Here is a 57671-nt window from a genome sequence, read left to right as displayed (position 1 = left end):
GTACTGAAGTACCGTCAAACCTTCACGGAAGTTGGCTTTAATCGGCGTCTCAATGATTGAGCCATCCGGTTTTGCCATCAAACCACGCATACCTGCCAACTGACGAATCTGTGCCGCACTACCACGAGCACCAGAATCTGACATGATAAAGATAGAGTTAAAGGACTTCTGCTCTTCTTCTTCACCTTTAGCATTTAAGATTTTATCAGTCGCTAAGTTGTCCATCATCGCTTTTGCGACTTTATCATTGGTACGTGACCAGATATCGACAACTTTGTTATAACGCTCACCCGCAGTCACGAAACCTTGCTCGAATTGATCTTCAATCTCGCGAACTTCCGCTTCTGCGGTTTCGATGATTTGTACTTTGCTTGGCGGAATGACCATATCATCGATACCGATAGACACGCCAGACAGTGTTGCTTGGGCAAAACCAAGGTACATCAATTGGTCAGCAAACATAACACTTTCTTTCACGCCAACTTTACGGTAGCAAGAGTTGATCAATTTAGAGATATTTTTCTTCGTCATCTCTTCGTTACATTCATCGAACGACATACCTTTAGGCATGATGTTCCAGATAAGTAGACGACCAGCGACGGTATCTTGTAACTTGACTTCTTTAGTCTCATTACCTTCTTCGTCGACATGAGTTTCAGTCACACGTACTTTAATCTTGGCGTTTACATGTAAATCGTTTGAACCAATCGCACGCAATGCTTCATTAACGGTGGCAAAAATCATGCCCTCGCCTTTAGAATTGATTGACGAGCGGCTGATGTAGTACAGACCCAATACAACGTCTTGTGATGGTACGATGATTGGATCACCGTTGGCAGGCGACAAGATATTGTTGGTCGACATCATCAATGCACGTGATTCAAGCTGCGCTTCTAGGGTCAATGGCACGTGAACGGCCATTTGGTCACCATCAAAGTCGGCGTTGAACGCGGTACAAACTAGAGGATGCAGCTGGATGGCTTTACCTTCAATCAATACTGGCTCAAATGCTTGTAGACCCAAACGGTGAAGCGTTGGCGCACGGTTCAGTAGTACTGGATGCTCACGGATAACCATAGCCAGCATATCCCACACTTGTGGCTCTTCACGCTCTACCATCTTTTTAGCAGCTTTAATCGTCGTTGCTAAACCATGAGACAATAGTTTGTTATAAGTAAATGGCTTGAATAGCTCAAGTGCCATTTTCTTCGGTAGACCACACTGATGTAGACGTAGCGTAGGACCTACAACGATGACCGAACGACCAGAGTAGTCAACACGCTTACCAAGTAAGTTTTGACGGAAACGACCTTGCTTACCTTTGATCATATCTGCCAAAGATTTCAATGGACGCTTATTACTACCGGTAATCGCACGACCGCGACGACCGTTATCTAATAACGCATCGACTGATTCTTGCAACATACGTTTTTCGTTACGTACGATGATATCAGGGGCGCTTAGCTCTAATAAACGCTTTAGACGGTTGTTACGGTTAATCACGCGGCGATATAAATCGTTTAGATCTGAGGTCGCAAAACGCCCGCCTTCTAGTGGTACTAGAGGACGCAAGTCTGGTGGTAGTACTGGTAAGATATTCATTACCATCCACTCAGGCTTGTTATGAGAATCACGGAAGGCTTCTAATAACTTAAGACGCTTAGACATCTTTTTAAGCTTGGTTTCAGAACCGGTTTGCGGAATTGCTTCACGCAGCTCATCAATCTCGATATCTAAATCGATGTCTTTTAATAGGTCTTGAACGGCTTCAGCACCCATTTTGGCAGTGAACTCATCACCAAACTCCTCAAGCGCTTTATAATAATCTTCATCATCAAGCAGCTGATACTTCTCTAAAGAAGTCAGACCAGGTTCTGTGACGATATAGCTTTCAAAATATAGGACGCGTTCGATATCACGAAGCGTCATGTCTAGCAATAGACCGATGCGGCTTGGTAATGATTTTAAGAACCAAATATGCGCAACAGGGCTGGCTAAGTCAATATGACCCATGCGATCGCGACGTACTTTAGCGGTCGTGACTTCAACGCCACATTTTTCACAAATAACGCCTTGGAACTTACGGCGCTTGTACTTACCACATAAACACTCAAAGTCTTTTACTGGGCCAAAGATTTTGGCACAGAACAGACCATCACGCTCAGGCTTAAACGTACGATAGTTAATCGTTTCTGGTTTTTTAACTTCACCATGTGACCATGATTTGATCACGTCAGGTGAGGCTAAGGTAATTTGAATACTATCAAACTCTTGGTTACCGTTGCCGGTAGGGCTTTGCATGATATCGAGTAAATCTTTCAAGTTGCTTCTCCGTTATCTTTATAATCATCTGACAGCGTGCTAGGAGCGCGGCTAAGATGAATGAAGGCAATGAATAGGGTTGAGACAAATCACTAAAAGCAGCAGCTATGCGCGTACTGCTTCTAGATTGACCACTAAGGATAATAATTAACTAAAGCTATGTTAAAGGTAGCTTCAGTCAGCCGTGCTTAATGGGTTTGCTTTAACTCAATATTGATACCCAGTGATTTGATTTCTTTGGTCAACACGTTAAACGATTCAGGCATACCTGGATCCATATATTGCTCACCATCGACGATGTTTTTGTACATACGGGTACGGCCTTCAACGTCATCCGACTTCACCGTCAGCATCTCTTGCAAGGTATAAGTCGCGCCATATGCTTCTAGTGCCCAGACTTCCATCTCACCGAAGCGCTGACCACCAAACTGTGCTTTACCACCAAGTGGCTGCTGCGTCACTAATGAGTAAGAACCAGTAGAACGTGCATGCATTTTGTCATCAACCAAGTGGTTAAGTTTCAGCATATACATATAACCAACGGTTACTTGGCGGTCAAACTTCTGACCAGTACGACCGTCATATAATGTTTGCTGACCATCACGCGCCATACCAGCAAGCTCTAGCAAGTCTTTGACTTGATGCTCATGAGCACCATCAAATACTGCTGTGCCCATCGGTACACCGCCGCGTAAGTTGTCCGCTAGCGCCATGATGTCATCATCACTTAAGCTATCAAGATCCACTTGCTCGCCGCCCACTTTGTTATAGATTTGGTCTAAGAAATCACGCAAATCTTTAATCGCTGCTTGTGCTTTGAGCATACCATCAATCTTTTCGCCCAAGCCTTTTGCTGCCATACCTAAGTGAGTCTCTAGAACCTGACCGATGTTCATACGCGATGGTACACCGAGTGGGTTCAAGACGATATCAACGGTATTACCATGTTCGTCATAAGGCATGTCTTCAACCGGCATAATGCGCGATACCACACCTTTGTTACCATGACGACCAGCCATTTTATCACCAGGCTGAATACGACGCTTAACCGCTAGATATACTTTAACGATTTTTTGTACGCCATGTTGTAAGTCATCACCAGCGGTCAATTTGCGTTTTTTCTCGGCAAATTTAACATCGATGTCTTTTTGCTTATCGACCAAGTAATCAGCGATTTGCGTTAGACGCTCAGAGATTTCTTCTTCAACCGGTTGGATATCAAGCAAAGTCTCAAGGCTCATGTCTTTCATATCAGCCAATGCCATAACCGTACCGGCTTTTAGACCAGAACCGCCACTGACTTTTTGACCGTCAAGCAAGCTTGCGATACGACCACGAGCTGCTTCTTCAAAGATGCGTAGCTCTTCTTTTAAATCTTTACGGTAGCTATCAAGCTGTGATTTTTCAATCGCTTTTGCACGCGCATCTTTTTCAACGCCGTCACGGGTAAAGACTTGCACGTCAATAACCGTACCTTTGCTTGATGTTGGAACACGTAGCGACGTATCTTTAACATCAGCAGCCTTTTCACCAAAGATAGCCCGTAGTAGTTTCTCTTCTGGCGTTAGTTGCGTCTCACCTTTTGGCGTGACTTTACCAACTAAGATATCGCCCGCATCTACTTCAGCACCGATATAAACGATACCTGCTTCATCAAGGCTTGATAGCGCCGCTTCACCAACGTTTGGAATATCAGCAGTAATTTCTTCTGTTCCAAGCTTGGTATCACGTGCCACACACGTCAATTCTTGAATATGAATAGTTGTGAAACGATCTTCTTTCACCACTTTTTCAGATAGCAAAATCGAATCTTCGAAGTTGTAACCATTCCAAGGCATAAATGCGATGCGAATGTTCTGACCCAGTGCAAGCTCACCAAGATCCGTTGAAGGACCATCAGCCAAGATATCACCTACAGCAATCTCGTCGCCTTGGTTTACGATAATACGTTGGTTGATACAAGTATTTTGGTTAGAACGCGTATATTTAACTAAGTTATAGATATCAATACCCGCTTCACCAGCGACCATCTCATCTTCATTAACACGGACCACAACACGTGAGGCATCAACGTCTTCGATTACACCGCCACGCTTAGCGATGACACAAACACCAGAGTCACGCGCAACGTGACGCTCCATACCTGTACCTACTAACGGCTTATCAGCACGTAGCGTAGGAACGGCCTGACGTTGCATGTTCGAACCCATCAAGGCACGGTTAGCATCATCATGCTCTAGGAATGGAATCAAACCAGCAGCTACCGATACCACCTGACTTGGTGACACATCCATATGCGTCACTTTTTCTGGCGGCATACGCACGAATTCACCATAGCTACGTACACTGACCATCTCATCAGATAACGCGCCTTCTGCGGTTACTGGTGAATCAGCCTGTGCAATAACAGTACCAACTTCTTCAATCGCTGATAGATACTCAATAACGTCTGTTACTTTACCGTCAACCACACGGCGATATGGCGTTTCTAAGAAGCCAAAGCTGTTGGTTTTAGCAAAGGTTGCTAGTGAGTTAATCAAACCAATATTTGGACCTTCAGGAGTTTCAATCGGACATACACGGCCATAATGGGTATCATGTACGTCACGTACTTCAAAGCCTGCACGTTCACGGGTCAGACCACCGGGTCCTAATGCTGATACACGGCGTTTATGCGTCACTTCCGACAATGGATTGTTCTGATCCATAAACTGTGATAACTGGCTTGAACCAAAGAATTCTTTAACCGCCGCCGCTACTGGTTTTGAGTTAATCAAATCTTGTGGTGACAAGTTATCAGATTCCGCTGAGCTTAAACGCTCTTTAACCGCACGCTCAACACGTACTAGGCCAACACGGAATTGGTTTTCAGCCATCTCACCTACCGAACGAATACGGCGGTTACCTAAATGGTCAATATCATCGACTTCGCCGCGACCATTACGAATTTCAATCAATTCTTTTAGGACGTTAACGATATCATCATTGGTCAAGACGCTACGACCGCGTTGAATATCAGCGTCATCAGTATCTTCAAATTCTAGACCCAAACGACGGTTAAACTTCATACGACCGACATTCGATAAGTCATAACGATCAGGGTTAAAGAACATACTTTCAAACAGCTTCTCAGCGGTTTCAACCGTTGGTGGCTCACCTGGGCGCATGACTTTATAAATCTCAATCAAAGCTTCTTCACGGCTTGAGGTGCTGTCTGCACGTAGCGTATCGGCAATATAACTGCCTTGGTCGATATCGTTGGTGAACAGAATGCTGAACTCTTTGATAGACTCACTGGCTTCAAACGCACTTAATTTAACCAATAATTCATGGTCAATCAGCGTATTGGCTTTAGCGATAACTTCGTCATTAACAACGATGTCTTCCGCTAAAATACGCTCATATAAGTATTCATCAGGGATAGAGATTTTGGTCATACCCGCTTCTTCAAGCTGACGGATACGGCGGGCATTAATACGTTTGCCCTGCTCGACAACCACTTCACCTTCAGGCGTCACAATGTCGAACTGCGCCATCTCGCCACGTAAGCGGTCAGCTACCAGATCAATCTCAAACTGCTCTTCGCCTTTATAAACCGCAACTTTATCAAAGAACAAATCTAAGATCTCAGACGTGCTTAAACCTAAAGCGCGTAGGATGATAGAAGCAAGCAGCTTACGACGACGGTCAATACGAGCAAAAACCAAATCTTTGGCATCAAACTCAAAGTCTAACCATGAACCACGGTAAGGAATGATACGGGCGTTATAAAGCACCTTACCACTTGAATGCGACTTACCTTTATCATGGTCAAAGAATACACCCGGTGAACGATGCAGCTGTGATACGATTACACGTTCAGTACCATTGATAATAAAAGTACCGTTGGCAGTCATCAATGGCATCTCGCCCATATAGACGCTTTGCTCACGGATATCTTTGATTGCCGCTTTGCTGTCTTTATCTTTGCTGTCTTTGTCTTTGATGATTAGGCGAATTTTGACACGCATCGGCGCAGCAAAGGTCGAGCCGCGTAAGATACACTCACGCTCATCAAATTCAGGCGTACCTAAATAATATTCAACGAATTGTAACTCAGCATTACCAGAGTGACTCTCAATTGGGAAAATAGAGGAATACGCAGCTTGCAAACCAGTATTCTCACGAGCTTTTGGCTTTTTATGCTCTTGCAAAAATTGCTCATAAGAATCTACTTGGATAGACAACAAATAGGGAATGTCCATCACAGTAGGCAATTCAGCAAAACTTTTGCGAATACGCTTTTTTTCAGTATAAGAATATGCCATCGAGAGTCCTTACAGTAAACGTGGAAACAAATTGAAAGCGTGGCCAGCGTGCATCTATATTAGTTGATATTAATACTATGCAAACTTAGCAACGTAAACGATAATATAAAACGGTTATTCATGCTCATTTAATGACTGATGATTAATTCACGCGTATAGTGCATGATTAAGCCAGCTTATTTAAGCGTAAAATTGGCATCTAAACATGCCTATATGGGTGCTGACATTGCAAATTTCAATGCCCTACACTCTATAATACTTAAGGCCAAGCACTGGTCTTTAAATACTATTGATTCTCTTTATAAATTCACTTAAAGTGTTATTGATACCTTTAAAGCGTTGTCGATATCTAAAACAAGGGTGTTGCGTATTAAGTTCAATTTCATGCTATTTAATGGTGCTTTTTAATACTACACAGCAAACGACTCACCCGCTACAATCATAAGTAATATCGTCGCTGATATCTACCGTCTACGAGCCTACTTACTGACAGTAAAACCATGCTAAATGGATAAACGAATATTTATAACTTTTCGGAATTAATGGTAACTGGGGTAACTATAACTTTTAGAAACAATGACTTTTAGAATCAGTATAAACTATAGCGTTAATGGGAAAGCATGCAGACACAAAAAAATGCCAAACATCGATCGACGTTTAGCTTATATTAACTGATTTCAATAACTACTAAGTGTACTTGCATGTATATCGTCTGTCCTTTTGATGGGTATCCACCGTGATGTTGCATGCGTATGTTGGCAGACACAAAAGGTCAAGCTACGAATTATAATAAAAAAAAGCTGGCAATGCAAGGCATTACCAGCTTTTTTTGTACAACACTAAGATAAGCTCAGCTTATTTTAGTTCAACAGTTGCACCAGCTTCTTCAAGTTTCTTTTTCAACTCTTCAGCTTCAGCTTTGTTTACGCCTTCTTTGATTGGAGCTGGAGCGCTTTCAACCAAATCTTTCGCTTCTTTCAAGCCAAGACCAGTAGCTTCACGTACGGCTTTAATTACGCCAACTTTCTTCTCGCCAAAGCTGGCAAGAACTACGTCAAACTCGTCTTTTTCTTCAGCAGCAGCAGCAGGACCAGCAGCAGCAGGTGCAGCAGCAGCAACAGCAGCTGTTACGCCGAATTTTTCTTCCATAGCGCTGATTAATTCAACGATATCCATTACTGACATTTCAGCGATTGCGTTTAACACATCATCTTTAGATAGTGCCATGAGAACTCTCCGTTATCTGATAAAATTTAGTTGGTTTTAATATCGCTTGGATTGCTTGCCAAATTTTCAAATAGTGTTGGCAATAAAGTGCAATCGGCGATGTCAAAGTTACGTTAAAACAAGCAATTAAGCAGCTTCTTTTGCGTCTTTGATTGCTGCTACCGTGCGAACAAGCTTACTAGGAACAGCGTTCATAGTTTGAACAAGCTTGGTAACTGGTGCATTCATAGTAGCCATTAGGATAGAGATTGCTTCGTCGCGAGTTGGTAGCTTCGATACGCGCTCTAGCTCTTCTGGACCATAAACTTCACCACCGACTGATACCAATTTGGTCTCTAAAGCTTTGTTATCTTTACTGAACTCGAAAACAACTCGAGCAGCAGATCCCAAATCTTCCATAGAGAAAGCCAAAAGTAGTGGACCAGTCATACGGTCTGACATGCTCTCAAACTTAGTGCCTTCAAACGCGCGTTTTGCTAGGGTGTTTTTTACCACTTTCAAAACGACGCCTTTCTCACGGGCTTGTTCGCGTAGCTTAGTAAGCTTTGCAACACCAATACCATGATATTCGGCAGCTACTGCTGAGTGAGCATTAGCAGCAACTTCAGACACTTCAGCCACAACTTGTTGTTTTTGCTCTAGCGTTAATGCCATAAGTTGACTCCTTTAATCTAATCAATCTAATTCATACTAAGACTGACTTGATACGATACGTTATTTATAAATTCTATGAAGAATTCACTCATAACGACTGATTACGGCACCGTTATCAGAATGACATCAAGTGATAGCCTAGCGCTTATATTAATTTTTAATACAGCTACTAGCCTATCGGCTCTTATCAACAACTGGGTGGGTCACCGTCTGCGTAGGACAACTAAGATTTTCATCTGTCGTCGATTAACAAAAGCAGCTCGTTGTTATTATCAGCAATCCGAAAATCATTAATAATAACGCAAAACCGCTTTCTACCTACGGTCTTAGACAGCATAGCGTTTGCTACGCTGACCTAATTCTTTAAAATATTTTTTGCGGCCTTTATTTGAAATCGTCAAATAAAGGCAGATGTTTAATTATTTCGCTGTGCGATATGGAACAGGATCAATAGTGATACCTGGGCCCATAGTGCTAGACAAGGTAATTTTCTTAATGAAAGTACCTTTAGAAGTAGCAGGTTTAGCACGCTTTAGATCTGTGATTAGTGCTTGAGCGTTTTGGATAACTTGCTCAGCAGTGAAACCAACTTGACCGATAGTGGTATGGATAATACCCGCTTTATCAACGCGATACTGCGCTTGACCCGCTTTAGCGTTAGTTACAGCTTCAGCAACGTTAGGCGTTACCGTACCAACTTTTGGGTTAGGCATCAGGCCACGTGGACCTAAGATAGTACCTAATTGACCAACAACACGCATCGCATCAGGAGCAGCAATAACGACGTCAAAGTCCATGTTACCGGCTTTGATTTGTTCTGCTAGGTCTTCAAAACCAACGATGTCAGCACCAGCTTCTTTGGCGGCTTCAGCAGCAGCGCCTTGAGCAAATACAGCAACGCGTTTGGTTTTACCAGTACCAGCAGGTAGGTTGGTAGCGCCACGAACGACTTGGTCAGATTTACGTGGGTCAACACCCAGGTTTACTGCGATGTCGATAGACTCTTTGAATTTAAGAGCTGGCAAATCGTTTAAGATTTGAACCGCTTCTTCAAGAGTGTATAATTTTTCGTTTTCTACACGCTCAGCGATTAACTTTTGACGCTTAGTAAGTTTGCTCATTTACACACCCTCCACGGTAATACCCATTGAACGTGCAGTACCAGCGATGGTACGGACAGCAGCATCAAGACCAGCAGCAGTTAAATCTGCATCTTTAGTCTTAACGATCTCTTCTAACTGAGCACGGTCCACTTTACCGACTTTAGCGGTGTTTGGTGTACCAGAACCTTTAGCGATACCAGCAGCCTTACGTAGTAAGTATGCAGCTGGTGGCGACTTCATGATGAAGGTAAAAGACTTATCGCTGTATACAGTGATCTCAGTAGGAATCGGTAGACCCGGCTCTTGGTTTGAGGTCGCAGCGTTAAATTCTTTACAGAACGCCATGATGTTCACGCCTTTTTGACCCAATGCTGGACCAATCGGTGGTGAAGGATTTGCTTTGCCTGCAGGCACTTGTAGTTTGATGTAACCATCAATCTTCTTAGCCATGAGATACTCTCCTTTATGGGTAATAGCGCCAAATCAATATGGTATAACCCTTATTGACTAACAGCTCCCCGGTTGATGAATTTGTGGCAGGTTTAATCTAGTTTTTCAACCTTACTAAACTCAAGCTCGACCTGAGTCGGTCGATTAAATACGTTTACCGTTAAATGTAGCTTAGACTTCTCATAATCCACTTTTTCAACCAACCCTTTAAAGTCAGTAAATGGACCATCGATAACCAACAACTCTTCGCCCGGCTCAAATAGAGTCTTAGGACGCGGGTCAGCTTCAGTCTGGTTCAGACGGTTCAAGATGCGATCTGCTTCTACTTGCGTAATAGGCGCAGGCGTCTCTGGCGTGCCACCGATAAAGCCCATAATACGTGGGCAATCTTTGACGATGTGCCAAGTGTTGTCGTTCATCTCCATTTGGATTAATACATAACCCGGAAAGAACTTACGCTCGCTTTTACGCTTTTTGCCGTCTTTCATTTCGACGACTTCTTCAGTAGGAACCAACACATCACCGAACGAATCAGCAAAGTCACTACGATTAATACGATCAGTTAATGAACGTTGTACTTGCTTTTCATATCCTGAAAACGCTTGGACAATATACCAACGCATATCACGCTCCTGATCATTACAGTTAAGTCGTTATAAGTAAATTTTGGCTTAAATGACACTAATACGCGTCATTAACCAATAAAGATACCAACGAACCAATTAAAAAAGTTATCTAATAACCAAACAAGGAATCCAACAATCGCAATCATGACAAGCACTTGCCATGTGTATTGGAAAGTTTCATCTTTGCCTGGCCATGTGACTCGGCGCAGCTCAACGGCCGCATCTTTCAATAATATTTTAAAAGCGCGACCCTGATTTGTTAATGCCAAGCACACGAAAGCAATGATAACCAGCGCCGCGATAATACCAATACGCACCCAGAGATCATTGGCAGGTTGCCAATAGCCAGGTAAGTATTGATTAACTAACGTTGCACCAATTAAAATCGCTGCGGCTAATAGCCACAAAATCACATCTTTTACTGAACCAGTTTTAGCAACTTCAACAGCAGTCGATTGATTGCCAGCTGAAACGTGCTTATCTTTGGACAGCATTCCACCAGCAACTGCCTTGGCATCAGATAACTTAGTCTCGAGGTTATCTTGATTATTGCTCATAAAGAACTCACTTCGGAGATGGTGGGGTATGACAAAGATGTGATAAGAAGATGGCAGGCGATGTAGGACTCGAACCTACAACCCTCGGTTTTGGAGACCGATGCTCTACCAATTGAGCCAATCGCCTATGGGTGTAAAGGACAGCATTATACAATATTTGGTATAGAATGCAAGCATTTAGGAATAAAATTCTTTTATCGCCTTGATGTCGCTACTCTGAAACCTTATTATTTACACACTTTGTATGCATAATAACCTTAAACATTTAGCATAAAAGGTGCTGATAAGCTGCAGCGTTAATATAGCAAGCTCAGTCAAGAATTACAATAGATAGTAAGCACCTTTCAAAACCTATTTTTATAAATACAGTTAAAATGGGAATATCTTTTTATTCAGCCCTACTCTTCAACCATTAATTTTTAAACACCTACTTTCAAGATAAAGCGCCCACAAAAAAAGCCACCCTCTTACAAGGATGGCTTTTTTCTAACTGCTTACCGTTATCAGATTGCTCTGATAGCGTTAGTGCTTTAATGCTTAGCTAAGTACGTTAGCAACAACACCAGCGCCTACAGTACGGCCGCCTTCACGAATAGCGAAACGTAGACCTTTGTCCATAGCGATTGGGTGGATAAGCTCTACGCCCATCTCAACGTTATCACCAGGCATAACCATTTCAGTACCGTCTTGTAATTGGATTGCGCCAGTTACGTCAGTAGTACGGAAGTAAAACTGTGGACGATAGCCGTTTAGGAATGGTGTGTGACGACCACCCTCTTCTTTGCTCAACACGTATACTTCAGCGTCAAACTTGGTGTGAGGAGTGATAGAACCTGGCTTAGCAAGTACTTGGCCACGTTGTACGTCTTCACGTTTAGTACCACGTAGTAGTACGCCACAGTTTTCGCCTGCACGACCTTCGTCAAGCAGTTTACGGAACATCTCTACACCAGTACAGGTGGTTTTTTGCGTGTCACGGATACCAACGATTTCGATCTCGTCACCAACACGTACGATACCAGATTCAACACGACCAGTAACAACAGTACCACGACCTGAGATTGAGAATACGTCTTCGATTGGCATTAGGAATGCTTTGTCGATGTCACGCTCTGGCTCTGGGATATAAGTATCTAGGATACCTAGTAGTTCTACTACGGCTGGTTGGCCATATTTGCCTTCGTCGCCTTTAAGGGCTTGGGTGGCTGAACCTTTTACGATTGGGGTGTCATCACCTGGGAAGTCGTAGTCGTTAAGAAGTTCACGAACTTCCATTTCTACTAGCTCAAGCAATTCTTCGTCATCAACAAGGTCACATTTGTTCATGAAGACGATGATGTACGGTACGCCAACCTGACGTGAAAGCAGGATGTGCTCACGGGTTTGTGGCATTGGGCCGTCAGTTGCTGATACAACTAGGATTGCGCCGTCCATTTGAGCGGCACCGGTGATCATGTTTTTAACATAATCGGCGTGACCTGGGCAATCGACGTGTGCGTAGTGACGTGATGGGGTGTCATATTCTACGTGTGAGGTGTTGATGGTGATGCCACGTGCTTTTTCTTCTGGTGCTGAGTCAATAGACGCGTAGTCTTTGGCTTCGCCACCAGAGGTGATTGCTGCTACGGTTGCGATAGCGGCGGTTAGGGTTGTTTTACCGTGGTCAACGTGTCCGATGGTACCGACGTTGACGTGTGGCTTGCTGCGTTCAAACTTGGCCTTTGCCATGGGTATTTCCTCTTTTTTTTGGGGTCAGTGCTTAACATATATAAGTACGACATTTTACGTACTAGGGTTAAAGCATTACTGACCACATTAAAATAGTTGTTAAAAGGGTGCACATACTAATGTGCAGATATTATAAGAAAATCGCGGCCAATAACAAGTCTTTTAACCAATTATTGGCGCATTCTCTACTGACAATACAGAGATATGCCCGATATTGTCAGATTAATACGTATTATTTACTCGTCATCATCTTTAGAGTTGAATTTAGAGATGATAGATTCTGCAACTGATTTTGGAATCTCAGCGTACTTTTGGAATTCCATTGAATAGGTTGCACGACCTTGTGACATTGAGCGCATTTGTGTGGCATAACCAAACATTTCCGCTAATGGTACTTCAGCACGAATCTGTTTAGTACCGCCAGGCAAGTCTTCCATGCCTTGAACCATACCGCGACGACGGTTAAGATCGCCCATGATATCGCCCATGTAGTCTTCAGGGGTTTCAACTTCTACTTTCATTACTGGCTCAAGTAGGGTTGGGTTTGCCGCCATGAAGCCTTTACGGAATGCGATAGAACCAGCCATTTTAAATGATAACTCATCCGAGTCAACATCATGGTAAGAACCATCATACAAGGTTGCTTTAACGCCAACGATTGGGTAACCAGCAAGTACGCCGTTTTTCATGCGCTCTTGAATACCTTTATCAACCGCACCGTGGAATTCTTTTGGTACTGTACCACCAACAACTTCTTCAGAGAATTCATATAGAACGTCGCCCGCTGGATCCAGAGGCTCAAGACGTAACCAAACGTGACCGAATTTACCACGACCACCAGTCTGACGTACGAATTTGCCTTCTTGTTCGACCGTGTTACGAATCGTTTCACGATAAGCAACCTGCGGCGCACCGATGTTTGCTTCAACGTTAAACTCACGCTTCATACGGTCAACAAGAATTTCCAAATGTAGCTCACCCATACCACTGATGATCGTCTGACCAGACTCTTCGTCAGTATGTACACGGAATGATGGATCTTCTTTTGCCAAACGACCCAAAGCAATTGACATTTTTTCTTGGTCAGCTTTAGTCTTAGGCTCAACCGCTAGGCTGATAACTGGATCTGGGAATTCCATACGCTCTAGCGTGATAACATTTTGCTCATCACATAAGGTATCACCAGTAGTGACATCTTTCATGCCAACTAACGCTGCGATATCACCCGTACGGATCTCTTGTAGCTCTACCTGAGCATCTGCCATCATCTGAACGATACGGCCAACACGCTCACGCTTCATTTTAACAGGGTTATAAACGCTACTGCCCTGCTTTAGAACACCTGAATAAACACGAACGAAGGTTAAGTTACCAACGAACTTATCGTTCATGATTTTGAACGCTAGTGCTGCAAACGGCTCGTCATCAGACGCTTCGCGGAAGCCTTCAGACTCGTCTTTGTCATCAAGGATACCTTTAATAGCCGGTACGTCCATTGGCGCAGGTAGATACTGAATAACCGCATCCAACATCTTCTGTACACCTTTGTTTTTAAAGGCAGTACCACAAAGCAGTGGAATGATTTCGTTATCAATAGTTAGTTTACGGATAGCGCCATGAATCTGCTCTACCGTCAATTCACCATTTTCTAGGTATTCATTCATCAATTCTTCTGATGCTTCAGCCGCATTCTCTACTAGATACTCACGATATTCTTCCGCTTTTTCTTGTAGTTCTACTGGGATTTCGCGCTCCTCATATTCCATACCTTGAGACGCTTCGTCCCAATAGATGGCTTTCATAGTCACTAGATCCACAACGCCTTCAAAGTCATCTTCTTTACCAATTGGAATAACCAATGGTACTGGCTTGCCGCCTAGACGAGTTTTGATTTGTTCTACCACACGGTAGAAATCAGCACCAACACGATCCATTTTGTTAATGAATGCTAAGCGTGGTACTTTATATTTGTTTGCCTGACGCCATACGGTCTCAGACTGTGGCTGAACGCCGCCTACTGCACAGTAAACCATGCACGCGCCATCAAGTACACGCATAGAACGTTCAACTTCAATCGTGAAGTCAACGTGACCTGGGGTGTCAATGATGTTAATGCGATGTTCGTCGAACTGTTTTGCCATACCTGACCAAAAACAAGTCGTCGCCGCAGAAGCAATGGTAATACCGCGCTCTTGTTCTTGCTCCATAAAGTCCATGGTAGCTGCACCATCATGGGTTTCGCCAAGCTTGTGGCTAACACCAGTATAGAACAAAACACGTTCAGTTGTGGTCGTCTTACCAGCATCAATATGCGCTGAGATACCAATATTGCGATAGCGCTTTAGGGGAGTTTTACGAGCCATAGTGTTTTCCTAGGGAAATTCGTGTATATAATAATGTGTTGTGTCTCTACCTCATACTCTCTATGACAAAGCCATCGGACTTCGTAATATTACTTACTGATTATTGGGCCAAATACGGACAAAAAAAGAGCAAATATAAGAATATAGCGGCATCAAACTCAGGAAACTTTCTTTGTGAGCGTTACAAGCTTTGTAAGTTTGCAGGCTTCTCGAAATAGTATCCCTTTCAGAACAGCATCTTGACAGATGTCCGCCATCTAAGTGGTTTAACGATTCAATCACCTTACGATGAGAATAATTAAACAACCCAATGATGATGGCGGCAATCAATAGAATAAATCAACAATACAAGGATTAACTGGCCGAAACCGTTAATCCTAAGCGTCTAGGCTAGAATTAAAAGATAAGACCAGCTTAGAAACGGTAATGAGAGAATGCTTTGTTAGCATCTGCCATGCGGTGAACTTCGTCACGCTTTTTCATAGCATTACCTTTGCCGTCAGCAGCATCATTCAATTCGCCTGCAAGACGCAAAGCCATTGATTTTTCAGAACGCTTAGCAGCAGCTTCAGCTAACCAACGCATAGCCAAGGCAGTACGACGGGAGGGGCGTACTTCCATTGGTACTTGGTAGGTTGCACCACCGACACGGCGAGCTTTTACTTCGACCATTGGACGGACGTTTTCTAGAACTTCTTCAAAGAAAGCGACTGGGTCTTCGATCTTACGTTTTTCGCTAACTGTTTCAAGAGCACCGTAAACGATACGCTCAGCAGTAGATTTTTTACCATGACTCATGACATGGTTGATGAATTTTGCAACAGTTTGGCTACCAAACTTAGGATCCGGTAGGATCTCACGGGTAGCAACGACGCGACGTCTTGGCATAATAATAATCCTTTTCTTCAGGAGTGTCTGACATTCACAATCTCGCACCAATTAATATTGGATGGCGTTATATCGAGTTGTCAGTCAGCCTTACTGCATGGCGGTATGTTATAACAATAAATCATTAATTTAACAAAATACCGTTAACACCAGACCCATGCACAGTTAATGGGTGATACAAAAAAGCTTAGCTAATAACATTTAGTTATTAAGCTTTAGGCTTCTTAGCACCATATTTAGAACGACCTTGTTTACGGTCTTTAACGCCTGCGCAATCTAGTGCACCACGAACGGTGTGATAACGTACACCTGGTAGATCTTTTACACGACCACCACGGATAAGAACAACACTGTGCTCTTGTAGGTTATGACCTTCGCCGCCAATGTAGCTTGATACTTCATAGCCTGAAGTCAAACGTACACGACATACTTTACGCATGGCTGAGTTAGGTTTTTTAGGGGTAGTAGTATATACGCGAGTACATACACCACGGCGTTGTGGGCACGCTTCCAACGCAGGAACTTTTGACTTTTCCTTGATGGTTTTGCGACCTTTACGAATCAATTGGTTAGTTGTTGCCATGAGGCATCCTTCTCCCGTTTGGTATAAAACAAAAAAATGGGGCAATGCGCCAACCATCTGACATTAACGACAGATTTCGGAACACCCATTTTTAGGACAGTGTATTATAAAGAGTTGTTGCTGCTATTTCAACCACTTATGAGTGATTGTACTTTACAACATTCGATAGATATGCATTACGCCTACCACTATACCACTTTATCTGTTTTTAGTTAAAATCTGGCTAAAAAGCAGTTTGTTAAATATGGTATCGAAAGTAGCGTCATACATCGTTCAGATAAGATATTTAGAAATAAACAAATAGCAATTTATGAGAGCTAAATGGTGATGCTATCTTATTTTTCAAGCTTATTATCAAAGAGTATCTCATATTTAATGAGAAAAATCTTAATGAGTAAAAGCTCAATGGAAAAAAGAGAGCACCGCCCATTTTAGCACTAAATGCGCACCGTACTTATAATATAGTAAAAGACAAATTAAAAAAAACTAAGTACTAAGCTCATAAAGGGCGACATTATTTCTATTTGCTTTGCTTGTCAGCCGCTTTGTCCGCACTACCCTTTTTAGCGTCTTTTTTATCGCTTACTTTTTCGGTTTCTTCCGAGACGTCTTTATCATTACCTTTAGCGGATTCTTTTTTGCTGTCAGTATCTTCGCCTGACTCTTTCTGAGCATTTTTCTCAGTATCTTTTTTCTCAGTATCTTGCTGCTTATCATCGCTAGCAGGTTTGCTCACTTCGGCTTCACTACTGCTATCGTCGGTAATCGCACGGTTAGCAAGTTTGGCTTCAGGGGCAAAAGTCGCTTGCGCCACGCCAATCACTTCATCAATCAGCTGACTGTTATAGCGCATACCGATAATCACAGCGGTCACTGGTAAGAAGCGGCGTATCCATGACAAGTTAATTTGGTCTAAATCAATGCCAACCTGACTGGCAATGCTATCTACTTGCTCAGCATAAAAATTGACGCTTTTATTCTGCAAGCCTAAGTTTTTTAGCTCATTGTGCAGACCGCTGCTTTGCGCATTGTCGAGTAAGCCTTTACCGATACCAAGACCCGCTAGTAAGGCTTGTTTTTCTTGCATCTTACTTAAGTCAGCATTGGCAAGCAGCTCATAAGCCATCTTGACGCCTTGCTTACCCGTTAACGGCTTATTATAAACAGCACCCAACTGATAGACGGTACGTAATGATACCAATAACAACCACAAGGTATCAGCAAGCAAACCTGGCAATCCAGCCAAACCGGTCAAGCCACCTATCGTTGCCAAAGCACGGTTTTGATTGGCAATATCAGTCGCTAATGCATAACGCTCTTCATCGTCCAAGCTTGCGATATTAGCAAAGCGATGCTGATTTGGCAGGTCAATCTGACTCCAATTGGCAGCAAGCTTAGCGACTTGGGCAAAAGCACCATCAACCGTCGATTCAAACAAACTGTTTGGCACTACTTTTTTGGCATATTTACCATAAGTAGCAAAGCGGTTACCCAATAATTGCTGCGTTGCTTTTAATGTTTGCTCACGGAATAAATCTTGTTGATAGTCTTCATCGCCTAGATTTACCGCTTTAAATTGACGCGGTTTGCCGCTCTTAGCATTGACGCTATCAATCATCGCGCCCATACGTTCTAGATTATTGCGGGTAAAAGAGCCAACGCTGCTAATGCCTTTATATAGAGTGCTACGCTTTGCCATCTTGATGTCCTTAATATGATGAGTGTTTGTTATTAATATTATTTATAGATACTTCTTAAATAGATACTTTTTAAACGGATACTTCTTAAATTGATTGCCATTCTAGCGAACGCTGATGATAGCTGTCAGTGCCAACAATGTTATCGCCAGCGCCAGTTTTGTATCTAAAAGTATCCTTTATCTATGGCTGCCAAGGACTTTAGTATATAACTAAATGCGCTGTAGCTGAAATGAGTTTATGCTATTTATAATCTCATCTTTTAGCCTCATAATCATGAGGCGTACACCGTGCTAATCCCTCGAGAATACTGACTGTTTATTTTTAATAATAAGCGTGGTTTTGTCGTTATTTTACACTTACGCCAAGATTTTAAACCCTTGATACGTTATCATAGGCCATAATTCAAAGTACAGTTGTACTTTTATTTAGCAAGCAGTATTTATAAAGTAGTATCTATAAAGAATAGTGTTTTATTCTAACCATTATAATGACTGTCAAATAAGCATTTAGCGTCCAAAACCTTATTTATTAATTTTATTAGCAACGATAAAGGGTCTGGATGTTAGATAATAGCAGTAAATATTTAAAAGCGATTGTTAAAGGTAATTATCAAAAAATCGTTACTCATAAGGAATAGTATATGCGCCGCGTTGTTATCACTGGAGCAGGGATAGTCTCTTGTATCGGACATGATTTGGCTACTGTCACCGATGCTCTTAAACAAGGGCGCTCAGGTATTACGTTCAATGAATCGTATGCTGAGCACGACTTTAAATCACACGTTAGCGGTAGTATTGATAAGTCAGAACTTGATACGTCGGGCATTGACCGTAAATTGAAGCGTTTTTTTAGTGATGCAAGCCTTTATGCTTATGTCAGCGCTCTAGACGCTATTGAGCAGTCGGGATTAACGCTTGAGACCATCAACAATAATCCGCGTGTGGGTGTGGTTGCAAGCTCAGGCGGCGCATCAACCGAAAATATCGTGAATGCCATCGATGCGATGCGTGAAAAAGGTCTGCGCGGTGTCGGTGCGATGGCGGTGCCAAAAACCATGGGCAGCTCGGTATCAGCGGCGCTGGCAACGGGTTTAAAAATCCAAGGTATCTCCTACTCGTTATCTTCTGCTTGCGCAACATCAACGCATTGTATCGGTCATGCTGCTGAGCTTATCCAACTTGGTAAAGCCGATGTGATACTTGCTGGTGGTAGTGAAGCGGAACATTGGACGCAGTCATGCATGTTTGATGCCATGGGCGCGGTCAGTACGCAGTATAATGACACACCGACACTTGCCTCTAGAGCGTATGATAAAAACCGTGATGGCTTTGTGATTGCAGCAGGCGGCGCGATGGTCGTGGTTGAAAGTCTTGAGCACGCCCAAGCACGCGGTGCCAATATCTTAGCTGAAATCGTCGGTTATGGTGCCAGCTCTGATGGCGCTGAAATGGTCGCCCCAAGTGGTGAAGGCGCTGTCCGCTGTATGCAACTCGCCCTTGCTGAAGCAGGCTTAGAGAGCGTTGATTATATCAATAGCCACGGTACCAGTACGCCGCTAGGGGATGTGACTGAGCTTAAAGCCATTGCCAAAGTATTTGGTGATGATGTCAGTCAAGTACCTGCTATCAGCTCAACCAAGTCCATGACCGGTCATAGCCTCGGTGCAGTCGGCGCGCAAGAATTGATTTATTGCTTACTCATGCTACAAGACGGCTTTATCGCCCCAAGTATCAATATTACAAAATTAGACCCTGCTGCTGAAGGCTTTGATATTGTCACTGAAAAGCGTGATGTTAAGCTTAAGACGCTTATGAGCAATAGCTTTGGCTTTGGCGGTACTAATGCTACCTTAATTATTAAAAAGTTTGACGCCTAACTATGCTCGTAGCACCGCATCTTAAAACTGAGCAGACAGCATCTGCCCCATCGCCAGCTACTCAACCTAGCTGGCGTTTTGGTGACCTGTCTGCCGCAGAGTTACTGCCAAAACTAAAGCGTCATCTGTATGGACAAAATCCTAACGCAAACTGGCAATTGGTTTGGCTGAATAACGATGGGCGACCTGTGATTGGTTTATTACCAAAAATGAGCTGGTCGGTTTATTATCTTTCTGATTCTAAATTGCCTAATCAGCAACCGAACATCTATAAAGTCATAAAAAATTGCCGTGATGGCTCACATAGTCAGGCTAAAACCAATCAAGCGATTATTAGCAGTTATATGAGTTATAGCGACTGGCAAGAGGATTTGATTGCTTATAGTCAGGCTCATAACGCAGATAACACTTATGATAAGAATTCTCTGTCGATTGAAGATCATGATAAGCAGCCAAGTTACCATCATGGCTTGATAGGTTTTATTGGTTATGATATTGCCGCTTATGAGCTTAGCCCAACCGCTAAGATAAAGCTAGCAGCGCAGCCTTGTGCCAGCTTAGGGCATTATGATATTTATCTAACACCAAACGCTGAACAAACGAGCTGGCAGCTTACTATAAAAGACAGCGTCACTGATACTGATACTGATACTGATACTGATAACGATGACGAACAAAAAGGCGTACTGGTTAAAGCGCTTATCTCATATTTAGATATATTGGATAAGGAATTATCTAACCAAACATTAGAAAAGTCAGCGCTTGAAACGTCATGTAAAACAACGCCTTTATTATTAAAAGCGCAATGGAGTAAGCGGGATTATCAGCAAGCCTTTGATAAAACGCAAAGCTATCTGCAACAAGGTGACTGCTATCAAATCAATCTCACCCAACAATGGCAAGGCGCTTTTAATCAAAACCTCACTGATAATGTCACACCGATGCTTATTGTTTACTTACCTGCCTTGCATCGTAATACCCATGCGCCGTTTGCAGGGTATTTAGCAGTCAATGATTTTACTAGTAAAATGAGGGTTAATACGCCAGACCATCAATTTGAATTATTAAGCTGCTCGCCTGAGTTATTTTTTACCTTTAATAAAGACGATAACACTGGCAAGCACCATATACGCACCAAACCTATTAAAGGTACGATGCCGCGTGGGTTAAATACTGAACAAGATAATGCTTATAAACAGCAGCTTATTGGTAGCGAAAAAGACCGTGCCGAAAACGTCATGATTGTCGATTTGCTACGTAATGATTTGGGCAAATATGCCAAGATTGGCAGCGTCAAAGTGCCGCAATTATTTGCGATCGAAAGCTTTAGCAATGTGCACCATATGGTCAGCACCATCACCGCTGAGCTAAAGACAGATACCCACCCGCTTGCCGTATTGTTTGGCAGTTTGCCCGCCGGTTCCATTACAGGTACGCCAAAAAAGCGCGCCGTTGAAATTATCTCGGAGTTAGAAGGTGCAGCGCGCGGTGCTTATTGTGGCACATTAGGTTATATGAACTTTGATGGTAGTGGGCAATGGAATGTATTGATACGTACTTTGCAAGCAAATACCTTATCAAATCATAAGCTAGGGAAAAAAGAAAGACATGTTAGCTTATGGGCAGGCGGTGGTATCACTGTTGCGTCTGACTGCGATGCTGAATATCAAGAATGCCTTGATAAAGTTGGTAACCTTTTAGGTGTTTTAACTCAAGACAATAGTGATAAATAAACTTCAGCTTTATTTAAAAGATGAAGAAAAAACCAATAAAAAAGCCTGCTCAACATGACGTTAGCAGGCTTTTTTATTTATATATAATAGACGCACTTTAAAACAGACACAGTGCGACTGTGATGAATTTTTCGTAGCCTCTGTGATAGCAGCAAGCAAGGAAAATTTATACCAGTCGCACCTAACTATTAACGTATCGATTTTATTTTGAACTGACTATAACTTGGTGTTTTTGCTTTAGACCATTAAAGTATAAATCTTAAACAAGGTTTTACTCAGCAACGCTTTCAGCTTCTGCTTGCAACACTTTTAGGGCATCAATTAAACGCTGATTCTGCGCTGCTGTACCAACGGTAATACGTAGATACTCATTGATACGCGGTTTATCAAAGTGACGCACGATGATACCTTGCTCGCGTAACGTACTGGCTACCGCACTTGCCTCACCATCTTTTGGACGGGCAAATACAAAGTTGGCGTGCGATGGCAGCACTTCATAATCGAGCGCCGTCAGCTCGGCGGTAAGCGCTTGGCGTAAGTCGATGACTTGCTGGCAGGTCTGGGTAAAATATTCCACATCTAACACACTGGCGGTCGCTCCCGCTTGCGCCAACTTATCGAGCGGATAGCTATTAAAGCTATTTTTCATACGTGTCAATGCTTCGATTAATGACGCATTCCCAAACGCCATACCGACACGTAAACCGGCAAGCGAGCGTGATTTTGAAAAGGTTTGGGTCACGAGCAAATTATCAAACTCATTAATCAGGCTAACCGCTGACACTTCTGTATCCAAGCTACCCTCTTCTTTTTGCGCAAAATCGATATAAGCTTCGTCAATCACAATCACTGAATTCGAGTGCTCACCAGCAAGCTTACGAATATCAGCAAGCGGTAATAACAAACCAGTTGGGGCATTAGGATTGGCGATAATAATACCGCTACAAGGTTGACGGTAGGCATCGGGGTCGATACTAAAGTCTTCTTCTAGGGCAATTGGTACCAGCTCAATACCAAAAGTATTGGCGTAAACAGGGTAGAAACTATAGCTAATATCAGGTGCTAAAACAGGGCGCTCTTTTAGGAAAAAGCTGGCAAATACCAACGCCAATACTTCATCAGAGCCATTACCAACAAACACTTGATTGATATCAAGGTTATATAACTCGGCCAAGGCAGCACGCAACTCATCAGACTCAGGTGCAGGATATAAACGCAGCTCATCCGCTTGCTGCTGTAAAACCTTTGCGATTGCCTCGCCGACTTTTGGTGAGGGCGGAAACGGATTTTCATTGGTATTCAATTTGCACAAATTTTCATGTTGAGGCTGCTCACCAGGAACGTAAGGTGACAAGTTACGCGCTTTAGAAGACCAAAGTCTGGTGTCTATCTTTAACTCACTCATAAATTATCCTACTATTAGCCATATCATTATTAGACATCTTTATTAAATATAATTTGTAAATATAGTTCTCAAAAATCAGTTGTTAAATTTATCTCGTAAATACAGTCATTAAACATCAATGCTTAAAAAAGCTTCTCAAAATAGAACTCAAAAGCAAATCCTACATCGACCTATAGCTGTTATTGATAACGATAACGGGCTGAGCGCGCATGGGCTTCTAAGTCCTCACGCTGCGCTAAAATATCTGCTGTCTTAGCCAGCGGCTTACTACCCGCCTCACTGCAATAAATAATTGATGATTTCTTTTGGAAGTCATAGACACCGAGCGGCGAAGAAAAACGCGCCGTCCCAGAAGTTGGCAACACGTGATTGGGCCCTGCACAGTAGTCACCAATCGCCTCAGGCGTATGACGTCCCATGAAAATAGCACCAGCATGACGAATATCATCAAGTAGCGCATCAGGCTCATCGACGGACAATTCTAAATGCTCAGGAGCGACGCGATTAATCACCGCCATACCTTCTGCACGGTCTTTAACCAAAATCAGCGCGCCACGATTTTTTAGGGAATCACGGGCGATATCGGCTTTTGGCAACTCTGCCAAGGCTTTTTCAATCTCAGCAGCGACTTCTTTAAGCTGCTTACTACATGTAGTCACGAAGATAGCTTGGGCGATACGGTCATGCTCCGCTTGCGACAATAAATCCATCGCCAACCAATCAGCGCGATCTTGCGCCTCGCCTTCTGCATAGACCAATACTTCAGAGGGGCCGGCAATCATATCAATCCCAACTTGGCCAAATACCGCCCGCTTCGCCGCTGCGACGTATTTGTTACCAGGGCCAGTGATTTTGTCTACAGCCGGAATCGTTTCGGTACCGTATGCCAAGGCAGCAATGGCTTGTGCACCGCCAATGGTAAAGACACGGTCAACTTGTGCCAAATGCGCTGCTGCTAAGACCAATGGATTGAGCACGCCTTTTGGCGCTGGTACCACCATGATAACCTCGGCAACGCCAGCTACTCTGGCAGGAATCGCATTCATCAATACAGAAGACGGATAAGATGCCAAGCCGCCGGGCACATAAATACCAACGCGATCAAGCGGCGTGACTTTTTGACCTAAGCGATTGCCAAGCTCGTCTTCATATTGCCAAGTTTCTTGCACTTGGCGCTCATGGAATGTCTGTACGCGTGTCGCTGCGGTCATCAAAGCCGTTTTGACGGTATCGTCAAGATTGGCAAACGCTGCAGCAAGTGCCTCTTTAGTCAGCTCTAGCTCTTGTATCGTCGTCGCTGGATGCTGATCAAACTGTTGGGTCAAGGCCAGTACCACGCTATCGCCACCATGACGTACTTTTGCAATGATATCGTCAACGGTTTTTAGTAATTCAACATCGTTCACGGTTTCAAAAGCAAGCAGTTGGATCAGTTGACTGTCAAAATCAGCATCTTGAGTACTTAGTTGGCGCATGACTTAATCCTATAGTTGAGCATGAAATACGGCTATAAAGAATAGATGGGATAAAAGGGCAATTGGGAAAATAAAAAAGGCTGGTATCCCAGCTTAATGTTGGATGGCTGACTCAGATTATACTGAGCTTTTATTTTCTGGCAAGCAAATACAACAAAACCAGTTTAGCACGCTATATCTATCCTAGAGCGCCAAACTGGTTTAAAATTTTGTATAACCGTGCTTGATATTATCAATGATTGCTAGCGTGTGATAAGCGCGTTGCATCAGTACCAAACAAGTATTGGTTTAAGAAGCGCTGGCAATACTGTTTTTAAAACTGTCTAAAATCGGCTCAAGCAGCGCAAATTTACGCTTATAGCTGACTTGATTGACAATCAGGCGTGACGACACATCGCAAATATGGTCGCGCGCTTCAAGTCCATTGGCGCGTAGCGTATTACCAGTATCGACGACGTCAACAATCAAGTCACCCAAACCAACCAGTGGCGCAAGCTCCATCGAACCATACAGCTTAATCACATCGACTTGCTGACCTTGGCTAGCAAAATAAGCACGAGCAACATTGACGTATTTAGTCGCAATACGCAGACGACGATTGGGCAGCGGCGCACCTTTAACGCCAGCGGTCATCAGCTTACACTGAGCAATCTGCAAATCTAACAACTCATAAACGTGATTGGCACCATGCTCAAGCAACACATCTTTACCCGCCACACCAAAATCAGCAGCACCGTGTTCAACATAGGTTGGCACGTCACTGGCACGCAAAATTAAGACGCGTACATTCGGGTTTGAGGTTGGAAAAATAAGTTTGCGCGACGCTTCAGGGTCTTCTAATAATTCAACGCCAGCAGCACGTAACAAAGGCATCGTTTCTTCTAAGATGCGACCCTTTGATAGCGCAAGTGTCAAACCTGAAAACTCATCATTTACTTCGTTTAATAAGCCGTCAGTTGGAAGGCTATTGCTTGCTTCAGTCATAATGACTCGTGTCCGTGTACAGTTAGTTGCCTTACTTAAAAGGCATTATTAAGTTTAATAAATAGACGTGAATACCAATAACAGCGGCTAATTAACCAGTCTAGTCGTTGGTATTAATGCGTTCGATATTGACCCCAAGGGCGCGTAGTTTTTCTTCGACATGCTCATAACCACGATCAATATGGTAAATGCGGTCAATCAAGCTCTCGCCTTCAGCAGCAGCAGCAGCCATCACCAATGACATCGACGCCCGCAAATCCGTTGCCATGACAGGCGCAGCAGTGAAGCATTCAATCCCTGTGACGACAGCCGCATGACCGTCTACTTGGATAGACGCGCCCAATCGGTTAAGCTCAGGCACGTGCATATAGCGATTTTCAAAGATATTTTCGATAAAAGTACTGGTGCCATCGGCAAGACAAGCAATCGCCATTACTTGTGCTTGCATATCGGTTGGGAAACCTGGATGCGGCTGAGTACGGATATTAACCGGTAATGGGCGACCTTTCATTTGTGCACGAATCCAATCATCACCGGTGGTAATAATCGCCCCCATGTCTTCAAATTTTTCTAACACGGGCGTTAATAAAAGTGCCGAGGTGTTTTTGGCCAATACATCACCGCGTGTCATCAAAGCGCCAGCAAGGTAAGAACCTGTTTCGATGCGGTCTGCTACCACCGAATACTCACAGCCATGCAAGCGCTCAACGCCTTCGATGGTCATGGTTGCAGTACCAATACCGCTGATTTTAGCACCCATCGCTACCAGCATATTGGCCAAATCGACCACTTCTGGCTCAAGCGCGCAATTGCCGAGCACTGTCGTCCCTTTGGCCAATGCGGCCGCCATAATAACGTTTTCAGTACCGCCAACCGTTATCATGTCAAAAGAGAAGTTACAGCCGATAAGCTTGCCGCCTTTTGGCGCTTGCGCTTTGACATAACCATTCTCAACGCTAATCTCAGCACCCATGGCTTCAAAGGCTTTTAGATGCTGGTCAACAGGACGTGAGCCGATAGCACAGCCGCCCGGTAATGACACTTCGGCTTCACCAAAACGTGCCAGCAAAGGGCCTAAGACTAAAATCGAGGCGCGCATGGTTTTTACCAAATCATACGGCGCATAGAAATTATCGATATTCTTGGTATCGCAGGTGACAGTATCGCCCTGCTTTTGAATATCAATGCCCATGCCACCGATCAATTCAATCAAGGTGCGCACATCTTGTAGCGATGGCACGTTATGCAATGTCGTTGGGGTCTCGGCCAAAATCATAGCGGCAAGTAAAGGCAAAGCGGCATTTTTGGCGCCTGAGATCGTGACTTCCCCTGCGATACGACTGCTACCGGTGATTAAAAATTGATCCATAAGGTGACAACCTAGCGATAAGTATAAAAATGATGAGAAACCAGAAATGATAAAACCCGCAATATAAAGTGCCGGTGCGACAAGTTCAGGTCATAGATAAAAGTCATAGGTAAAAAGAGTTAGCCTTGAGATTGAACGTCCCATTCGGCTGGCGTTAAGGCTTGAATATTGAGCGCATGAATATCACCGCTCGCAATCTTGTCGTTTACCAAGGCGTAAACAGCCTGCTGGCGTTGTACTGCGCGCTTGCCTTCAAAACTGGCATCAACCACCCGTACATCAAACTTGGTACCTTGATTGGCAGCTTGAATAAAAGCATCTGGGAAGTGAGTTTGTAAAAATGCAATCAAATCGTCAGCGTTCATGCTCATAGAATATTCTGCCTTAAAGTTTAAATAGGGTATAGGATTAAAGTAACGTCATTATAACAAGAGTTTGACCATCTTACAGTACTGTCTTACGCAACTGCGTTTAACTATTTATCATAGCGGCAAACGTACTGTAATCAATGAGCGCTAGCTATATTGTGACATTAACTACTTAAGGGTTTTATCAAGATAGTTGAGCACTTGTGCACGCACATCATTGACCCAGCGTAATGGCGGTGCCATCGCACCGATACTGGTCGCATGACTGGCGCCTGCGATTTCGCCTGTTTCCACTTTAACGCCCGTCGCTTTTAATGCCTGTGTCATTTTAGTGGTATTGGTCACATGGACGATTTTGTCTTTTTCGGCAGTCAATAATAAATACGGTGGCTGCGCACCTTTAATTTGGCGGTCTGGCATCACTGTCTCTGGCGTCGCATCTGACCCAAAGGCAGTTCTACTACTGAATTTACGAAAGTCATAGCTATAAGGGCCTGCAATGCCAACCACGGCGGCAATATCTTTTGGCTTTATCCCATAAGGTGCTAAAAAATCTTCATTGGCGACAGCAGCAACCGCGTTAAATGCACCCGCAGAATGTCCTATCACTGCCAAACGCTTGGGGTCAGCGTGGAGGCTCTTGGCATTGTTATAACTCCAAGCGATGGCCTGCGCGGCATCTTGCACGTAATCAGGATACACATGCTCAGGGGCTTTACGATAATTAATCACTGCGGTGACATAGCCCGCTTGCGCCAAGCTTTGACCAACAAAGGCGTACTCGTCTTTGTTACCACTTTCCCACGAACCGCCATGGACAAAAACCACCATCGGATAGCTGTCATTAATAGCGTTATCATCAGTCACGTTTTTTGACTTCATGGCTTTTGTTAAAGGTTTAGGATAATAGATATCTAAATCTTGATTGGGCTCATCGCCATACAAAATATTTTTACTGACACCAACACCGCCATTTGAGGTGATACCATTAACGATAGCCAGCGCCGATAATGCCTGTACTTGCTGAGTTGCAAGCGCAATGCCGCCAACGGCCAATGCCGCCGTAACGCCCACGCTGATACGTTTAGGCTTGCGACTCTTTATTTTCCCAGTTTGCACAGTTTGCACAGTTTCTTTATTTAAATCCGTCATCGCCAGCAGTCCTATTATCGGTCAATCATTAATATAGCAGTCGTCGGTTTATACTTGATAATAAAACGACTGTTTTATTCAAGCTATCGTTTCTATTTTTACGGCCTATATCTTACTGGCTGGCTAGGGATTTATCGTGCTGTTCCTGTTATGACTGTTTAGGGTTCTTGTGCTTGTAATCGAAACAGCTAGTTAGGGATTTTGATAAAGATCAATATAAGGGCTCGATGACGGCTGATTAACGGGCGTACCATCTTCGTTGACGATAATCGGCGTGGCATTAATCGTTGGATCTACCGCTGCCGAACTTGCTAGTGCTGACGCAGCGCCACTTTCAACGATTGGTATGGCCGCAGGATTGGCCAAATTATTCTCATACATGATGTCATCATCGCCTATCTTTACCCCTCTATCATCAACAACGGTGGTCAGTAGCACCAACTCTGTGATGCCGACGGTATTATTGGCAATATCAATCAAGTGGCTTTGCTGCGTTGGTGTCATACGCCCCATAATATAAACCACGCCATCATTGGTCACCGCCTTAATCTGCGAGGCGTTCACACCATTACTAGAGGCGACTTTTGCCAGTAGTTTAGAGGTAATATAACCATCATGGACGGTTGAGCTATAGCCCCTTGAGGCACTGACGTTAAGCTCATTATAGACATGACGCACGTCTGGCATGGAGCTGACGACTTTTTCAATTTCTGCTTTGATGGCTTGCGTTGGCACTTCACCGGTGAGCAATACTTCACTATTAAAGCTATCAATACTCATACGGCTGGTTTGCTGTAAATTTTCTTGCAGACCATAGACGTTAATCTTGACGGTATGCTCAATACTGCGATCGAGCAGACGCTGCGGAATGGTGCGCTCTGTCATCGGTACGCCATACGTACCTTCTGTACTATTGGTCAAATAGTTGGTGGTACAGCCAGTCGCGGCGATGCTGGTCAGTAGCATAACGCCAATCGCCTTGCGGCGTGATGAGCCAAAAATAGCAGTGCGCAAATGCATCCGTGTCATGGTTTACCTCTTAGAACATGATGTAATAATTAAATGATGAATAGTGCTAACAAGTCATAAGGAGAATAATACGACTTCGCTTCAATTAATAATTTTTAGTTCAGCTACTTTACTGAATTTTTACGCTAGGCGGTTAGGCTTTTGGTAACGACAGCGTGATGCTGGCATTTATTTTACCGTTTAATTTAACCTTTACATCCATGTAACTGTCAAACCACTTAACTTTAAATCCACTTAAGCTTTCAAACTACTTAAGTCCTCAAAAATCTTATTACTATGATTACCAAGCTGAGGCGATAAAAGCGCCTTGTAGCCATTCTGCTTGCGTATTTGTTAACGGTGCTTGATTGGTATCATTCCTCTTATTTTTATTATTGGCATTAGTACTAGCATGGGTATCATAGGCAATCACATCAAACCGACAGTCATACTCACTATATTGAGGATGCTGCTGCAAAAAATAACGTGCCGCTTTGATAATCTTATTTTGCTTATTTTTTGTCACGCTAAGGGCGGCATCACCAAATCCTGAACGCTGCCGTTGCCGCACCTCAATAAAGACAAGCGTCGACCATGCCTGCCCTTTTTCTAGCATAATTAAGTCAAGCTCACCCACTTTTGGTTGCTGCCAATTTTGCGCCACCAATATCAAGCCTTGCGCTTGTAAAAACTCACACGCCTGCCGCTCAAAACGGCTGCCTTGACGCTGTGTCGGTGAAGTAAGGGTTAACGGTTTGTCATTTGCCATCACGTCTATGGGCCAGCTGAACATTTCAGAATTATCATAGCACATCATGCTAAACTAACCACTTTCGCGTTCTTATGCTGACTGACTTTTTATTTAAATCAGCCTTTATAGCGCTACACATTTTTACTATTCGTTTTGAATATCCTTTTTTAATACTTTAATAGTCTTTCTTAATACTCAGAGGTTTTCATGTCTAGCCCTACCGCGATGCCAGCTTGTCTTTATATCGTTGCCACGCCGATTGGTAATTTGAGCGACATGACACCGCACGCAATCGATACCCTAAAGCAGGTTGCTATCATCGCCTGTGAAGACACCCGCACTTCAGGCAAGCTGTTATCACATTTTGGTATCCATACCAAAGATACGAAAGAAATTATTGCTAACGATAGCGATAGCGATAGCAATACCAGCACAACTGACGCTGTAAAAGATGCTGATAGCGCAACCAAGCAAAAAGGTCATAATAAGCTTTGGGCCTATCATGAACATAATAGCGCCATTCAAACACCCAAAATTATTGAGATGATTCAGCAAGGTCATTCGGTTGCGCTGATTAGTGATGCTGGCACGCCGCTGATTAGTGACCCCGGTTATCAATTGGTACAAGCCGCCCATGCTGCTGGCGTTCGCGTATCCCCTATTATTGGTGCCTCTGCTGCTATTGCTGCATTATCGGTTGCAGGATTGCCATCAGACCGCTTTAGCTTTATTGGCTTTTTACCAGCCAAAACCCACGGTCGCCAAAAACAATTAACGGCTCTGAATGCACGTACCGAAACCTTGATATTTTATGAAGCGCCGCATCGTATTATTGCCAGTTTAGAAGATATGGCTGCTATTTTTGGTGCGGAGCGCGAAGTGACGTTTTGTCGTGAATTGACCAAAACCTTTGAGACCGTGCATAAAAGCACGCTTGGCGAATTGGTTGAATTTGTCAAAGCCGATGACAATCAGCAACGCGGTGAAATTGTCGTCGTCGTTGCTGGGGTAAATGTGGCGCAAGACGATGACGATATCAGTATTCATGATAAGTTATTACAGCGCTTATTAGAGGATTTATCGGTTAAAAAAGCTGCTGCCTTAGCTGCCGATATCACAGGCGTCAAAAAGAATGCGCTCTATCAGCGCTTACTTGAGCTACAAGTAGAATAATTTTTACTATAAAAAATAAGCGAAGTATTGATAAATTAAGCACTGATAAATTCATTGAGGAGAGAGAGATAATGTACGATGTGATGGCGATAGGTAATGCCTTGGTTGACCACGAATATCTGCTGTCGGATGCAGCGCTAGAAGAAACTGACCTGACCAAAGGCAATATGACGCTGGCCGGACTTGAAGAGCAGCAGCAATTATTGGCGTATTTCAAGCTGGCCGAGATTGAGCCATCAAAACAAGCGGGCGGCGGTTCAGCTGCCAATGCCATGTATACCTTTGCAAGTTTGGGCGGTAAACCTTTTTATGCCTGCCGCGTCGGCGATGATAAACAAGGCAAATTTTATCTAAAAGACTTACATGAAGCAGGCGTTGCTACTTCCCCTCAGTCAATCCATGCAGGCGGTGTGACCGGCTCATGCGTGGTGGCAGTGACCGAAGATGGCGAGCGTACCATGCAAACCTTCCTTGGTACTTCAAGCGATATTACCGCGGATAACGTCGACTTTGAGGCACTAACCCAAGCTGGCTGGTTATATTTAGAAGGTTATCTGGCGATGTCTGAAGGTATTCAGCCCGCAATGACCCAACTGCGCCAACAAGCAGGCATCCATGGTGCCAAAATCGCCGTCAGCTTTGCTGATCCTGCAGTGGTAAAGTTTGCCAAAGAAGGCCTGCTTAATATGCTCGGCAATAAAGTCGCGGTGATATTCTGTAATAGTGAAGAAGCCAAATTATTCACCGATAAAAAACAGCATAAATCGGCGGCGCGAGCTTTACTTGAGCATTGCCAAACGGCGGTTGTTACCAATGGTCCAAATGGCGCCATCATCGCCCATAAGCCAAATGATGAGTCTGAGATTGAGATTTATGAGATTCCGACGCCAGCTGTTGCCAATGTTATTGATACCAATGGCGCTGGTGATAACTATTCTGGGGCGTTTTTATATGCTTTATCGCAGCACTATAGCTTGCCAGAATGCGGACGACTTGCCAGCGAAGTAGCTGCACAAGTGATTCAGCAGTTTGGTCCACGCTTATCATCGCAAGAGTATCAAGATATCTCACGCCGTGTTTTAACTATGTAGCGGCTGGATTATTTGATTACTAAAGCGCTAAAAACCTAAGTTTCTAAGTGCTTTAGAAGGTATTTCTAGTTTGCCCCTAATAAAAAACACAATGCTGCTGGGATAAATTTTCGCAGCCTCTGGAGTTACGAAGTCGCACAGCAAGCAAGGAAAATTTGTACCAATAGCACCTTATAATAGTTTCGCGCTTTTATTTAGGGTTTAACTACAAGTCTTTAGCATCTAATAAGCAAAAGCCCATATCCTAAGATATGGGCTTTTTTATTATTCATTTACAAAGCAGAAGAAAGCTATTGCTTAATTAAGCAGCGGCAAGTGCTTGCTCTAAATCAGCTTTAATATCTTCAATGTGCTCAATACCAATCGATAGACGGACCATATCCGTGCTTACCCCAGCATTCTCTAGCTCTTGCTCGTTGAGCTGACGATGGGTAGTGGTCGCTGGGTGACAAGCGAGTGATTTAGCATCACCGATATTAACCAAGCGCGTAATCAGTTGCAGCGCATCAATAAAGCGCGCTCCTGCTTCAAGTCCACCTTTTACCCCAAAGGTTAAAATAGCGGATGGCGTGCCTTTCATATATTTCTTAGCAAGCTCATGCTCAGGATGGTCTGGCAAACCGGCATATTTCACCCAAGCAACCTTATCATGGTCGCGTAGATATTCGGCAACCGCTTGGGCGTTTTGAACATGACGCTCCATACGTAAACCCAGTGTCTGTAAGCCCTGTAAAATACTAAAAGCATTAAGCGGGCTAAGTGCCGCGCCGGTATTACGCAGTGGCGCTACGCGAGCACGAGCGATAAAGGCCGCTGCGCCAACGTCCTTGACGAAATTTACGCCATGATAGCTTTCATCTGGGGTGTTTAATAGTGGGAAACGCTCAGGGTAATCGCCCCAAGGGAAAGTTCCGCTATCAACAATCGCCCCGCCAATCGAAGTACCAGTACCGCTCATATATTTGGTCAATGAATGAATGACAATATCAGCACCAAACTCAAATGGACGGCATAACGCAGGGGTCGCAACCGTGCTATCAATCACTACTGGTACGCCGTATTCATGCGCGATATCACTCAGTGCTTGGATATCAACAATGTTACCTAATGGGTTACCGATACTTTCCGCAAAGACCATCTTAGTTTTATCATCGATTAAATCGCGAATCGCTTCAGGGTTTTTATGGTCAAAAAAGCGGACTTCGATACCTTGGCGCGGCAAAGCATGCGCAAATAGATTATAAGTGCCGCCATATAGCGTTGATACCGCGACGATATTATCGCCCGCTTCACAAATCGTTTGGATAGCATAAGTGATGGCCGCCATACCAGACGCTACTGCAAGTGCACCAATACCGCCTTCAAGTGCCGCCACACGCTCTTCTAATACGGCGTTGGTCGGGTTCATGATACGGGTATAAATGTTGCCAGCGACTTTTAGATCGAACAAATCCGCGCCATGTTGGGTATTATCAAACGCATACGAGCTGGTATGATAAATAGGCACGGCGACCGCTTTGGTGGTTGGCTCTACAGTATAGCCGGCGTGAATTGCCAAGGTCTCAAGACGCTGGGTATTTTGCTTAGCTGGTTGTCCATCACTCATAATGTGCTCCTATATATTCGTTAATTATTAAATCGAGATTTTATGATTAAAAAATGTTTTAAAAAATTCATACCAAGATATCTATCGCTAAACGACAGTCATAATAAAAAAGCAACAATCATAAAAAAAGCTGAGTTAATCATAACCCAGCTTCTTTATTAAAAGAATAGCAAATCTCTCATCTCTTAATGACAAATATTAATAAGCAATATTTATAAGCAATGAAACTAATAAGCATATTCCTAGGTAATATCCGCGCTATTTTTATAACGACTCATCAATTTTTATTTATAGTACGCGTTTTCAGTACGGGTATGATCGGTCTCATCAATCACTTGCGTCAGCTCTGGAATCTGCTGTTTTAACTGTACTTCAACGCCTTGACGTAAAGTCATATCAACCGCTGAACAACCTTGGCAACCACCACCGAATTTTAATACAGCAGTCAGACCGACGCCTTCTTCATCAATCAATTCAAGCAGCTGTACATCACCGCCATGCGCGGCCAAGCTTGGGTTAATCTCAGACTGCAAGACATAGTTGATACGCTCTTCGACACTGGCATCAGCACCGACTTTTGGCACTTTCGAGTTTGGCGCACGGAATGTCAGCTGCCCACCGAAACGGTCTTTATTATAATCAATCACCGCATCTTCTAGATAAGGGACCGATGCCGCTTCAATAAATGCCGAAAAATTGTCATAAGTAAATTTCAAATCAGCGCTGTCTTCTTCGCCCGGCTGGTTATAAGCCATGCAGCACTCGGCACGCGGCGTACCTGGATGTTCAACGAAAATACGCACACCGATACCATCGGTATCTTGTTTCGCCAGTAAATCTGCCAAATAACCTTGCGCGGCTTCAGTGATGGTGATGTTACTTTTGGCTTCCGTTTGCTCAGTATCTAACGCTGACTCGTAATCGGCAGCAGGTTCTACTTGAGTATCAGTTGGATTGTGTTCACTCATAATGCTTCCTATGTGTTATGACACAAGCGTTATATTGGTCACGTCTACTGTGTCGTCAATGTCATGTGAGGGTGAGATAAATGAAATTATCCATCATCTTGGTATATGGTTTTATTGCTTTAACCGTCATGACGGTTGTATTTGTTAGCAGTTATTAACGGTTATTAGCAGTTATTGGCTCTATTATAGCGCACTTAACGCATAATTCCGACCGTGCTACTGCGATTTAGCAGTGGCCTGACTGCTACCTTAATAATCCATTTACTTGAACTGTCCATTCTATATTAAGACCACAAGCGAACTTATCAAGTTTAAAGCGCTTATTTAATGATAATCAGCATTTTAAACTTTATTAGCCCTATCCATGTACTTAGTCAACAAAAACCATTTAAAGTCTTTCAAAAGCCATAGCCTCATGAACGCATCCGTTCAATTTTGGCGTAAGCAAGTCAAATAAGCCTCTTGATTTAATATATAATTTTATATATTATAATTATATATAACAAAAACTTTCGAATTCAATACCTAGCCTATTCCATAATTGAAATAATCGTTCAAGAAAACGTAGCAGTTTTTACCTAAAAGTACGTTTGTATTGAACTCACATTCAATAAACCACGCTTGCACTTTATAAGCGTTTTAATCCGGCATAAAGAGGAGCATCCATCCCATGACTAAATCATTTAAAGACATCACTAAACACGTTTCAACCAATATGGCAAAATTACACAAGCATATTCCTGAAACCAGCAGAGCCTTTTCGCAGCTCGGTGCAGCGGCAACCGCAGATGGCGTATTGGACAAAAAAACCAAAGAGCTGATTGCCCTCGCCTTAGCGGTTGGCGCGCGCTGTGATGCTTGTATCGGTTTTCATACCAAAGCATTGGTACAACTTGGCGCCACCGAGCAAGAAGTCGCTGAAACCTTGGGCATGTGTGTTTATATGGGCGGCGGTCCGTCAATGATGTACGCTGCCGAAGCCGTTGCTTCCTTTAATGAATTTAGTAAAGACGCTTAAACCTTATTCTTAATCAGCTTCATTGTTAAAAAACTGCCAGTGATTAAATCTATCACTGGCAGTTTTTTTTGTCTATACGATGCTGATAGCTCTCATATCCTAGATTCATACCTGTCTGTAGACTCACAGTTATGGAAGCATAACTATAAATGGCTAAGTTGTGCTATAACTTACTCCTTACTGCATTTATATACTAATAAGCATGGTATGAGTTTAACATCTTAGCGCAGAATTCTCCCAGCTCTAAGGTGTTGAGATGAGTGCGTTGTTGGTGATAATAACCTCTACCTGTAGTATAATTAATAATAAATATAACACCAACTAACAATAAGTATTTCATGCAAAAGCAAATCCTAAAAGCCCATAAAGTCAGGCTATATCCGAACGAGGATCAGCAAATATTCTTTGCTAAGTCGTTTGGCTGCACACGCTTTATTTGGAATAGGATGCTTAGTGACAAGATTGATCATTACAACGAACATAAGACCGAGCTTAAAAACACTCCTGCTCAGTATAAGAAAGAATTTGAATGGCTAAAAGAAGTCGATAGCTTGGCATTGGCTAATGTGCAGCAAAACCTAAGAGCGGCTTATAATAAGTTTTTCAAGCAAGGCGCCCGATTCCCTAAGTTCAAGAAAAAAGGCATTAAAGACAGTTACACCACCAACAATCAAAAGGGTACAGTGACGATCACAGATAGCACCGTTAAACTGCCAAAAATAGGCCATATCAACGCCAAGTTCCCAAGTGAAATAAACGGCTTAATTAAGAGCGCCACCATCAGCCATACCCTATCAGGTAAATACTTTGTCAGCCTACTGGTTGAAACCATCGTTAATGAATTACCAAAAACCCACTCTAACATCGGCATTGACTTAGGATTGACAGACTTTATCGTCTTATCGGACGGCAGGAAAGTTGCTAATCCTAAGTTTTTATCAAAGCTGCAAGACAAGTTAGCTCGCGCCCAAAAGATGTTAGCCAAACGTAGAGCAGTTGCCAAAGTTGCTAATCGCAAACTTAGTGACAGTCGCAACTATCAAAAGCACAAAACAAAAGTCGCCAAGGTCTATGAGAAAATAACCAATACTCGCAAAGACTTTCTACATAAACTCTCATTCAATCTCATCAAAAACCACGATGTGATTGCCATAGAGGACTTGAACGTCAAGGGTATGGTTAAGAATCACAAACTTGCAAAAGCAATCAGTGACAGCTCATGGTCGTCATTTACCACCATGCTTGCCTATAAAGCAGACTGGTACGGCAAAACGCTTGTCAAAATAGACCGATGGTTTCCATCGTCTAAGACTTGCTCAAACTGCAACCATCTACTGACTAAAGCTGAATTACCGCTGTCGGTTAGAATGTGGAATTGTCCAAGTTGCTTGCAGCAAAATGACCGCGATATCAATGCCAGTATCAATATCTTACATCAAGGATTGATACTGGCTAAACAATCAAAAACTGTCGGTGCGACAGGGTTAGCTTAGTTAATTCGCTTAACCGCTGATACAGAATATCGTGTCAAGTAAGAGCGTTACCTAAGAAACCCCTACCTCTAAGGTAGTGGGTAGTTCATGAGAAAATCTTTATGATGACTGAGAATCTAACGTTAGTGACGACCAAAGATAAGGTGCAAATCGCTGTTTGGGAGATATTCGATGGTCAAAAAACCCATCAATGTTCTAATGTTGATACTAACAATGGCTCTACTAAAAATGACACTGCTAATCAAGGGCAAAACATTTTCTTAACGCATGGTACTTTTTCAGATAAAAAAACCTGCTTAAGAATCGCCGAATACTTAGCTGAGCTTGGCCATCATTGTTATATCATGGAGTGGCGCGGCCATGGTGCAAGCGCAGTACCAAAAGATAAATTTAACTTTGAAACCGTCGCAACCTACGATTTTGCTGCCACTTTCGATTATTTATTTAATGAATTAAAGCTCAGCAATTTACACTGCGTCACTCATAGCGGCGGCGGTGCTTGCTTAACGATGTTTTTAATCCAAAATCCGCATTACATCGCTAAAATCAATAGCCTCAGTATGTTTGCTTGCCAAGTTTATGGTGCAATAGTCAATCCGAAGAACTATTTTAAAATAGTCGCTGCTAAACTATTTACGCGTATATTCGGCTATATACCTGCTAGAAAACTCAACATGGGACCCTTTAACGAAAGCCATCACACCATGAATCAATGGTACGAATGGAATTTGCGTAAAAATTTTCACAGCAGTTTTATTAAGCAAAAAGATATAGACGCTGCTGGTGTCAAAGACAGTGCTTTTGATAATTATAGCTGTCAGAAAAATGTTACTCAGTTAACGGATGACGATTGCTTTGATTATCGACAATATATGCCGAATATTACCACGCCAATTTATGCCATCAGCGCCAAGGGTGATACATTCATCTCGCCTTCTCAAGGCTGCCAGTCATTTTTTAATGATTTTAACAATCCTGATAACGTTTTTCGCGAATACTCAATTATTAATGGCGATTTAGACGATTATACCCATAGCCGTATCTTAAACAGTCGTCCTGCCGCCAAAGAGATTTGGCCAACGGTTACTGCGTGGATTGATAAGCATGCCAATTAAAAGAGTCTTATATTTATCTGTCTGTACAAACTTGAATAAAGGTAATAGCCAGTGGTGATACCTCTCTAAACATCTTTGCACTTGTCAGCAACTCCCATGCTGTGTCAGTATTGGCGGCATTACTTTTTTTAATCAATGAAATATCAGTAGTAGGAAAGTGGCGTATATGAGCGATTCAGCAGAGCAGCATGCAGATAAAAACAAACACTATCGTTATTTGGTATTTATTGGGCGCTTTCAGCCGTTTCATTGCGGTCACAAAGCGGTGGTCGATGAAGCGTTAAAACGTGCCGATAACGTCATTATGCTGATCGGTTCTGCCAACCTACCACGTAGTCTGCGTAATCCATTTAGCGTCGATGAGCGCGCGACGATGATAAAAAACGCCTACTCGCCAGCAGAAGCGGCACGTATCCACTGCGTTGCACTCGACGATGCACTCTACAATGACACGCGCTGGCTGCAATATGTGCAAGCAGGCGTCAAATCTGTCACTAGCGACTTACAGACTGATATTGGGCTGATTGGCCATTCAAAAGACAGCTCATCGTATTATTTGTCATTATTCCCAAGTTGGGCGTCGGTTTCTGTGCCCAATTATCACAATTTATCCGCCACCCCTATTCGTGACAGCTACCTGATGGGTGCCACGCCAACGCCTGAGCGCACCCCTGAGTCGACCCGCAACGTCCTCAATGACTTTAAAAAGACCGATATTTATCAAAACCTGCATGAAGAAGCGGATTTTGTCGATAAATATAAAAGACAATGGGAATCTGCGCCCTACCCACCAACCTTTATGACTGCTGATGCCTTGGTCGTACAATCAGGGCATATTTTATTGGTTGAGCGCCGTAGTATGCCAGGGCGCGGGCTGTGGGCATTACCGGGTGGCTTTTTGAACCCAAAAGAAACTTTATTTGATGCCTGTATCCGCGAGCTACGCGAAGAAACCCGTCTAAAAGTCCCTGAACCGGTACTACGCGGCTCTTGTCATAGTCAGCATACCTTTGATGATCCTTACCGCTCGGCACGTGGTCGCACGATTACCCAAGCCTTTTACTTTCAGTTGAAAAACGACCCAAAAGGCTTACCAAAAGTAAAAGGCGGCGACGATGCTGCCAAGGCTTTTTGGCTACCACTTGCTGAGCTTGATGCCACCATGATGTTTGAAGACCATTATGCAATTATTACTAAAATGGTTGGTTTATAGAATTTTATCAGACGGCTATTCAATCTTTTATTGACAAATTTTCACGCCAGCGCCGATAGACGGCAATGGTTTAGCGCCGCAACTGTTATTTAAAAAACAGCTACGGCATCTCAAAGCAGAGGAGTTCTGTGATGTATACCAGCAATCTAAACAATTTAATCTTAAATAGCGACAGCTATAAAACCTCCCATTGGGTGCAATATCCAAGCGGTAGTGAGTATCTATCAAGCTATATAGAGGCGCGTAAAGGCGATTACGATGTAGTGTTTTTTGGCTTGCAAGCCTTTATTAAAGAATACCTCAGCACGCCTATTACCCATCAAGATATCGATGAAGCCGAAATGGTTATTCAGGCGCATGGCTTAACCTTTAACCGTGCTGGTTGGGAGCTGATAGTCGATAAGCATGGCGGCTATCTACCACTACGTATCGAAGCCATTCCTGAAGGCAGCGTCGTTCCGGCATCCAATGTGGTCTGTCAAATCATCAATACTGACCCTGAGTTCTATTGGCTACCAAGCTATATCGAAACGGCGCTACTGCGTGCAATTTGGTATCCTTCAACGGTTGCGAGCGTCTCGCACTATTGCAAAGGCATCATACGTCGGGCACTGGAAAAATCTGCGGATAATACCGAATCACTGATTTTTCGTTTGCATGATTTTGGTTCACGCGGTGCTTCGAGCCAAGAATCTGTGGCACTTGGCAGCCTTGCGCATTTGGTGAACTTTGCTGGTACCGATTCGATGACGACCTTGGTTTCCGCTAGCCGCTGGTATCAGATGGATAAAGAGATGCCAGCTTTCTCTATACCTGCCGCTGAGCACAGTACTATGACCGCTTGGGGCCGTGATGGAGAAACCGCCGCCTTTGCCAATATGATTGAGCAGTTTGGCGGCGCTGGTAAGAGTTTTTCCGTGGTATCTGACAGCTATGACTTATGGAACGCCATTGATAATATTTGGGGCGGCAGCCTAAAACAAGACGTCAAAAATATGGGCGGGACTTTAGTTATCCGACCTGACAGTGGCGATCCTGCAAAGGTCGTGCGTGAAGCATTGGAGCGTTTAGCGGTAAAATTTGGTACGACCATTAACAGTAAAGGTTATAAAGTGCTGCCTGATTATGTGCGTGTCATCCAAGGTGATGGTATCAGCCCGCAAAGCTTGGGCAAAATCATCGATGTGATATTGAAGGCTGGTTTTAGCGCCGACAATATCACCTTTGGCATGGGTGGCGGATTGTTGCAGCAAGTCAATCGCGATACCATGAGTTGGGCCATGAAAGCCAGCGCCATCTCTATCGACGGCGTGTGGACCGACATTTATAAAGACCCCGTCACTAGCCGCTCAAAACGCTCGAAAAAAGGCCGTTTGGCGCTGATAAAGAACAGCAACGGAACGTTAGAAACTATTAAAGTTGATAATTTATCAGCAGCAGAAGACAACCTATTACGCGATGTATATATCGATGGTAAATTACTTATTGAAGACAATCTCACCACTATTCGGGAGCGAGCAGGATGGTAGCTACTAAGAAAATGCAGAATAAAATAGCTTCGGTTGCAAGAGACGTGCTGTTCGCCCCTGTGTACCTGTATCAAGGGCACAAAATCAAGCGCGATACCGTGCGCCTGCCCGAACCAAATGGTGAGAGGCATGGTCAAGTTCAATTAAACAATGCAACTGACAGCGCTGCCAATACCTCAAAAGATAATACACAGCAAACGCTAAACTTGATGGTCGTTGGCGATTCGGCAGCGGCTGGCGTCGGTAGTCAGACCCAGCAAGAGGCGCTTGTCGGCAATTTGATTCCCATCTTGACCGAGCAGCCTATTATTCAGAGCGCATTTCATACATTAAACTGGTCTTTGCAAGCGACGACTGGTCATACCAGCTTTGATATCTTGCGCAGGCTTTATGTGTTGCCTGCGCCAAGCCAGCCTATCGATGTGATGGTATTGAGTGTCGGCGTTAATGACACCACTTCCAACGTCTCTGTTCATCAATGGCAACAGCAAATCGAAAATATCATTGCTATTGCCCAGCGCAAATTTGGTGTGCGAGAGCTGATTTTTTTAAGCTTACCGCCGATGGCACAGATGCCGGCGATACCTGCACCGTTGAATAACTTCGTCGGTGCCAAAGCCTCTATCCTTGATACGACATTACAGCGAATTTGTGCCGCTCACGATAGTGTCACCTACATGGCAACCGACTTTGCCCGCATGATAGACGAGCATTCTAATGGCACCCCAATCGATATCAGGGTGATGTTTGCCAGTGATGGCTTTCATCCTAGCAGCCTTATGTACCGTTATTGGGCGCAGCAGTTGGCAGAGTTGATTGTCGATTTGCTTGATTCACCAGCTGCTAAATTAAACCGTTCTACCTTCTAAATAATAACAGCTAAAAAACTGACTTTCTAAACACTGGCAGCTTAAAATTTAACGTTAAAATTTAAACAAAAAAAACCGCTGAATGTTCAGCGGTTTTTTATGGCTTAGCAAAAGACTGCTTAGCGAAATACATTTATACCATAAGTATAAATTATTCTGCAGCGTCAGTATCAGCAGCTTTCTTACGGCCACCAAACGCACCAAAGCGTTTGTTGAAGCTTGCAACACGGCCTTCAGTAGAAGTTTTACGTTGTTCGCCAGTATAGAATGGATGCGACGCACTTGAGATATCAAGCGGGTAGTATGGATATTCTGTGCCTTCGTATTCACGAGTGGCTTTGGTTTTAACGGTTGAACGAGTTAAGAAAAACACGTCAGCGTTAGTGTCATGGAACAAAACTTCTTGGTAATTAGGATGGATATCTTTACGCATAATAAACTCTCTATGTCCGATGTATGTACAGCGCTTTTGATTAACGACGTTTTTGACTATTAATCACACTAACATACGTAACTGAGGCACTAAGGACATCTTCTGGTCTGGCAACTGCGTCACTGGCTTATTCCAGCACCCAACACCACACCGCTGCTCACTTAGCCTTTCCCCAGCGGGAAAATCAAACCGCGATTTTAACGGTTTTTGTCGCTCGATGCAAGTAGCTTCTACGATAAGAGCTCGTCTTAAAGCCATCCTGCTATGTTAAAAAACCACGTAAATAACCAAAAAAAAGCAGCCACGCTGGCTGCCTTTTTATGGAAAACTTATTTTTGGAAAGCTTATTTTTGGAAAACTTAAAAGTTATTTAGTTTTTACAATGTGCCAAACGCCAAGTTTATTATCGCCGTCTTTATCGCCAACCTTTGTGTCGTTGGCATAAAAGTATAACGGCTTACCATTCATCGCCCATTGATATTTGCCATCTTCGCGTTTAAAGGCGGCGAACTGCCCTGACGCTTTGGCATTACTCGGTGCCATAAATGCAGGCCAAACGAGCAGACAGGCGCTGCCACATTCTGACTTATTCATAGAATCTTTATCAAAAGTATACAAGGTCATATGATTGCTAGCATCGACGAGCATGCCGTTTTTACTAGCGACAGGAGCCGTGTTTTTATTGGTCGCTTGCACATCATGCATACCCGAATCGTCATTGCCGACCATATTATTTAGGGTTGAACAACCACTGAGCGCTAGCATGCCACTAAGAGCAGATAATACCAGTATGTGTTTCATAATAACTTCCTTGTTAATAGTGAAAAATTTTTTATTGGATTTCTTCTTGTCGTCTGCTGCTTTTAATCATAATACGTACAATGATTGAGGTACGTGAAATGGTTTAGCGCTGACTTCAAGTGTTTTTAATATAGCATAGGCATCAAAGCGCACGTTTCTCTCAGCATATAAATTTACAAAAGCGCCTAAAGTTTACAAATAACGCAAAATTAAATACTTAACTCTATAAAAGACGCTTAGCAGCGCTCAGGCTTTAACCTACCGCCCCAGCGCTCTTCATTGACAAAACTGATGCAAGTACTTACCTATTCATCCTTATATAAGTAGCCGTTTTTCGTAGAATAACGCTATAGAAATTAGGAATGACTGCACAATGGCAAATGTGACCATCGCGGCTTAAGATACGTATTGAACTTGGCTGCCCATGCACGCATATCGTCTGTATGCATATCGATAGCGACACCCTATATAAAACATAAGCTGTTTAAAATAAAAATAGTTAGACCTCGATGATTTAAAAGTAACTTGGTATCCAAAAACACTTTATCTAAAAACAAATCATTTCACGAATACGCCGAGCAGCTCCTGATGACAGGAATGCGATTAAGGATATAACAACGACAATGACTCATTCTTTTACGAACAATCAAGCGCCTGCTACCAAACGGGTTGGTATTCTCGGCGGCGGTACAGCGGGGGCAACCATTGCAATTCGCCTGGCAGCATTAGGGCTTGAGACCTATCTATTTGAAAAAAACACCTCGCTTATCGATGGTCCGCCGATGTGTCATTTGCATGCTGGCGGCAATCTATACCGTGAAATTCCTGATGAAGATTGCGTCGCTCTGCTCAAACAATGTATCGATATTTTACGCCTTTATCCTTATACCATCGATGTACGCCCGACGGTATTTGCTGTGCCTACCCGCGATGAAGGCTTGCCCGAAGACTTGCTACCGCGCCTTGATATCTTGACTGACGCTTATCGCGAGCTTATCGCTGAAGATGCCAATAATAAAGTACTCGGCGAACCTGAAAATTACTATCAGCTCTATAGCCATGAGCAACTGATTGCATTGTCTGAGCGTAAGCAAGTAACGGTGCCGCGGTCGGTTGACGAATGGATGATACCGGTCGCTAAGTATTTGGACTTAAATAAAGTCAAATTTCCGCTGATTGTCGTACAAGAATATGGCTGGAATATCTTCCGCTTGGCAGCGTCTGCGCAATTGGCTTTAGAAGGCTATAAGCATGCGCATGTCTTTACCGATACACAAGTTAAGCAAGTCATGCCCGTCGACTGTGAAAACTGCTCAAACGCTGACCATCATGTGACTAAATGGCGTATCGATTATCAGCAAGGTGCTAGTTTAGACCCTGAAGCGCAATCTAACGGCAAAATCAAATCTATCGAAGTCGATTACTTAATCAATGCTTGCGGTTTTCGTACCGGCGTCATCGACGATATGGTCGGCGTCAAAGTCACGCGTATGGTCGAGTTTAAATCCTCTTATATCACCCATTGGGATGACACCGGCGGGCAGATACCAGAGATTATCGTCTATGGCGATCGCGGTACGCCAGAAGGCATGGCACAGCTAACACCTTACCCCGGTGGTTACTTTCAAATACATGGCATGAGTAAATTTATCACCTTATTTGATGATGGTTTGGTCGCCTCCAATAAAGACAGCGCCCAACCTGAATTGCCGTCGCAATACTTGCACTATATCGAAGATGGCTGGGATAAAGCACCGCTGCAAGCACGCAGTCAACAAGCGATTGATTACGTCGCTGAGTTTGTGCCAACCTTTCATAGCGCGCGTACGGTCGGCAATGCGCTATACGGTGGGCAGCAAATACCCGGTCAAGACGATACTTTGCGGGTTGCCGATGTGAGCTTATACTCTAATATTCGCTATGCGCGCGCGGAAAATGTCAAAGCCTCATCGACGCTGATTGCTGCCGATCAAATCGTTGATGAATTGACTGAGCTTGGTTTAATTGCTAATGATATGGCAGAAAATAGTCAGCGTTATGCGCATGAATGGGCGTATTTAGCGCAAAATGATAGCGTAGCGATTGATAAAGTTGCGCGTCATTTGGCGCAAGAACGCGGCTTTCCATTAGCAATGGCAGGCGTAAACCATGGAATTTGTGAGACACATTAAAATGATTTAAATGTTAATAAAGTTAAAACAAAAAAGGAGAGAAAGGCTAACGATAAGCCCTTCTCTCCTTTTTTATGTAAAGGCAGTATATATTAGCGCTTAGTTCGCTTAGTTACCGGCCATTTTTTCGGTATCGACCGCACCTTCTATGGTTACCACTGTTTTTAGCATGTCAATCGCCTCACTAATGCTATTACAAACGACCAAACGCTCAAGGTCTTCTTGCTTCATAAAGCCTTGGTCAGCGGTATATTTTAAATGCTCAATCATACGGTCGTAGAAGCCATTGATATTCAGAATAATCATCGGTTTTTCGTGCTGATATAACTGACGCCACGTGGCGATTTCCATAATCTCTTCTAGCGTCCCAAGCCCGCCCGGTAAGGTAATAAAGGCATCGGCATATTCTGCCATCACCGTTTTACGGGTGTGCATGGTATCGGTCAAATGCAGACGGGTCAGCTGCTCATGAGCAATCTCGTGCTTGAGCATAAAAGTTGGAATCACACCAACCGCTTGCGCGCCGCCTTGGATGACTTCATCTGCCACTGCGCCCATCAGCCCGATGCTCGCGCCGCCATAAACCAGACCCATGCCATTATCGGCAAGCTCACGGCCAAGCTCGCGCGCTGCCTGCTCATAGACTTCATTATTGCCCAAACGCGAACCACAATAAACCGCAACTAACGGCATCGTCAACGCTGATTTATCCACTGCTTTTTCAATATTGGTAATATCTTGACTGGTAATGACTTCATAAGTGTCATTATTAATTTTCATTTGCATAAAACTTCCTTAATTTTTATATCGACTTTTTATTAAATATATAGCTATTAGATACTTGGCTATTAAAACACGTTTATTCATACCTGGTGGTTTGTTGATGTGTGTTGATTGGTCAAAATAAATACTGATTAATTTTTTTGGTTGATATTGTGCAAAACAAGCCGCATAGAACTCGCACATAGAACCTGCTTATAGAACTTAGAAGTCATTTTCGCCTACCTTCCTACCTAAGATTTATTTTACCATAAGCGGTGTTGTAACTCGGTCATCATGCGATTATCGCAGAGTTATGCCATAGATTAAATTAATCGCAGCTCAATGACGATATGATTAACATTGATTATTAAACGCTCAGCGCATCTTAAGCATTTTTATTTACCCAAAGCACTTACTGATAAAAAAGCACTTACTCATAAAAATGACAAAAACATATTAAGGTTAAACCATGGAAAATACGCAGAATCAAACGGATACTTATTCACTAAGCATCATGACTGATCGCAATCGGGCATTGGCAGCGACTGTCTATCGCCCTAAAGATGAGGTAAAAGCAGCGGTCATGATAGCGCCAGCGACCGGTATCAAACGCCAGTTTTATCACAATTTTGCCACTTATTTAGCAGCCAGTGGCTTTGGTGTCCTAACCTTTGATAATGAAGGTATCGGTGAATCGCTATCGTCTGATTTGGCTAAATGTGACGCCTCTTTAATCAGTTGGGGTCGCCATGACATGCCAGCCGTCCTTGATGCCTTACAAGACGAATTTGCCGATGCGACTTATCATTTAATTGGTCATAGCGCCGGTGGTCAGCTGATTGGTTTAATGCCAAACTACCAAGCTATCGCTTCAGTATTCAATGTCGCTTGCTCATCAGGCCGTATCAAAAACATGGACATGCCTTATAAGCTCAAAGCAATGGGTTTTATGGATGCCTTTATCCCACTCACTAACTTAACGTTCGGTTATACCCCAGCGGATAAAATCGGTATGGGCGAGCCGCTACCACGCGGCGTCGCTCGTCAATGGCGCGAGTGGTGCAATGGCGCAGGCTATATCAAGACCGCTTTTGGCAAAAGCATTCATACTCACTTCTATGATGAGCTTGATATGCCAGCATTATGGCTCGGCTTTAGCGATGATGAGATTGCCAATAGCAAAAATATGGATGATATGATTCGCGTCTTTAGCAAAATGCCAGTCGAAAAACGCTTTTTTGAGCCAAAAGAGTTCGGCTTAAATAGTATCGGTCATATGCGCTATTTTAGTAGCAGAACCAATGCTAAAGCCCCGCAGCTTTGGCAAATGGCAGTCGATTGGTTAGCTAAGCAGCAATAAGTTCTGTTTAGTTAATCCATTTAAGCGCAAGTCTATTTAATCTTGCGTGTTTTTTGCTGCTTGTTCTGCTTTAACACGCTTGGTCAAAGCAGAATAAAGCGACGGCTGCATATTATGGATGTTACCCAGCATCCATTTTACGTAGCTGATTGGTACGTCTTTAATCGGCATACCTTTATGTTTACCAAAGGGCATTTTGCTCAGCGGATTGGCTTTATTGGCGATAGCGTGGGCCGCCGAAAAATCTGTCGGTGCAATCTCTAAACGCTCGCAGCAGGCCTGATAAAGCAGATAACACATGCGCGCATCACCGAGCGCATCATGAGCGGCAATCGTCATTCTACTTGCTTCGCCTTTACCTAATAACTGCTCGATGCATTTCGACTGACCATAGGCGCTCCACTCTGGAAATGCGACGCGCGCCAGCCGCACCGTACATATTAGCTTAGCAGACGGACTGCCAATCACCCGCCAATCAAAGCGCACATTATGCCCAATCAAATACTGCGGCAACTCAAACGCATCCAACTCAAAGCGCTCAAGACCGGCGACATCATCATCGGTGATGCCATGGATTTTAATGACGACTGGCGATATCGAACGCCCACTATTAAAGTATTTCATCCACTCAAATCCCGTCGCCACATTAATAGTCGCCACTTGAATCGGACGCGGATCACGACCTTGATCGGTTTCGGTATCGATAATCAGCGCAGTGTCAATCATAAAGATTTAGCCATCATTATTTAAGCATAGTTGTTTAAACATAGTTATTTCGCTATAGGTAGCAACATTGGTGTTTTAAGTGCAATTGTAAAAGCTAGGTAAATTTAAAAGCTACGTAACTTTTAAAAACTACGTTATGTTTATGGGGATAAAAACTAGAAATAACAATGGTATACAAAGAATAGAGACGTTAACTCTTATACTACCCATTAGAGTTAACTCAAAAAAAATAAAGAGATATCGATGCTAGCAGATGGTAATAAGCTTCCGCCAAATCCAAATTCAAAAACAACCTTTTTACGCCGTATAATAAGTGTATTCATCAAGGCATCTGTATTATTGATGCTGTTATTTGTATTTGACAAGCTCTTACCGAGTATCAGTCAACAAACCCAGTCGTTTGTGATGGCAAAATGGCAACAGCTCAGTTTATTACAACAAGAATTACCGACAGAAAACAGTCTGCCCTCGCCATTACCAGCACAGCACCTAACCGATACATGGGGCGCTGCGCGTAGCCAAGGTCGCTCTCACGAAGGCATCGATATATTTGCCCCGCGAGGCACACCGATTCAAGCGACGACACAAGGCATCGTAAGCAAAGTGGGTGACAATACGTTAGGCGGTCGCGTGGTGTTCATCATTGGACCGGGCGGCGCAGGACATTACTATGCGCATCTAGAGGATTATGCCGATATTAGCCCAAACGACTGGGTCAATGCCGGCGATATCATCGGTTACGTCGGCGACAGTGGTAATGCCAAAGGTACGCCGCCGCACGTCCATTACGGGATTTATATCAATGGCAGCGCGGTCAATCCTTATCCTTTGCTACAAAATCCTGACAGCTAGCCTTTAAAACTTTAGTGCAAAAAATTAAGCTTGTAAAAATCAAGCTTCTAAAACGTTAAACCTCTAAACTTCCAATAAAAAATTTAACGGTCCATCGTTGATACTTGCCACTTGCATATCAGCGCCAAACTCACCAGTTGCTACATTAGGATGTTGGGTTTTGGCGTAATTTACCAGTTGCTCAAATAAGGCTTGCGCGGCATCGGGTGCCATTGCTCCGCCAAAGTCAGGACGACGCCCCTTATCGGTTTTTGCCATCAAGGTAAATTGTGACACCAGTAATAAGCCACCGCCTACTTGCTGGACATTTTTATCCAATTTACCAAACTTAGCAGGGTCATCATCATTATCAAAAATGCGATAAGTGAGAATTTTATCAATCATACGCTGCGCACTTTGCAGATTATCATCATGACCCAAGCCAATATAGGCCAATAGGCCATGCTCAATCTCACCAACGCAGTGCGCATCGACAGTGACACTCGCACGGTGCACCCTTTGTATCAGTGCTCTCATTTACGGCCTTCCTTATTTATAAATAGCTTACAGTTTATGGCCATACAACAATACCCTGACCATGATAAAATACCGCCATTAACTTGCCTAATTAATTATTACATCAAACCCTATTTTGGTAGCCTCATTATGAATTTATTTGCCACCCTTCAACAATTTGTGCCGCAGCAGCAGTTGAGTAAAGTAGCTGGACGTTTGGCCGCCAGCCGCCATCCTTATGTTAAGCGCACCTTTATCCGCAGCTTTGCCAAAGCTTACAATGTGAGCTTAGATGAATACGAGCGCCAAAGCTTTAACGCTTATGAAAGCTTTAATGACTTTTTTACCCGTGAGCTAAAAGACGACGCGCGTATCATCGATAGCAGCGCAAACGGTATTGTTAGCCCTGCTGATGGTGTCATCTCCCAGCTCGGGCAAATCCGCGACCATAAATTGCTGCAAGCCAAAGGTCGTGACTATGACATCGGACAATTACTGGCCAATAGCGAAGAGGGCAGCTATTTTGCTGATGGCAGCTTTGCGACCGTATATCTAGCGCCGAGCAACTATCACCGCGTGCATATGCCATTTGCTGGTACCTTGACCAAAACCCGTTATGTACCGGGTACGCTATTTTCTGTCAATAATACCACGGCAGCAAATGTCCCTGATTTATTTGCCCGTAACGAGCGTTTGGTCTGTTTATTTGACACAAAATACGGCAAAGCAGCGGTTGTAATGGTTGGAGCAATGATTGTCGCTGGTATCGAAACGGTAGCAACCGGCAAAATTGCCCGCACTGATGATATCCAAGAAGCCGAGCACAATATGAGCTTTGCAAAAGGCGATGAGCTTGGGCGCTTTTATTTAGGCTCAACCGCGATTGTGGTATTACCAAAGGGCGCAGAAGCCGATTGGCAAGACAGCATGCAAGCCAATAGCGTGGTACAAATGGGACAGTTATTGGGTGTTGCTAACGCTAAATAAACCGCTGTTTCATGATAAAAATATAAGCCCAATTAAGTATGAATCATTATGCTTAATTGGGCTTTTTAATGAGAGTTATGGTTTCGTCGTAAGATAGCGGTTAGTAACGAAGGTCGCTAATAATCAAAGAGGCTAGTAACGAAAGTGCTTGTGTATAGGATAAGCATAAAGGATATTTTCTTCTTGCGTACCACGGCCAATATTATGAATAATCAGCGGCGCACCATCAGCAGCTACTTTGTCTGAGACGATACCTATAGTAAAAGAAACAAAAATCCGCTACAGTATATAATATGGCATACTCAAAAGACTACCGACAACTGATCCTCAATAAGCTTGCAGAAGGCTATAGCATTCGACAACTTGCCGAGGAATATCAAATTAGCACCAACACTATTCAGCGTTGGAAAAAATTTCCTGAGCGTAAAAAACGTCAGTTTACCCCAACTAAAATAGACGATGCATTACTGAGAGCGGATGTAGAGGCTTATCCTGATGACTATCAGCACGAACGAGCTCGGCGTTTTAATTGTACTCAAAGAGCGATAGGCATTGCATTAAAACGAATCGGCATCACTCAAAAAAAAGAGCTTAACTCATCCAAAAGCAGATGATAAAAAACGTTTAATATTTCTTGAAAAGTTAGCGCAATTTGAGTTTGATGATAAGCCTATTATCTATCTTGATGAAAGTGGCTTTAAGTCTCATGAGAACAGGCCTTACGGTTACTCTAATAGAGGTAAAAAATGCTTTGGACAATACAACTGGCAGCTTAAAAACCAAACCAATGCGATAGGTGCTATTTACAATAATCAGCTGTTCGCTGTTGGACTTTATGATCGCAGTGTCAATAGTGATGTGTTCCATAGTTGGGTTGAGCAATTGCTGCTACCGAGCCTACCGAAAAGCAGTGTCATTATTATGGATAATGCAACCTTCCATAAGCGCAAAGACACAACTGAACTTATAGAAGATGCAGGGCACACTATTTTATGGCTGCCACCTTACAGTCCTGATTTGAATCCTATCGAGCAAATGTGGGCTTGGGTCAAACAAAAACGTAAAGAGTGGCGGCTAGATTGCGTTGACACACTGTTCTTTTATTTCTTATGGCTGTGTGGCGATTTATAAGTTCTTTGACTATATATGCGGTAAACCGCCGTTTGGTAAGCGCCACGTTACAATATCGCCGGCTTGAAAGCTGTCTTTGTCAGTCTTAGATAACGTTTTTCCATGACGCACAAAAAACGTTTCAAGGTTGGGTACGCGCCGATGATCGATATTTTTATCCGTTGACTTTAAGCCCCATATTTTCGGATAGGCAGACCAATTTGACTTCATATCGTGATTAACCAATTGCTGCAAATCAATATTTTGCAAACGATAAGCACGGACAATCACATCGGTACAGACGCCAGTCTCGCTTGCTACATCGCCACGCGGAAATTTTAATTTACGGTAAGTAGGGTCATAGCTCACTGTGATACCAATCTGTTTTTTAGCATCGCGCGCCAATTTACCACCATCACTGATAGGAGCAAGCGCTTGCGCCATTTGCGCCAGTCCCAACATGCTGATAAAGGCTAGCGATTTGCCCAATGTGTTATATTTAATTAAGCGCATTTAGCTTCTCTGTTATTATCGATATTACTATTGAATATAAAGGCTTTAGACAGCGTCAACCATTGTGAGTCAGTAACAAAATGACGCTGTTAAATAAAAAGGCTAACTGTCAAATCCGCTATCAACTCACTTATCAATCAACCACCCTTGCTTAGTCGCATAATCAATCTGTTTTGTTAGCCACTCATGGATACTCGGAAAACTGTCTTTAATAAAACCATGCGCGCCAGCAACTTGCGAGCGTGTAACGTTAGCATCAATCCAGGTTTTTCCATTGGTATTTAAATTAAGCAAAAACGGTAACAAGCGATCAACCACCCTCAGCAGCTGGGTTTCTTTACTATGACCCGTTTCCTGCTCTTCCCAAACGTCACTTAAATCAGCAATCCCATTGCCACGCTCACTTTGTAATCGAGTAATTCCGGCACGCTCATCAACGTGCGCATCACCACGGCTATCGGCGTATAAAAAAGTATCGCCAGCATCAATCTCACCCAAATCATGTATCAGTGCCATTTTGAGCAATTTCTCATGGCTAACATCAAGCTCAAACAACTCAGCGATTGACCAACATGCCATCGCCAAATGCCAAGAATGTTCGGCGGAATTTTCCAATCGAGTCGTACCCGTCACATAGCTGCGCCGATTGACACGTTTAAGGGCATCAAGCTCTAATAAAAAATGCGTCACGTCATCGATATCGATATTTAAGGCGAGCTTTGGATTGGGTAATGGTGTTTGCTTGGTTGCTAATGTGGCGTTTGCTGAAATGGTTTCTAACGGCATGGCTTGCTCTGCTTTAATCGGTGAATGGTTAGCGCTATATCTAACTCTAATCTTTATGCAAAGGTGCTTATTATAGTAGATATTTTACGCGTGCTACTAACCATCTATTTTTTTCGACGGGCGATAATGGCAAGTGTCTTAATTTTTTATTGTTTAAAACTAAACTAATGCTCATAATAAGGCGAAAGGCGATGCATAAGACTATAGACAAGGCTATGCACAAAATAGTGGATAATGACCTGCACCAGACAAGAATATGTCGATGCCACCCACCACTGAGGCCACAACGCGTGCTAATTCATCAACTGCAACTTCAGCACGTATTCAGAAAAAACCACCTAATAAATGGCTTATTATCGCAGGCTTCTCTCTTTTACTGGGGGTCAATCAGTTTTTATGGCTGACCTTTGCGACCATCGTAATTAGCACCGAGGCACATTTTGGCGTTAATGATTTTTTCGCCAATTTATTAACCTTGATGTTCCCTATTGTCTTTGTGCTGCTCGCGATTCATTCTGGCAAAGTGCTCGATAATATCGGCTATAAAAAAATCGTCAGCTTAGCGGCGCTGCTTATGCTGATAGGCTCAATCATACGCTGGTTGGGTGCTGATCATTATTGGCTAGTATTTGCAGGGCAATTACTGATCGCCATTGCTCAGCCGTATATCACCAATGCTATCAATCAAGCGACTTCTGACTGGTTTGATAAATCGCAAATTGCCACGGTAACGGGCGTCATTATGGGCGGGATGTTTTTGGCGACTGCCCTTGGTGCTTTTGCCCCTGCCCCATTAATAAAGGCATTTGGTTTCTCTGGCATGCTACTTATCAATGTTATTATTACGGCGGTGGCGGTAGTAGGCTTTTTATTAGTGGTCGCTGAAAAACCCAAACAACAAGATAGCGCTATCTCACTGCATGAAATCGAATCGCTATTAAAAAACAAACGGCTATGGTTTATCTCATTAGCGGTGTTTATTGCGATGGGTTATTTTAATGGGCTGAGTAACTGGATTGCGCCTATTCTTGCGCCGCGCGGTATTGATGAAGCGACGGCGGGCATCATTACTGCCATGCTGATCGTCGGCGGTATTTTAGGGGCATTAGTGATTCCGCTACTATCAGATTACCTGCAAAAACGGCGCATTTTTTTAATATTGGCAACGCTAATTGGTGCTAGCGCCACCTATCCTTTACTATATTTAACGACAGGAATGACGACTTTATTGTTCAGCTTTATATTAGGATTTTCCTTGTTGGCAGGTTATCCATTACTGATTGCCGCCGCTGAAGATACCGTACACGCTTCACAAGCGGCTAAAGCAGTTGCTATGCTAATGATGATGGGCAATCTAGGTGGCGTTATGATGGTGTTGCTCATGCAGGGCGTGAAAGGACTGACAGGCAGTTGGACGCCGACTGGTTGGGTACTGATTATTGCCGTCGCTTTAGCCACTTTTTTAGTCTTAAAAATACAGGATAAGCCAGCGATTAAATCTACTGTTAAACCAACTTCAAACGTTGTTTAAAAGCGTTATTTTAAATCGTTACTTAAAGGCGAAAAAAGTTAGGGCGTGTCCTCATTTTAAAAATGGTGATAAAAATGAGATAAATTGTAGCCAAACAAGGAAAATAGTGCAGTTAATATCGGGATATTACCAAGCTATTTGACGAAGTTTGGTGAAATTTAGCCATTTTCAGACCATTTAGATGTCCATCGATTGAATTGAGAACACGCTCTAGTATTCAAAAAAGATAGCGCCTAAGTCTTAAGCGCTATCTTTTGTTATTAAGCATTAAAAAAAGTGTTTTATAACCACTCAATCCGCTTAATTAAGTCACTTAATCAAATTACTAATGGTCTTAAAAGCAGGGTCTTTACTACTGCGACATAATTCAAAAAGAATGGATTCTACCGTACTAATCACGCCACCAGCGCGGCGGATACGGCGAATCGCTTGCTTCTTATCATAAGGAAAGCGCGAGCCAACCGCATCACCAATAATCACTGGCTGCATGCCATTATCGAGCAAATCAAGCGCCGTTTGCATGACACAGACATGCGCCTCCATCCCAAATAATAGAACAATGCTACGATTTTGTTGGGCTAGATAATGCCACGAATCGTCATTATCACAAGCGCTAAAAGTGACTTTCTCAAAGCTTTTGGCATTATCACCTTCTAGCACATCACGTATCTCAGGCAGGGTATCGCCAAGTCCTTTTTTGTACTGCTCATTGAGCATAATAGGAATATCAAGCGCTTGCAGCCCTTTGATTAGCGTGACGGTCTTTTTGACAATATTTTCATGGTCATAGATATGCGGCGTTAAGCGTTCTTGAACATCGATAATCATCGCTTGGGTATTTTCACGGGCGATACGATAAGTGCGATCGGTAATCATGGTAGACATAGTACACTCCTTGTACGACTGATATTAATAGGTAAAGGCGACGCTATATTTGGCCTCTATATCATTATTATTAAACCTAGCTCTTATTTAGTCATAGTTTGCTGAGGGCGTCAATGGAGATAATTTTTATTAACAACTTATGAACGTTGCGTCATAGATACCTCGTTATTGTTTATAAATAAAAAAGCCCCCAATCGCTTGATTGGAGGCTCCTTTTAAAATGCTAAAATATTGCAAAGCTAATACAGTCTAAGAATTACACACGCTCAATAATGGTCGCGATACCTTGACCAAGACCGATACACATCGTTGCTAGACCAATTTCAGTATCTGACTGCTCCATGGCGTTTAACAAGGTAACGGTGATACGAGCACCTGAACAACCTAGTGGATGACCTAGTGCAATCGCGCCACCGTTGATGTTGACGATGTCTTGCTTGTCCGATAAGTTCAAGGCTTTAAGTACTGACAAGCCTTGCGCTGCAAACGCTTCGTTTAGCTCGATGGTTTGCATATCATCGATGCTCATGCCAGCGCGCTTAAGTGCTTTTTGGGTAGCCGGTACAGGACCGTAACCCATGATAGCGGCATCACAACCAGCAACAGCCATGCTGCGAATACGAGCACGAGGCTTAAGACCTAAGTCTTTGGCTTTTTGTGCGCTCATGACTAACATTGCTGACGCACCGTCAGATAATGCAGATGAGGTCGCAGCAGTGACCGTACCGCCTTTAGGATCAAAGGCTGGACGTAACTTTTGCATTTGCTCCATCGTTGCATCTGGACGAATCACTTCATCAACGGTACATAGTTGCAAGCGACCAGCAGCATCATGACCTTCGATACCGATGATTTCATTGTCAAAACGACCTTCAGTCGTTGCAGCCCATGCGCGGCGATGTGACTCAAGACCAAAGGCATCTTGCTCTTCACGAGTGATATTGTTCATACGACCAAGCATTTCAGCAGTCAAGCCCATCATGTTTGAGGCTTTTGCATAGTGCTTTGACGCTTCAGGGTTGAGATCAACGCCATGCATCATGCCGACGTGACCCATGTGCTCTACACCACCGATGATGAAAACGTCACCTTGGTTGGTCATGATTTGCGCGGCAGCAGTGTGTAGCGCCTGCATAGATGAACCACATAGACGGTTAACAGTTTGGCCGCCAGCAGTCTTTGGAATACCAGCCAGCAGACCGATGTTACGACCGATGTTCAAACCTTGCTCTAAAGTCTGGTTTACACAGCCCCAGATGATGTCTTCGACGTCACGTGGGTCAAAGTCATTACGCTCAACTAAGGCACGTACTAGCTCAGCTGATAAGCTATCAGCGCGAACGTGGCGGAACATACCGTTTTTAGATTTACCCATTGCTGAGCGTACGCCATCTACGATGACCACGTCTTTTGGACTTAAAATTGTCATACTATCTTCCTTTTCAATTTTTATTGTCAGTGTAGTCAGTTGATTTTAATGCTATGACTGCGTCAATCTCGCTTAAAGTACAATAGGTACCTCTGCGCTCGATTTTCTTGTACTGGCCTAAATTCA

At 43.4% G+C, this 57671-nt stretch carries 50 protein-coding genes and 1 tRNA gene (1 of these 51 only partly in view); 17 read left to right on the top strand and 34 right to left on the bottom strand.

The features are described 5' to 3' along the window. The 14 genes from rpoC to QJS82_RS00440 all read right to left on the bottom strand — a co-directional run. Positions 1 to 2322, bottom strand: the 5' portion of a protein-coding gene (gene rpoC, locus QJS82_RS00505; RefSeq protein ID WP_201565505.1) for a DNA-directed RNA polymerase subunit beta'. It extends 1899 nt beyond the left edge of the window; only the first 2322 of its 4221 coding nucleotides appear in the window; the start codon lies at positions 2320 to 2322; its stop codon lies beyond the left edge, outside the window. A gap of 188 nt (positions 2323 to 2510) precedes the next feature. Next, entirely contained in the window at positions 2511 to 6629 is a 4119-nt protein-coding gene (gene rpoB / locus QJS82_RS00500; RefSeq protein WP_201565503.1) for a DNA-directed RNA polymerase subunit beta, read from the bottom strand. Between the two features lie 855 nt (positions 6630 to 7484). Beyond that, a complete protein-coding gene (gene rplL / locus QJS82_RS00495; protein ID WP_201565501.1) occupies positions 7485 to 7856 on the bottom strand; it encodes a 50S ribosomal protein L7/L12 in 372 nt (123 codons plus the stop codon). Between the two features lie 126 nt (positions 7857 to 7982). Further along, the gene (rplJ, locus tag QJS82_RS00490; RefSeq protein WP_201619266.1) at positions 7983 to 8510 is read right to left on the bottom strand and encodes a 50S ribosomal protein L10; all 528 of its coding nucleotides are present in this window, start codon (positions 8508 to 8510) and stop codon (positions 7983 to 7985) included. Between the two features lie 419 nt (positions 8511 to 8929). Beyond that, complete coding sequence (rplA, locus tag QJS82_RS00485; RefSeq protein WP_201565497.1) at positions 8930 to 9631, bottom strand: 50S ribosomal protein L1; 702 nt, start codon at positions 9629 to 9631, stop codon at positions 8930 to 8932. Beyond that, positions 9632 to 10063 (bottom strand): 50S ribosomal protein L11, encoded by a 432-nt coding sequence (rplK, locus tag QJS82_RS00480; RefSeq protein ID WP_068405081.1) that lies wholly within the window; start codon positions 10061 to 10063, stop codon positions 9632 to 9634. A 92-nt stretch (positions 10064 to 10155) separates the two neighbouring features. Then, on the bottom strand, positions 10156 to 10686 hold the full coding sequence (gene nusG, locus QJS82_RS00475) for a transcription termination/antitermination protein NusG (RefSeq protein WP_201565495.1): 531 nt from the start codon (positions 10684 to 10686) through the stop codon (positions 10156 to 10158). A gap of 71 nt (positions 10687 to 10757) precedes the next feature. Further along, positions 10758 to 11246: a preprotein translocase subunit SecE gene (gene secE, locus QJS82_RS00470; protein WP_281490858.1), complete on the bottom strand. Its 489-nt coding sequence runs from the start codon at positions 11244 to 11246 to the stop codon at positions 10758 to 10760. Between the two features lie 51 nt (positions 11247 to 11297). Next, positions 11298 to 11373, bottom strand: a tRNA-Trp gene (locus tag QJS82_RS00465). A gap of 410 nt (positions 11374 to 11783) precedes the next feature. Further along, on the bottom strand, positions 11784 to 12974 hold the full coding sequence (gene tuf, locus QJS82_RS00460) for an elongation factor Tu (RefSeq protein WP_068405116.1): 1191 nt from the start codon (positions 12972 to 12974) through the stop codon (positions 11784 to 11786). A gap of 236 nt (positions 12975 to 13210) precedes the next feature. Then, entirely contained in the window at positions 13211 to 15337 is a 2127-nt protein-coding gene (fusA, locus tag QJS82_RS00455; RefSeq protein WP_201619267.1) for an elongation factor G, read from the bottom strand. Between the two features lie 414 nt (positions 15338 to 15751). Continuing rightward, a complete protein-coding gene (gene rpsG, locus QJS82_RS00450) occupies positions 15752 to 16225 on the bottom strand; it encodes a 30S ribosomal protein S7 (protein WP_183621326.1) in 474 nt (157 codons plus the stop codon). A gap of 208 nt (positions 16226 to 16433) precedes the next feature. Further along, positions 16434 to 16808 (bottom strand): 30S ribosomal protein S12, encoded by a 375-nt coding sequence (gene rpsL, locus QJS82_RS00445; RefSeq protein WP_183621325.1) that lies wholly within the window; start codon positions 16806 to 16808, stop codon positions 16434 to 16436. A gap of 520 nt (positions 16809 to 17328) precedes the next feature. Next, positions 17329 to 18507, bottom strand: coding sequence for a DNA-directed RNA polymerase I subunit RPA34 (locus QJS82_RS00440; RefSeq protein WP_281490857.1), 1179 nt, complete (start codon positions 18505 to 18507; stop codon positions 17329 to 17331). Positions 18508 to 19148: 641 nt separating this feature from the next. On the opposite strand from QJS82_RS00440, the gene QJS82_RS00435 reads away from it, so the two are divergent. Together QJS82_RS00435 and QJS82_RS00430 are read left to right on the top strand one after the other, a co-directional pair. Beyond that, positions 19149 to 20384, top strand: coding sequence for a beta-ketoacyl-ACP synthase II (locus QJS82_RS00435; RefSeq protein WP_281490856.1), 1236 nt, complete (start codon positions 19149 to 19151; stop codon positions 20382 to 20384). Between the two features lie 2 nt (positions 20385 to 20386). Next, positions 20387 to 22117 carry an anthranilate synthase component I family protein gene (locus QJS82_RS00430; protein ID WP_281490855.1) on the top strand — a complete coding sequence of 577 codons (1731 nt, stop codon included), beginning with the start codon at positions 20387 to 20389 and terminating at the stop codon, positions 22115 to 22117. Between the two features lie 271 nt (positions 22118 to 22388). Here the strand turns inward: QJS82_RS00430 and hisC are convergent, their stop codons facing one another. From hisC to QJS82_RS00390, 8 genes are all read right to left on the bottom strand, one after another. Then, a complete protein-coding gene (gene hisC, locus QJS82_RS00425; protein ID WP_281490854.1) occupies positions 22389 to 23522 on the bottom strand; it encodes a histidinol-phosphate transaminase in 1134 nt (377 codons plus the stop codon). Between the two features lie 179 nt (positions 23523 to 23701). After that, the gene (hisD, locus tag QJS82_RS00420) at positions 23702 to 24997 is read right to left on the bottom strand and encodes a histidinol dehydrogenase (RefSeq protein ID WP_281490853.1); all 1296 of its coding nucleotides are present in this window, start codon (positions 24995 to 24997) and stop codon (positions 23702 to 23704) included. Between the two features lie 288 nt (positions 24998 to 25285). Then, positions 25286 to 25981, bottom strand: coding sequence for an ATP phosphoribosyltransferase (gene hisG, locus QJS82_RS00415; RefSeq protein ID WP_201619273.1), 696 nt, complete (start codon positions 25979 to 25981; stop codon positions 25286 to 25288). A 100-nt stretch (positions 25982 to 26081) separates the two neighbouring features. Further along, positions 26082 to 27350 carry a UDP-N-acetylglucosamine 1-carboxyvinyltransferase gene (murA, locus tag QJS82_RS00410; RefSeq protein ID WP_281490852.1) on the bottom strand — a complete coding sequence of 423 codons (1269 nt, stop codon included), beginning with the start codon at positions 27348 to 27350 and terminating at the stop codon, positions 26082 to 26084. A 119-nt stretch (positions 27351 to 27469) separates the two neighbouring features. Beyond that, a complete protein-coding gene (locus QJS82_RS00405; RefSeq protein WP_011514505.1) occupies positions 27470 to 27721 on the bottom strand; it encodes a BolA family protein in 252 nt (83 codons plus the stop codon). Between the two features lie 165 nt (positions 27722 to 27886). Continuing rightward, positions 27887 to 28870, bottom strand: coding sequence for an alpha/beta hydrolase (locus QJS82_RS00400; RefSeq protein WP_281490851.1), 984 nt, complete (start codon positions 28868 to 28870; stop codon positions 27887 to 27889). Positions 28871 to 29062: 192 nt separating this feature from the next. Beyond that, a complete protein-coding gene (locus tag QJS82_RS00395) occupies positions 29063 to 29899 on the bottom strand; it encodes a BON domain-containing protein (protein WP_281490850.1) in 837 nt (278 codons plus the stop codon). A 280-nt stretch (positions 29900 to 30179) separates the two neighbouring features. Continuing rightward, positions 30180 to 30695: a YraN family protein gene (locus QJS82_RS00390; RefSeq protein ID WP_281490849.1), complete on the bottom strand. Its 516-nt coding sequence runs from the start codon at positions 30693 to 30695 to the stop codon at positions 30180 to 30182. Between the two features lie 141 nt (positions 30696 to 30836). Between QJS82_RS00390 and rsmI the strand changes: the two genes are divergently transcribed. Both rsmI and QJS82_RS00380 read left to right on the top strand, forming a co-directional pair. Beyond that, positions 30837 to 31802, top strand: a complete 966-nt coding sequence (rsmI, locus tag QJS82_RS00385) for a 16S rRNA (cytidine(1402)-2'-O)-methyltransferase (RefSeq protein WP_281490848.1) — start codon at positions 30837 to 30839, stop codon at positions 31800 to 31802. Between the two features lie 71 nt (positions 31803 to 31873). After that, positions 31874 to 32893 (top strand): adenosine kinase, encoded by a 1020-nt coding sequence (locus QJS82_RS00380; protein WP_281490847.1) that lies wholly within the window; start codon positions 31874 to 31876, stop codon positions 32891 to 32893. A 301-nt stretch (positions 32894 to 33194) separates the two neighbouring features. Here QJS82_RS00380 and QJS82_RS00375 read toward each other — a convergent pair whose 3' ends face one another. Both QJS82_RS00375 and nfuA read right to left on the bottom strand, forming a co-directional pair. Then, positions 33195 to 34499, bottom strand: coding sequence for an O-acetylhomoserine aminocarboxypropyltransferase/cysteine synthase family protein (locus tag QJS82_RS00375; protein WP_201565740.1), 1305 nt, complete (start codon positions 34497 to 34499; stop codon positions 33195 to 33197). A 284-nt stretch (positions 34500 to 34783) separates the two neighbouring features. Further along, complete coding sequence (nfuA, locus tag QJS82_RS00370; RefSeq protein WP_183621311.1) at positions 34784 to 35467, bottom strand: Fe-S biogenesis protein NfuA; 684 nt, start codon at positions 35465 to 35467, stop codon at positions 34784 to 34786. Positions 35468 to 36137: 670 nt separating this feature from the next. Here nfuA and QJS82_RS00365 point away from each other — a divergent pair. The 6 genes from QJS82_RS00365 to QJS82_RS00340 all read left to right on the top strand — a co-directional run bounded on the left by QJS82_RS00365 (position 36138) and on the right by QJS82_RS00340 (position 42704). After that, on the top strand, positions 36138 to 36485 hold the full coding sequence (locus QJS82_RS00365; RefSeq protein ID WP_201565742.1) for a carboxymuconolactone decarboxylase family protein: 348 nt from the start codon (positions 36138 to 36140) through the stop codon (positions 36483 to 36485). Positions 36486 to 36823: 338 nt separating this feature from the next. Next, positions 36824 to 37978, top strand: a complete 1155-nt coding sequence (tnpB, locus tag QJS82_RS00360; RefSeq protein ID WP_281490846.1) for an IS200/IS605 family element RNA-guided endonuclease TnpB — start codon at positions 36824 to 36826, stop codon at positions 37976 to 37978. Between the two features lie 101 nt (positions 37979 to 38079). Next, entirely contained in the window at positions 38080 to 39093 is a 1014-nt protein-coding gene (locus QJS82_RS00355; RefSeq protein ID WP_281490845.1) for an alpha/beta fold hydrolase, read from the top strand. Between the two features lie 166 nt (positions 39094 to 39259). Beyond that, positions 39260 to 40306: a bifunctional nicotinamide-nucleotide adenylyltransferase/Nudix hydroxylase gene (locus QJS82_RS00350; protein ID WP_201565746.1), complete on the top strand. Its 1047-nt coding sequence runs from the start codon at positions 39260 to 39262 to the stop codon at positions 40304 to 40306. Positions 40307 to 40437: 131 nt separating this feature from the next. Beyond that, positions 40438 to 41835, top strand: coding sequence for a nicotinate phosphoribosyltransferase (locus QJS82_RS00345; RefSeq protein ID WP_281490844.1), 1398 nt, complete (start codon positions 40438 to 40440; stop codon positions 41833 to 41835). Further along, positions 41829 to 42704 (top strand): SGNH/GDSL hydrolase family protein, encoded by an 876-nt coding sequence (locus QJS82_RS00340; RefSeq protein ID WP_281490843.1) that lies wholly within the window; start codon positions 41829 to 41831, stop codon positions 42702 to 42704. The genes QJS82_RS00345 and QJS82_RS00340 overlap by 7 nt, the downstream gene beginning before the upstream one ends. A gap of 151 nt (positions 42705 to 42855) precedes the next feature. Here the strand turns inward: QJS82_RS00340 and QJS82_RS00335 are convergent, their stop codons facing one another. Both QJS82_RS00335 and QJS82_RS00330 read right to left on the bottom strand, forming a co-directional pair. After that, positions 42856 to 43137, bottom strand: coding sequence for a type B 50S ribosomal protein L31 (locus tag QJS82_RS00335; RefSeq protein WP_149491046.1), 282 nt, complete (start codon positions 43135 to 43137; stop codon positions 42856 to 42858). Between the two features lie 366 nt (positions 43138 to 43503). Beyond that, positions 43504 to 43938 (bottom strand): COG4315 family predicted lipoprotein, encoded by a 435-nt coding sequence (locus QJS82_RS00330; RefSeq protein ID WP_201565752.1) that lies wholly within the window; start codon positions 43936 to 43938, stop codon positions 43504 to 43506. Between the two features lie 623 nt (positions 43939 to 44561). On the opposite strand from QJS82_RS00330, the gene QJS82_RS00325 reads away from it, so the two are divergent. Beyond that, the gene (locus tag QJS82_RS00325) at positions 44562 to 46109 is read left to right on the top strand and encodes an FAD-dependent oxidoreductase (protein ID WP_281490842.1); all 1548 of its coding nucleotides are present in this window, start codon (positions 44562 to 44564) and stop codon (positions 46107 to 46109) included. Positions 46110 to 46217: 108 nt separating this feature from the next. Here QJS82_RS00325 and QJS82_RS00320 read toward each other — a convergent pair whose 3' ends face one another. Further along, positions 46218 to 46895: an LOG family protein gene (locus QJS82_RS00320; RefSeq protein WP_201541104.1), complete on the bottom strand. Its 678-nt coding sequence runs from the start codon at positions 46893 to 46895 to the stop codon at positions 46218 to 46220. A 445-nt stretch (positions 46896 to 47340) separates the two neighbouring features. On the opposite strand from QJS82_RS00320, the gene QJS82_RS00315 reads away from it, so the two are divergent. Beyond that, a complete protein-coding gene (locus QJS82_RS00315; protein ID WP_281490841.1) occupies positions 47341 to 48231 on the top strand; it encodes an alpha/beta hydrolase family protein in 891 nt (296 codons plus the stop codon). Positions 48232 to 48267: 36 nt separating this feature from the next. Here QJS82_RS00315 and QJS82_RS00310 read toward each other — a convergent pair whose 3' ends face one another. Continuing rightward, entirely contained in the window at positions 48268 to 48957 is a 690-nt protein-coding gene (locus tag QJS82_RS00310) for a putative quorum-sensing-regulated virulence factor (RefSeq protein ID WP_281490840.1), read from the bottom strand. Positions 48958 to 49200: 243 nt separating this feature from the next. On the opposite strand from QJS82_RS00310, the gene QJS82_RS00305 reads away from it, so the two are divergent. Beyond that, complete coding sequence (locus QJS82_RS00305) at positions 49201 to 49809, top strand: M23 family metallopeptidase (protein ID WP_281490839.1); 609 nt, start codon at positions 49201 to 49203, stop codon at positions 49807 to 49809. A gap of 63 nt (positions 49810 to 49872) precedes the next feature. Here QJS82_RS00305 and dtd read toward each other — a convergent pair whose 3' ends face one another. Beyond that, the gene (dtd, locus tag QJS82_RS00300) at positions 49873 to 50325 is read right to left on the bottom strand and encodes a D-aminoacyl-tRNA deacylase (RefSeq protein WP_201565761.1); all 453 of its coding nucleotides are present in this window, start codon (positions 50323 to 50325) and stop codon (positions 49873 to 49875) included. Between the two features lie 129 nt (positions 50326 to 50454). On the opposite strand from dtd, the gene asd reads away from it, so the two are divergent. After that, positions 50455 to 51291 (top strand): archaetidylserine decarboxylase, encoded by an 837-nt coding sequence (gene asd, locus QJS82_RS00295; RefSeq protein WP_281490838.1) that lies wholly within the window; start codon positions 50455 to 50457, stop codon positions 51289 to 51291. Positions 51292 to 51423: 132 nt separating this feature from the next. Here the strand turns inward: asd and QJS82_RS00290 are convergent, their stop codons facing one another. Next, positions 51424 to 51492, bottom strand: a complete 69-nt coding sequence (locus QJS82_RS00290) for a hypothetical protein (protein ID WP_281491643.1) — start codon at positions 51490 to 51492, stop codon at positions 51424 to 51426. Between the two features lie 92 nt (positions 51493 to 51584). Here QJS82_RS00290 and QJS82_RS00285 point away from each other — a divergent pair, with 92 nt between their 5' ends. Next, positions 51585 to 51905 (top strand): IS630 transposase-related protein, encoded by a 321-nt coding sequence (locus QJS82_RS00285; protein WP_025651424.1) that lies wholly within the window; start codon positions 51585 to 51587, stop codon positions 51903 to 51905. A 13-nt stretch (positions 51906 to 51918) separates the two neighbouring features. Then, positions 51919 to 52422, top strand: coding sequence for an IS630 family transposase (locus QJS82_RS00280; RefSeq protein ID WP_281491642.1), 504 nt, complete (start codon positions 51919 to 51921; stop codon positions 52420 to 52422). Positions 52423 to 52431: 9 nt separating this feature from the next. Here QJS82_RS00280 and QJS82_RS00275 read toward each other — a convergent pair whose 3' ends face one another. Continuing rightward, positions 52432 to 52914, bottom strand: coding sequence for a DUF1287 domain-containing protein (locus QJS82_RS00275; RefSeq protein ID WP_281490837.1), 483 nt, complete (start codon positions 52912 to 52914; stop codon positions 52432 to 52434). A gap of 126 nt (positions 52915 to 53040) precedes the next feature. Continuing rightward, entirely contained in the window at positions 53041 to 53700 is a 660-nt protein-coding gene (locus QJS82_RS00270; protein ID WP_281490836.1) for an HD domain-containing protein, read from the bottom strand. A gap of 262 nt (positions 53701 to 53962) precedes the next feature. Here QJS82_RS00270 and QJS82_RS00265 point away from each other — a divergent pair, with 262 nt between their 5' ends. Then, entirely contained in the window at positions 53963 to 55231 is a 1269-nt protein-coding gene (locus QJS82_RS00265; RefSeq protein WP_281490835.1) for an MFS transporter, read from the top strand. Between the two features lie 309 nt (positions 55232 to 55540). On the opposite strand, the gene QJS82_RS00260 is transcribed toward QJS82_RS00265, so the two are convergent. Then, a complete protein-coding gene (locus QJS82_RS00260; RefSeq protein WP_144297790.1) occupies positions 55541 to 56116 on the bottom strand; it encodes an isochorismatase family protein in 576 nt (191 codons plus the stop codon). 256 nt (positions 56117 to 56372) lie between these two features. Continuing rightward, positions 56373 to 57545: an acetyl-CoA C-acyltransferase FadA gene (gene fadA / locus QJS82_RS00255; protein WP_281490834.1), complete on the bottom strand. Its 1173-nt coding sequence runs from the start codon at positions 57543 to 57545 to the stop codon at positions 56373 to 56375. Between the last annotated feature and the right edge of the window lie 126 nt (positions 57546 to 57671).

The organism is Psychrobacter maritimus (genome assembly GCF_029953575.1).
GTDB classification, from domain to species: domain Bacteria; phylum Pseudomonadota; class Gammaproteobacteria; order Pseudomonadales; family Moraxellaceae; genus Psychrobacter; species Psychrobacter maritimus.
This window is presented reverse-complemented; position numbering and strand designations above follow the sequence as displayed.

Coding starts and splice junctions, on each gene's coding strand:
- asd (WP_281490838.1), top strand. CDS start 50,455: ATGAATTTATTTGCCACCCTTCAACAATTTGTGCCGCAGCAGCAGTTG.
- nusG (WP_201565495.1), bottom strand. CDS start 10,686: ATGCGTTGGTATATTGTCCAAGCGTTTTCAGGATATGAAAAGCAAGTA.
- murA (WP_281490852.1), bottom strand. CDS start 27,350: ATGGATCAATTTTTAATCACCGGTAGCAGTCGTATCGCAGGGGAAGTC.
- fadA (WP_281490834.1), bottom strand. CDS start 57,545: ATGACAATTTTAAGTCCAAAAGACGTGGTCATCGTAGATGGCGTACGC.
- QJS82_RS00315 (WP_281490841.1), top strand. CDS start 47,341: ATGGAAAATACGCAGAATCAAACGGATACTTATTCACTAAGCATCATG.
- QJS82_RS00390 (WP_281490849.1), bottom strand. CDS start 30,695: ATGATGTGCTATGATAATTCTGAAATGTTCAGCTGGCCCATAGACGTG.
- QJS82_RS00275 (WP_281490837.1), bottom strand. CDS start 52,914: ATGCGCTTAATTAAATATAACACATTGGGCAAATCGCTAGCCTTTATC.
- QJS82_RS00405 (WP_011514505.1), bottom strand. CDS start 27,721: ATGAGCATGAACGCTGACGATTTGATTGCATTTTTACAAACTCACTTC.
- QJS82_RS00400 (WP_281490851.1), bottom strand. CDS start 28,870: ATGACGGATTTAAATAAAGAAACTGTGCAAACTGTGCAAACTGGGAAA.
- rplA (WP_201565497.1), bottom strand. CDS start 9,631: ATGAGCAAACTTACTAAGCGTCAAAAGTTAATCGCTGAGCGTGTAGAA.
- QJS82_RS00320 (WP_201541104.1), bottom strand. CDS start 46,895: ATGCAAATGAAAATTAATAATGACACTTATGAAGTCATTACCAGTCAA.
- hisG (WP_201619273.1), bottom strand. CDS start 25,981: ATGACTGAAGCAAGCAATAGCCTTCCAACTGACGGCTTATTAAACGAA.
- tuf (WP_068405116.1), bottom strand. CDS start 12,974: ATGGCAAAGGCCAAGTTTGAACGCAGCAAGCCACACGTCAACGTCGGT.
- rsmI (WP_281490848.1), top strand. CDS start 30,837: ATGTCTAGCCCTACCGCGATGCCAGCTTGTCTTTATATCGTTGCCACG.
- fusA (WP_201619267.1), bottom strand. CDS start 15,337: ATGGCTCGTAAAACTCCCCTAAAGCGCTATCGCAATATTGGTATCTCA.
- QJS82_RS00435 (WP_281490856.1), top strand. CDS start 19,149: ATGCGCCGCGTTGTTATCACTGGAGCAGGGATAGTCTCTTGTATCGGA.
- QJS82_RS00430 (WP_281490855.1), top strand. CDS start 20,387: ATGCTCGTAGCACCGCATCTTAAAACTGAGCAGACAGCATCTGCCCCA.
- rplL (WP_201565501.1), bottom strand. CDS start 7,856: ATGGCACTATCTAAAGATGATGTGTTAAACGCAATCGCTGAAATGTCA.
- hisD (WP_281490853.1), bottom strand. CDS start 24,997: ATGCGCCAACTAAGTACTCAAGATGCTGATTTTGACAGTCAACTGATC.
- rpsG (WP_183621326.1), bottom strand. CDS start 16,225: ATGCCAAGACGTCGCGTCGTTGCTACCCGTGAGATCCTACCGGATCCT.
- rpsL (WP_183621325.1), bottom strand. CDS start 16,808: ATGGCAACAACTAACCAATTGATTCGTAAAGGTCGCAAAACCATCAAG.
- rplJ (WP_201619266.1), bottom strand. CDS start 8,510: ATGGCATTAACGCTAGAGCAAAAACAACAAGTTGTGGCTGAAGTGTCT.
- QJS82_RS00340 (WP_281490843.1), top strand. CDS start 41,829: ATGGTAGCTACTAAGAAAATGCAGAATAAAATAGCTTCGGTTGCAAGA.
- secE (WP_281490858.1), bottom strand. CDS start 11,246: ATGAGCAATAATCAAGATAACCTCGAGACTAAGTTATCTGATGCCAAG.
- nfuA (WP_183621311.1), bottom strand. CDS start 35,467: ATGAGTGAACACAATCCAACTGATACTCAAGTAGAACCTGCTGCCGAT.
- QJS82_RS00285 (WP_025651424.1), top strand. CDS start 51,585: ATGGCATACTCAAAAGACTACCGACAACTGATCCTCAATAAGCTTGCA.
- QJS82_RS00345 (WP_281490844.1), top strand. CDS start 40,438: ATGTATACCAGCAATCTAAACAATTTAATCTTAAATAGCGACAGCTAT.
- QJS82_RS00310 (WP_281490840.1), bottom strand. CDS start 48,957: ATGATTGACACTGCGCTGATTATCGATACCGAAACCGATCAAGGTCGT.
- QJS82_RS00365 (WP_201565742.1), top strand. CDS start 36,138: ATGACTAAATCATTTAAAGACATCACTAAACACGTTTCAACCAATATG.
- QJS82_RS00330 (WP_201565752.1), bottom strand. CDS start 43,938: ATGAAACACATACTGGTATTATCTGCTCTTAGTGGCATGCTAGCGCTC.
- rpoB (WP_201565503.1), bottom strand. CDS start 6,629: ATGGCATATTCTTATACTGAAAAAAAGCGTATTCGCAAAAGTTTTGCT.
- dtd (WP_201565761.1), bottom strand. CDS start 50,325: ATGAGAGCACTGATACAAAGGGTGCACCGTGCGAGTGTCACTGTCGAT.
- QJS82_RS00305 (WP_281490839.1), top strand. CDS start 49,201: ATGCTAGCAGATGGTAATAAGCTTCCGCCAAATCCAAATTCAAAAACA.
- QJS82_RS00260 (WP_144297790.1), bottom strand. CDS start 56,116: ATGTCTACCATGATTACCGATCGCACTTATCGTATCGCCCGTGAAAAT.
- QJS82_RS00350 (WP_201565746.1), top strand. CDS start 39,260: ATGAGCGATTCAGCAGAGCAGCATGCAGATAAAAACAAACACTATCGT.
- QJS82_RS00355 (WP_281490845.1), top strand. CDS start 38,080: ATGATGACTGAGAATCTAACGTTAGTGACGACCAAAGATAAGGTGCAA.
- rplK (WP_068405081.1), bottom strand. CDS start 10,063: ATGGCTAAGAAGATTGATGGTTACATCAAACTACAAGTGCCTGCAGGC.
- QJS82_RS00325 (WP_281490842.1), top strand. CDS start 44,562: ATGACTCATTCTTTTACGAACAATCAAGCGCCTGCTACCAAACGGGTT.
- QJS82_RS00265 (WP_281490835.1), top strand. CDS start 53,963: ATGCCACCCACCACTGAGGCCACAACGCGTGCTAATTCATCAACTGCA.
- QJS82_RS00335 (WP_149491046.1), bottom strand. CDS start 43,137: ATGCGTAAAGATATCCATCCTAATTACCAAGAAGTTTTGTTCCATGAC.
- QJS82_RS00270 (WP_281490836.1), bottom strand. CDS start 53,700: ATGCCGTTAGAAACCATTTCAGCAAACGCCACATTAGCAACCAAGCAA.
- QJS82_RS00375 (WP_201565740.1), bottom strand. CDS start 34,499: ATGAGTGATGGACAACCAGCTAAGCAAAATACCCAGCGTCTTGAGACC.
- QJS82_RS00380 (WP_281490847.1), top strand. CDS start 31,874: ATGTACGATGTGATGGCGATAGGTAATGCCTTGGTTGACCACGAATAT.
- QJS82_RS00395 (WP_281490850.1), bottom strand. CDS start 29,899: ATGACACGGATGCATTTGCGCACTGCTATTTTTGGCTCATCACGCCGC.
- QJS82_RS00440 (WP_281490857.1), bottom strand. CDS start 18,507: ATGGCAAAGCGTAGCACTCTATATAAAGGCATTAGCAGCGTTGGCTCT.
- hisC (WP_281490854.1), bottom strand. CDS start 23,522: ATGAGTGAGTTAAAGATAGACACCAGACTTTGGTCTTCTAAAGCGCGT.
- tnpB (WP_281490846.1), top strand. CDS start 36,824: ATGCAAAAGCAAATCCTAAAAGCCCATAAAGTCAGGCTATATCCGAAC.